The 57,671-nt window shown below is 56.2% G+C and carries 44 protein-coding genes (1 of these 44 running past the window's edge); 21 read left to right on the plus strand and 23 right to left on the minus strand.

Annotation, left to right across the window (positions count from 1 at the left end; genetic code table 11):
• The first annotated feature begins 256 nt into the window (after positions 1–256).
• Positions 257–1,255, plus strand: a complete 999-nt coding sequence (gene add, locus EDF78_RS23490) for an adenosine deaminase (protein WP_133824011.1) — start codon at positions 257–259, stop codon at positions 1,253–1,255.
• A 64-nt stretch (positions 1,256–1,319) separates the two neighbouring features.
• Here the strand turns inward: add and EDF78_RS23495 are convergent, their stop codons facing one another.
• The 9 genes from EDF78_RS23495 to EDF78_RS23535 form a co-directional block, all read right to left on the minus strand.
• Positions 1,320–2,339: a bile acid:sodium symporter family protein gene (locus tag EDF78_RS23495; protein WP_119826100.1), complete on the minus strand. Its 1,020-nt coding sequence runs from the start codon at positions 2,337–2,339 to the stop codon at positions 1,320–1,322.
• A 79-nt stretch (positions 2,340–2,418) separates the two neighbouring features.
• The gene (locus tag EDF78_RS23500) at positions 2,419–3,465 is read right to left on the minus strand and encodes an oxidoreductase (protein WP_133824012.1); all 1,047 of its coding nucleotides are present in this window, start codon (positions 3,463–3,465) and stop codon (positions 2,419–2,421) included.
• Positions 3,466–4,034: 569 nt separating this feature from the next.
• Positions 4,035–5,717, minus strand: a complete 1,683-nt coding sequence (hutU, locus tag EDF78_RS23505) for a urocanate hydratase (protein WP_119826104.1) — start codon at positions 5,715–5,717, stop codon at positions 4,035–4,037.
• Positions 5,718–5,748: 31 nt separating this feature from the next.
• Positions 5,749–7,299 (minus strand): histidine ammonia-lyase, encoded by a 1,551-nt coding sequence (hutH, locus tag EDF78_RS23510; protein WP_119826106.1) that lies wholly within the window; start codon positions 7,297–7,299, stop codon positions 5,749–5,751.
• A gap of 95 nt (positions 7,300–7,394) precedes the next feature.
• Positions 7,395–8,180, minus strand: coding sequence for an ABC transporter ATP-binding protein (locus tag EDF78_RS23515; RefSeq protein ID WP_119826108.1), 786 nt, complete (start codon positions 8,178–8,180; stop codon positions 7,395–7,397).
• Entirely contained in the window at positions 8,180–9,061 is an 882-nt protein-coding gene (locus tag EDF78_RS23520) for an ABC transporter permease (RefSeq protein WP_133824013.1), read from the minus strand. The genes EDF78_RS23515 and EDF78_RS23520 overlap by 1 nt, the downstream gene beginning before the upstream one ends.
• 17 nt (positions 9,062–9,078) lie before the next feature.
• Positions 9,079–10,059, minus strand: a complete 981-nt coding sequence (locus EDF78_RS23525; RefSeq protein WP_119826112.1) for an ABC transporter substrate-binding protein — start codon at positions 10,057–10,059, stop codon at positions 9,079–9,081.
• A gap of 255 nt (positions 10,060–10,314) precedes the next feature.
• Positions 10,315–10,899, minus strand: coding sequence for a HutD family protein (locus EDF78_RS23530; protein WP_119826114.1), 585 nt, complete (start codon positions 10,897–10,899; stop codon positions 10,315–10,317).
• Positions 10,896–12,269, minus strand: a complete 1,374-nt coding sequence (locus EDF78_RS23535) for a formimidoylglutamate deiminase (protein WP_119826116.1) — start codon at positions 12,267–12,269, stop codon at positions 10,896–10,898. Before EDF78_RS23535 ends, EDF78_RS23530 begins: the two co-directional genes overlap by 4 nt.
• Positions 12,270–12,516: 247 nt before the next feature.
• Here EDF78_RS23535 and hutC point away from each other — a divergent pair, with 247 nt between their 5' ends.
• The 3 genes from hutC (at position 12,517) to hutG (ending at position 15,584) form a co-directional block, all read left to right on the plus strand.
• Entirely contained in the window at positions 12,517–13,317 is an 801-nt protein-coding gene (gene hutC, locus EDF78_RS23540) for a histidine utilization repressor (RefSeq protein ID WP_095922086.1), read from the plus strand.
• A 171-nt stretch (positions 13,318–13,488) separates the two neighbouring features.
• The gene (gene hutI, locus EDF78_RS23545; protein ID WP_133824014.1) at positions 13,489–14,751 is read left to right on the plus strand and encodes an imidazolonepropionase; all 1,263 of its coding nucleotides are present in this window, start codon (positions 13,489–13,491) and stop codon (positions 14,749–14,751) included.
• On the plus strand, positions 14,748–15,584 hold the full coding sequence (gene hutG, locus EDF78_RS23550) for an N-formylglutamate deformylase (protein ID WP_133824015.1): 837 nt from the start codon (positions 14,748–14,750) through the stop codon (positions 15,582–15,584). The genes hutI and hutG overlap by 4 nt, the downstream gene beginning before the upstream one ends.
• Before the next feature lie 625 nt (positions 15,585–16,209).
• Here hutG and bcsC read toward each other — a convergent pair.
• The 5 genes from bcsC to bcsR form a co-directional block, all read right to left on the minus strand.
• On the minus strand, positions 16,210–19,440 hold the full coding sequence (bcsC, locus tag EDF78_RS23555) for a cellulose synthase complex outer membrane protein BcsC (protein ID WP_243839480.1): 3,231 nt from the start codon (positions 19,438–19,440) through the stop codon (positions 16,210–16,212).
• 64 nt (positions 19,441–19,504) lie between these two features.
• A complete protein-coding gene (gene bcsB / locus EDF78_RS23560) occupies positions 19,505–21,838 on the minus strand; it encodes a cellulose biosynthesis cyclic di-GMP-binding regulatory protein BcsB (protein ID WP_133824017.1) in 2,334 nt (777 codons plus the stop codon).
• Entirely contained in the window at positions 21,835–24,450 is a 2,616-nt protein-coding gene (gene bcsA / locus EDF78_RS23565) for a UDP-forming cellulose synthase catalytic subunit (RefSeq protein WP_133824018.1), read from the minus strand. The genes bcsB and bcsA overlap by 4 nt, the downstream gene beginning before the upstream one ends.
• On the minus strand, positions 24,447–25,175 hold the full coding sequence (gene bcsQ, locus EDF78_RS23570; RefSeq protein ID WP_133824019.1) for a cellulose biosynthesis protein BcsQ: 729 nt from the start codon (positions 25,173–25,175) through the stop codon (positions 24,447–24,449). The genes bcsA and bcsQ overlap by 4 nt, the downstream gene beginning before the upstream one ends.
• Position 25,176: 1 nt before the next feature.
• The gene (gene bcsR, locus EDF78_RS23575) at positions 25,177–25,377 is read right to left on the minus strand and encodes a cellulose biosynthesis protein BcsR (RefSeq protein WP_095922093.1); all 201 of its coding nucleotides are present in this window, start codon (positions 25,375–25,377) and stop codon (positions 25,177–25,179) included.
• Positions 25,378–25,579: 202 nt separating this feature from the next.
• Here bcsR and bcsE point away from each other — a divergent pair, with 202 nt between their 5' ends.
• Genes bcsE through bcsG form a run of 3 tightly spaced genes read left to right on the plus strand, consistent with a single transcriptional unit; the run spans position 25,580 to position 29,060 of the window.
• Positions 25,580–27,178: a cellulose biosynthesis protein BcsE gene (gene bcsE / locus EDF78_RS23580; RefSeq protein WP_133824020.1), complete on the plus strand. Its 1,599-nt coding sequence runs from the start codon at positions 25,580–25,582 to the stop codon at positions 27,176–27,178.
• Between the two features lie 5 nt (positions 27,179–27,183).
• Entirely contained in the window at positions 27,184–27,417 is a 234-nt protein-coding gene (gene bcsF / locus EDF78_RS23585; RefSeq protein WP_095922095.1) for a cellulose biosynthesis protein BcsF, read from the plus strand.
• A complete protein-coding gene (gene bcsG / locus EDF78_RS23590) occupies positions 27,414–29,060 on the plus strand; it encodes a cellulose biosynthesis protein BcsG (protein ID WP_133824021.1) in 1,647 nt (548 codons plus the stop codon). The genes bcsF and bcsG overlap by 4 nt, the downstream gene beginning before the upstream one ends.
• Positions 29,061–29,234: 174 nt before the next feature.
• Here bcsG and EDF78_RS23595 read toward each other — a convergent pair whose 3' ends face one another.
• The gene (locus EDF78_RS23595) at positions 29,235–29,933 is read right to left on the minus strand and encodes a FadR/GntR family transcriptional regulator (protein ID WP_095922097.1); all 699 of its coding nucleotides are present in this window, start codon (positions 29,931–29,933) and stop codon (positions 29,235–29,237) included.
• Positions 29,934–30,130: 197 nt separating this feature from the next.
• On the opposite strand from EDF78_RS23595, the gene uxuA reads away from it, so the two are divergent.
• Complete coding sequence (gene uxuA / locus EDF78_RS23600; protein ID WP_119826135.1) at positions 30,131–31,315, plus strand: mannonate dehydratase; 1,185 nt, start codon at positions 30,131–30,133, stop codon at positions 31,313–31,315.
• Between the two features lie 164 nt (positions 31,316–31,479).
• Here uxuA and araC read toward each other — a convergent pair whose 3' ends face one another.
• The 4 genes from araC to EDF78_RS23620 form a co-directional block, all read right to left on the minus strand.
• Complete coding sequence (araC, locus tag EDF78_RS23605) at positions 31,480–32,415, minus strand: arabinose operon transcriptional regulator AraC (RefSeq protein ID WP_095922099.1); 936 nt, start codon at positions 32,413–32,415, stop codon at positions 31,480–31,482.
• Between the two features lie 177 nt (positions 32,416–32,592).
• On the minus strand, positions 32,593–33,597 hold the full coding sequence (gene araH / locus EDF78_RS23610; RefSeq protein ID WP_133824022.1) for an L-arabinose ABC transporter permease AraH: 1,005 nt from the start codon (positions 33,595–33,597) through the stop codon (positions 32,593–32,595).
• Positions 33,598–33,615: 18 nt separating this feature from the next.
• The gene (gene araG / locus EDF78_RS23615) at positions 33,616–35,202 is read right to left on the minus strand and encodes an L-arabinose ABC transporter ATP-binding protein AraG (RefSeq protein WP_133824023.1); all 1,587 of its coding nucleotides are present in this window, start codon (positions 35,200–35,202) and stop codon (positions 33,616–33,618) included.
• A gap of 246 nt (positions 35,203–35,448) precedes the next feature.
• Positions 35,449–36,435 carry an arabinose ABC transporter substrate-binding protein gene (locus EDF78_RS23620; RefSeq protein ID WP_095922102.1) on the minus strand — a complete coding sequence of 329 codons (987 nt, stop codon included), beginning with the start codon at positions 36,433–36,435 and terminating at the stop codon, positions 35,449–35,451.
• Positions 36,436–36,851: 416 nt separating this feature from the next.
• On the opposite strand from EDF78_RS23620, the gene EDF78_RS23625 reads away from it, so the two are divergent.
• The 5 genes from EDF78_RS23625 (at position 36,852) to EDF78_RS23645 (ending at position 43,843) form a co-directional block, all read left to right on the plus strand.
• Positions 36,852–38,531: a ribulokinase gene (locus tag EDF78_RS23625; RefSeq protein ID WP_095922103.1), complete on the plus strand. Its 1,680-nt coding sequence runs from the start codon at positions 36,852–36,854 to the stop codon at positions 38,529–38,531.
• Positions 38,532–38,567: 36 nt separating this feature from the next.
• Positions 38,568–40,073, plus strand: coding sequence for an L-arabinose isomerase (araA, locus tag EDF78_RS23630; RefSeq protein WP_133824024.1), 1,506 nt, complete (start codon positions 38,568–38,570; stop codon positions 40,071–40,073).
• Between the two features lie 295 nt (positions 40,074–40,368).
• A complete protein-coding gene (locus EDF78_RS23635; RefSeq protein WP_095922105.1) occupies positions 40,369–41,118 on the plus strand; it encodes an ABC transporter ATP-binding protein in 750 nt (249 codons plus the stop codon).
• A 77-nt stretch (positions 41,119–41,195) separates the two neighbouring features.
• On the plus strand, positions 41,196–42,137 hold the full coding sequence (locus tag EDF78_RS23640; protein WP_205948401.1) for an ABC transporter substrate-binding protein: 942 nt from the start codon (positions 41,196–41,198) through the stop codon (positions 42,135–42,137).
• A gap of 47 nt (positions 42,138–42,184) precedes the next feature.
• Positions 42,185–43,843, plus strand: coding sequence for an iron ABC transporter permease (locus tag EDF78_RS23645; RefSeq protein WP_133824025.1), 1,659 nt, complete (start codon positions 42,185–42,187; stop codon positions 43,841–43,843).
• Here the strand turns inward: EDF78_RS23645 and EDF78_RS23650 are convergent.
• The 4 genes from EDF78_RS23650 to EDF78_RS23665 all read right to left on the minus strand — a co-directional run bounded on the left by EDF78_RS23650 (position 43,840) and on the right by EDF78_RS23665 (position 48,772).
• Positions 43,840–45,342 carry an MDR family MFS transporter gene (locus tag EDF78_RS23650; protein WP_133824026.1) on the minus strand — a complete coding sequence of 501 codons (1,503 nt, stop codon included), beginning with the start codon at positions 45,340–45,342 and terminating at the stop codon, positions 43,840–43,842. The genes EDF78_RS23645 and EDF78_RS23650 overlap by 4 nt on opposite strands.
• 129 nt (positions 45,343–45,471) lie before the next feature.
• Positions 45,472–46,158, minus strand: coding sequence for a dethiobiotin synthase (gene bioD, locus EDF78_RS23655; protein WP_095922109.1), 687 nt, complete (start codon positions 46,156–46,158; stop codon positions 45,472–45,474).
• A gap of 322 nt (positions 46,159–46,480) precedes the next feature.
• The gene (locus EDF78_RS23660) at positions 46,481–47,704 is read right to left on the minus strand and encodes an ROK family protein (protein ID WP_095922110.1); all 1,224 of its coding nucleotides are present in this window, start codon (positions 47,702–47,704) and stop codon (positions 46,481–46,483) included.
• A gap of 168 nt (positions 47,705–47,872) precedes the next feature.
• Positions 47,873–48,772, minus strand: coding sequence for a LysR substrate-binding domain-containing protein (locus EDF78_RS23665; protein WP_119826145.1), 900 nt, complete (start codon positions 48,770–48,772; stop codon positions 47,873–47,875).
• 142 nt (positions 48,773–48,914) lie between these two features.
• Between EDF78_RS23665 and EDF78_RS23670 the strand changes: the two genes are divergently transcribed.
• The 8 genes from EDF78_RS23670 to rsxD all read left to right on the plus strand — a co-directional run.
• A complete protein-coding gene (locus EDF78_RS23670; protein WP_095922112.1) occupies positions 48,915–50,207 on the plus strand; it encodes an MFS transporter in 1,293 nt (430 codons plus the stop codon).
• 248 nt (positions 50,208–50,455) lie between these two features.
• A complete protein-coding gene (locus EDF78_RS23675; protein ID WP_133824027.1) occupies positions 50,456–51,664 on the plus strand; it encodes an FAD-dependent oxidoreductase in 1,209 nt (402 codons plus the stop codon).
• A 317-nt stretch (positions 51,665–51,981) separates the two neighbouring features.
• The gene (gene dcuC, locus EDF78_RS23680; protein ID WP_119826151.1) at positions 51,982–53,349 is read left to right on the plus strand and encodes an anaerobic C4-dicarboxylate transporter DcuC; all 1,368 of its coding nucleotides are present in this window, start codon (positions 51,982–51,984) and stop codon (positions 53,347–53,349) included.
• Between the two features lie 256 nt (positions 53,350–53,605).
• Complete coding sequence (locus EDF78_RS23685; RefSeq protein WP_131694220.1) at positions 53,606–54,046, plus strand: DUF2569 domain-containing protein; 441 nt, start codon at positions 53,606–53,608, stop codon at positions 54,044–54,046.
• A 40-nt stretch (positions 54,047–54,086) separates the two neighbouring features.
• Positions 54,087–54,668: an electron transport complex subunit RsxA gene (gene rsxA, locus EDF78_RS23690; RefSeq protein ID WP_095922116.1), complete on the plus strand. Its 582-nt coding sequence runs from the start codon at positions 54,087–54,089 to the stop codon at positions 54,666–54,668.
• Positions 54,668–55,234: an electron transport complex subunit RsxB gene (rsxB, locus tag EDF78_RS23695; protein ID WP_015697463.1), complete on the plus strand. Its 567-nt coding sequence runs from the start codon at positions 54,668–54,670 to the stop codon at positions 55,232–55,234. The genes rsxA and rsxB overlap by 1 nt, the downstream gene beginning before the upstream one ends.
• A 1-nt stretch (position 55,235) precedes the next feature.
• Complete coding sequence (gene rsxC / locus EDF78_RS23700) at positions 55,236–57,218, plus strand: electron transport complex subunit RsxC (protein ID WP_133824028.1); 1,983 nt, start codon at positions 55,236–55,238, stop codon at positions 57,216–57,218.
• On the plus strand, positions 57,219–57,671 hold the start of the coding sequence (gene rsxD, locus EDF78_RS23705) for an electron transport complex subunit RsxD (protein WP_133824029.1). It continues 600 nt past the right edge of the window; the window shows 453 of its 1,053 coding nt (coding positions 1–453); the start codon lies at positions 57,219–57,221; its stop codon lies beyond the right edge, outside the window.

Here is a 57,671-nt window from a genome sequence, read left to right on the forward strand (position 1 = left end):
TTAAAATAATAGATGCTTGAAAGAGATTTCAATGATCAACGACGTAAATCAATCATTGAAATGAACATACAAGGTTGGGAGGGGGTTTTAAGGGCAAACACCCGGTCAATGAACACTTCAACCTCCTGATATTTCTTTAATACCCCACCCCAACCCTCCCCTTCGCAGGGGAGGGAGCAAATTCAAAACCCTTCTTGTTGCGCAACTAAATACAGTTATAATGCCCCGCACATTTCAATAATAATGAGTGCACACCATGATCGACACACGCCTTCCCCTGACCGATATTCACCGCCACCTTGATGGCAACATCCGCGCTCAAACCATTCTCGATTTAGGCCGTCAGTTTACTCTGTCCCTGCCTGCTAACGAACTTGAAGCCCTGCGTCCCCACGTGCAGGTGATGCATACCGAACCGGATCTGGTGAGTTTTCTGCAGAAACTCGACTGGGGGGTCAAGGTGCTGGGCGATCTCGATGCCTGCCGCCGTATTGCTAAAGAAAACGTCGAAGATGCGGCGAAGGCCGGTCTGCACTATACCGAACTGCGTTTCTCCCCGTATTACATGGCGATGAACCACAAACTGCCGGTGGCAGGCGTGGTGGAAGCCGTGATCGAAGGGATCCGCGAAGGTCAGCAGAATCATGATATCGATGTGCGCCTGATCGGCATTCTGAGCCGTACCTTTGGGGAAGATGCCTGCCTGCAGGAACTGGAAGGATTGCTGGCGCACCGCGACGGCATTACCGCGCTCGATCTGGCCGGTGATGAACTGGGCTTCCCGGGCAGCCTGTTCCTCAGCCACTTTAACCGTGCGCGTGACGCAGGCTGGCGGATAACCGTCCATGCCGGTGAAGCCGCAGGGCCGGAAAGCATCTGGCAGGCGATCCGTGAACTGGGCGCTGAGCGCATCGGTCATGGCGTGAAAGCCGCACAGGATCCTGCACTGATGGATTTCCTGGCGAAGCATCAGATTGGTATCGAATCCTGCCTGACCTCTAACATTCAGACCAGCACCGTCGCGTCGTTTGAACAACATCCGCTGGCGACTTTCCTGCGCCACGGCGTGCTGGCATCTATCAATACCGATGACCCGGCGGTTCAGGGCATTGAGATTGCTAACGAATATCTTGTTGCCGCCCCGGCAGCCGGTCTGACGCAGAACGAAATCCGCAAAGCACAGGAAAACGGCCTGACCATGGCATTCCTGACCGAAGCTGAAAAGCAGGCGATCCGCGACAAAGTGTCCGCATAACCGTTTCTCAGACCATAAAAAAGGGCGGGATAAACTCTCCGCCCTTTTCTTTTTCCGCCGTGGTTTACACGGTTTTGACTTCTTCTTTTTTCACCAGCGCCGCCGCTTCTTCACGCGCCACACGTTTGGCATAACGCGAGGCCAGCACCGCGCAGACCATCAGCTGGATCTGATGGAAAATCATCAGTGGTAACACCATCGCGCCCACAGCCGCCGCCGGGAACAGCACGTTCGCCATCGGAATACCGTTCGCCAGACTTTTCTTCGAACCGCAGAACACGATGGTGATTTCGTCTTTGGTATTAAAACCAAACAGACGCGCCACGTAGGTATTGATTACCAGCACGATGGTCAGCAAAACAATGGAACAACCGAGGATCGCCAGCAGCGACCAGCCGTTGATCTGATGCCAGATCCCCTGCACCACCGCCTCGCTGAACGCGACATACACCACCAGCAGAATCGATGAACGGTCAGTGACGTTAACGATTTTTTTATGACGTTGCACCCATGCGCCGATCAGCGGACGGCAAAGATGCCCGATAATAAATGGCACCATCAGTTGCAATACGATGGAGCCAATCGCGTGCAGGGTGTCGCTGGTGCCGCCCTGCGTGTGCATCAGCAGTCCGACCAGCACCGGCGACAGAAACACGCCCAGAATGCTGGATGCGGACGCGCTGCAAATCGCTGCCGGAATGTTGCCGCCCGCCACAGAGGTATAGGCGATCGCCGACTGCACGGTAGCGGGCAGTGCGCAGAGATACAGGAAACCGTAGTACAACGTCGGCGTCAGAATGCCCACCGGCACCAGCCATTTCATGCCCAGCCCCAACAGCGGGAACAGCGCGAAGGTGCTGAGGAACACCACCACGTGCAGCCGCCAGTGGCTGATCCCCGCCATGATCGCTTCACGCGAAAGCTTCGCGCCGTGCATAAAGAACAGCAGCGCAATGGCGGCGGTGGTCAGGTAGCCGAAGAGGGTTTTATAAATCCCTTCACACGGAAAGAATGACGCAATCACCACCACACACACCAGAATCAGCAAAAACTTGTCAATTTTCAGACGTTGTAACCAGGACATGAACCTTCCTTGCAAAGTGAATAACAAACGAAAAAGAAAGATGCCACCGTGGTGACATCTTAAAAGCGTAGACGACGTGTTAGTTCTTGATGACTTTCAGTGTCGCCTGTTGTTCCGAGGACTGCATCCCCAGTTCGAGCATTTCCATCACGCGGATCGCATCAGCGGCAGGGACCGGATTGTCGCCCTGTCCGTTAATCGCATCACGCACACCGGCGTAATAAGCCGGATAATCACCCGGAATGGTCAGCAGGGATTTCTCGGCCAGCACGCCGTCATGGCTCAGCGTAATCACACCGTCGCGCTTGTCGAAGCCCCAGTCCGGCTGAGGCAAACGCTCTCCGGCTTTCAGACGATCTTCCTGCGGATCCAGCCCAAACTTCACGTAGCTGCCCTTTTCGCCCTGCACGATAAAGCGTGCCGTTTCCGCCACCGCATACACGGTGCTGTGCAGCACCACGCGACGCCGCGGATAGGTCAGCACGGCGTTGAAATAATCCACCGCTTTGCCGCCCGGACGCAGCACCGCCAGATCTGCCTGCAACGTATCCGGCGTGCCGAACAATTGCAGCGCCTGATCCAGCAGATGCGAACCTAAATCGAACCAGATGCCGCTGCCCGGCGCATCACTTTCACGCCAGCGTTGCATCACCTGCGGCTTGTAACGGTCATAATGAGATTCGAAATAAACGATATCGCCCAGCGCGCCTTCGTTGATCAGCGCCTTAACCGTAAGGAAATCCGAATCCCAGCGACGGTTATGGAAGACCGACAGCACTTTGCCTTTCTCACGCGCCAGCACATCCAGCTCGCGGGCCTCTTCCAGTGTCACGGTGAAGGGCTTATCGACGATAACGTGCTTACCGGCTTCCAGCGCCAGCTTCGCCAGCGGGAAATGGGTGGTGTTCGGGGTCGGGATCACCACCAGATCAATGGACGCATCAGCGAACAGTTTTTCCGGCGAATCAACCACTGCAACATGGGGCCAGTCGGCATGAACTTTGCCCGCATCGCTGCTGGACACGACCGCCAGTTCAAGGCCGGGGGTGCCATCAATCAGGGGAGAATGGAAGGTTTTGCTGGCAAAACCATAGCCAACAAGGCCAACGCGGAGGGTCTGGGTCATATGATTTCCTTTATTTAACGGGCTTACCCGCAGGACGCTAATCATCTGATTTGACACCAGCTTACAAAGCTGGACAAGAGAAATTTTTCGTGGGATTGCCAGCCGAACTGGCCAGATGCTTGGGCTCGCCGCCCAAACGGGCGCAAAGGGTTTTAAACGAAACCCTTTGGAATCCTGCGTTTTTTAACTGCGCGCTATCGCTTGCTGGCCATGTTTCAGGTACCACAGCGACAGGCTGGAAATCTTGCCGCTGCGCGGTTCCTTCTCTCGATCCTGGAGCCTTAGGTCTCCAGGCCGCTCCGTTCAGCAAGATTTCTGAATCGCCCGCACGATCTTAAAATCAACGGCAGATTGTTTTTCATCTTTGCTCCTCCCCCTGCGAAGAGGGAGGTTGGGAGGGGGTTTTAAGGGCTAACACCTTGTCAAGGTAAACTTCAACTCATTGATTTTACTTTAATACCCCACCCCAACCCTCCCCTTCGCAGGGGAGGGAGTTTCTCGGTTGCCGATAAGGAAACAGATCCTTAGGCCATAACAGACACGCAGCGATAAGCCACACCTAAGGCAAGTCAGATCATCGGCAGATTCAAATGATTCCGTTCTGCACACGCCTGCGCCTGATCATACCCCGCATCGGCATGGCGCATCACGCCGGTGGCCGGATCGTTCCACAGCACGCGTTCAAGGCGGGCATCGGCTTCGGGCGTGCCGTCCGCCACAATCACCATGCCTGCATGCTGTGAAAAGCCCATCCCGACGCCGCCGCCATGATGCAGGCTGACCCACGTCGCGCCGCCTGCGGTGTTGAGCAAGGCATTGAGCAGTGGCCAGTCGGACACCGCGTCGGAGCCGTCTTTCATGGCTTCGGTTTCACGGTTCGGGGAAGCCACAGAGCCGGTATCCAGATGATCACGGCCAATCACCACCGGCGCTTTCAGCTCGCCGTTGCGCACCATTTCATTGAATGCCAGCCCGGCAAGATGACGCTCGCCCAGCCCCAGCCAGCAGATACGTGCCGGTAATCCCTGGAAAGCAATACGTTCGCGCGCCATGTCCAGCCAGTTGATCAGATTCGCGTTATCCGGGAACAGTTCTTTCAGTTTGGCGTCGGTTTTATAGATATCCTCCGGGTCGCCGGAGAGCGCCACCCAGCGGAACGGGCCTTTACCTTCGCAGAACAGCGGACGGATATAAGCAGGCACAAAACCCGGAAAATCAAAGGCATTCGTCACCCCTTCATCTTTGGCAACCTGTCGGATGTTATTGCCGTAATCCACTGTCGGGATACCCATCGCATGGAAATCCAGCATCGCCTGAACGTGTTTCGCCATCGACGCCCGCGCGGCTTTTACCACCGACTGCGGATCAGACTGCCGCGCATCCTGCCATTTTTCGAGGCTCCAGCCTTCCGGCAGATAGCCGTTCAGCGGGTCGTGGGCCGATGTCTGGTCAGTGACGATATCTGGTCGCAGACCGCCTTCTTTGGCACGGGCGACCAGTTGCGGCATCAGTTCAGCGGCATTGCCCAGCAGCCCCACTGAAATGGCTTTCTTCTCTGCGCACGCTTTTTCGATCATGGTCAGCGCTTCATCAATGCTGTGCGCTTTGTAATCGAGATAACGGGTGCGCAGACGAAAATCAATACGCGATTCCTGACATTCAATGGCCAGCACACAGGCCCCGGCCAGCACGCCCGCCAGCGGCTGAGCCCCGCCCATCCCGCCCAGACCGGCCGTCAGGATCCACCTGCCGCGCAGATTGCTGTCATAATGCTGACGCCCCGCCTCCGCGAAAGTTTCGTAAGTGCCCTGCACGATGCCCTGCGCACCGATGTAAATCCAGGAACCGGCGGTCATCTGGCCGTACATCATCAGACCGGCTTTATCCAGCTCATGAAAGTGATCCCAGTTTGCCCAGTGCGGCACAATATTGGAGTTGGCGATCAGCACGCGCGGCGCGTCGGTGTGGGTGCGGAAAACGCCTACCGGCTTACCGGACTGCACCAGCAAGGTTTCGTCTTCTCGCAGCGCGCGCAGGCTGGTCAGAATGGCTTCAAAGGCAGGCCAGTTACGTGCGGCTTTGCCGATGCCGCCATACACCACCAGATCTTCCGGGCGCTCGGCGACATCCGGATCGAGATTGTTTTGGATCATGCGGTACGCCGCTTCAATCAGCCAGTTCTGGCAGCTCAGTGCTGTGCCATGAGGCGCACGGACAACGCGGGCAACCGCGGTTTTTTGTGGAGCGTTCATCGTCGTATCCTTATATCAATTCAGAATGAAATCAGGCAAAACCGGGCAGCAGCGCTTCGATGGCCGCCGGCCAGTGTTCGCGGGAAGCCCAGAGACGCATCATCTCGACGTCCGGTGCCATCAGGCGGTCTTTTTCAAGGAATGCCACGTTTTCGCGGATGGCTTTCATCTCATTTTCCAGCGTCGGGGAGCTTTGCAGCGGACGATGGAAATCAATGCCTTGCGCGGCGGCCATGGCTTCGATACCCACCACGACGCTGGTGTTGAAGCACATATCACCCAGACGGCGGGCTGCATACGTGGCCATGGAGACGTGATCTTCCTGATTCGCCGAGGTCGGCAGGCTGTCCACGCTGCCCGGATGTGCCAGTGATTTGTTTTCGGAGGCCAGTGCGGCCGCCGTCACCTGCGCGATCATAAATCCGGAATTCACCCCGCCGTCATTGACCAGAAACGCAGGTAAGCCTGAAAGACCGGTATCGAGCAGCAACGCCATGCGGCGCTCTGAAATCGCACCGATTTCAGCCACCGCCAGCGCGATAATGTCAGCAGCGAATGCCACCGGTTCGGCGTGGAAGTTACCGCCGGAAATCACATCGCCGTTTTCGGCAAACACCAGCGGATTATCAGATGCGGCATTAGCTTCAATGCGCAAAATGCGGGCGGCGTGATGCAGGTTATCCAGACAGGCACCCATCACCTGCGGGACACAGCGGATGGAATACGGATCCTGCACACGACCACATTCTGCATGAGACGTGACAATGCCACTGCCGGCCAGGATCTCAGTCAGTGCCGCTGCCACGGCCATCTGCCCTTGCTGACCGCGTGCCTCGTGAATGCGTGCGTCCAGGGGCTTAACCGACCCTTTGATCGCTTCCAGCGATAATGCGCCCGCCACCAGTCCGGCAGAAAATACCCGTTCGGCTTCAAACAGGCCGGACAGCGCCAGCGAGGTTGACACCTGCGTGCCGTTGAGCAACGCCAGCCCCTCCTTCGGTCCCAGCTCGAACGGCGTCAGCCCGACAATCGCCAGCCCGTCGGCGGCGGCCATTTTTTCGCCTTTGGCCGTCACCTGACCTTCACCAATCAGCATCAGCGAAAGGTGCGCCAGCGGTGCCAGATCGCCGGAGGCACCGACCGAGCCTTTCTCAGGAATGCACGGATACACACCGGCATTGAACAAGGCGATCAGCGCATCAATCACCTCAATGCGGATACCGGAATGCCCGCGTGACAAGCTCAGCACTTTGGTCGCCATCACCAGACGCACCACGTTATCCGCCAGATCCTTGCCGATACCCACGCTGTGCGACAGCACCAGATTGCGTTGCAGCTCTGCCAGCCGCTCCGCAGGAATGCGCGTCTGAGCCAGCTTGCCGAAACCGGTGTTAATGCCGTACACCACTTTCCCGGACTCCACAATACGGGTTACCGTTTCCTGCGATGCCAGCACGCCAGCCCGCGCCTCCTCAGCCAGTTCAAGGCGGACATTGCCCTGATAAATCTTGCGCAGCATCGGCAGGTCAACATGACCGGGTTGCAGGCGGCAAAGGGATAACTCAGTGGTTGAAGAAGCCATAATCTATTCCTGTATAGACAAGTGAAACCGGAAGTAAACCCGGCTAAGGACACAGCCCGCCGGGTGTTTATGCATAAAAACCATGTCGGGATAAATCAGTGATCTATCGCCTGCATCGTTTCGGTACGAATCTCTTCTGTGACATGCGCTTTCAGCGCCATAAATTCGGGCGAGGTTTTAAGCGTGTAATCACGCGGATGCGGAAAATTCACCGCCACTTCCGTTTTAATCCGCCCCGGACGGGCACTGAAAATCGCCACCTTGTTTGCCATGAAAATCGCTTCATCAATATCGTGCGTCACAAACAGCACGGTCTTGCGTGAGGATTCCCAAATCGACAGCAGCAATTCCTGCATCATGACGCGGGTCTGGTTATCGAGTGCGCCAAAGGGCTCATCCATCAGCAAAATTTTTGGGTCATTCGCCAGTGCGCGGGCGATGGCGGTACGCTGTTGCATACCGCCGGAAAGCTGACGCGGAAAGTGCTGCTCAAACCCGCGCAATCCGACCTTATTAATAAAGTAGTCGCTGCGCTCCTTTTGCGCCGCTTTGCTGATGCCCCGTTCCTGCAAACCGAAACGAATGTTTTGTTCGACTGTCAGCCACGGGAATAAGGTGTAACTCTGAAAGACCATGCCGCGATCGGCTCCTGGGCCGTCAACCAGGTCGCCATCGAGCCAGACCTCACCTCGCGTCGGCTGATCCAGCCCTGCAACGATCCGCAGCAACGTCGATTTACCGCAGCCGGAGGGGCCGAGAATGGTCACAAAATCGTTTTCATCCACCCGATAATCCACCGGTAACAGCGCCTGGGTTTTTTCCCCTTTCGGGCCGGTAAAAATACGTTCAACCTGCCGGACACTCAGTTTCGGATGGCTCATCACTGGGCACTCCACACAAACAGGCGACGGTTGGCCGTTTTAAACAACACATCGGAAAGCAACCCGATGCAACCAATCACGATAATGCCGAAGATCATTTGACCGGTATTGAGCAGTGCCTGGCTGTTGACGATCATGTGGCCGATACCGCTCGATGAACCGATAAGTTCCGCAACGATGACGTATGTCCACGCCCAGCCGAGCACCAGACGCAGTAACTCAGCAATTTCCGGTGCGGCACCGGGAATAATCACCCGGCGCACAACGCTCTGATTGGTTGCCCCCAGGGTATAGGCCGCTTCCACCAGATCACGTCGCGCAGCCCCCACAGTCACTGCGACCATCAGTGTGATCTGGAAGAAGGAACCGATGAAAATCACCAGTATTTTCTGCATTTCACCGATACCCGCCCACAGGATCAGCAACGGTACAAACGCCGAAGCAGGCAGATAACGGCAGAACGACACAAACGGCTCGAAAAACGCTTCGATCAGTTTGTAAGACCCCATCAGGATCCCCAGCGGCACGGCGATGGCGCAGGCCAGAATAAAGCCCCCCAGCACGCGCATCACCGTCATCCCGATGTCGGTGGTAAAGTCGAAATCCGTGAACAGCAGGATGCCTTCCTGCACCATGCTGGCCGGACTGGCGAGAAACGTCGGAGAAACCAGGCCGGTAAAGGTCACCAGCGCCCAGACAGCAAAAAACAGCACAAAGAAACAGAACCCGAGAAACCACCGGCGGCGTGAGGCTACCGGGCGTAAAGGCACCATCATCGGGTTATGCCAGACTTTTTTGCTTACCGGCAACGGGGCCGGCTCGCGTAAGGCTGGCTGAGTCGTCACGGGAGGTTCTGCTGCCTGACTAACAGGACTGTTCATGTCGGCATCCTTCATGGCTATTTCACGTATTTCGCGTCATATAAGCTGTTGATGTCCGGCGTTTTACGCAGGATCTTCATCTCCGTCAGCAAACGGGCCGCCTCGCTGGTGAAGGTCACAATTTCGCCGCTGAAGAATTTCTGGTTGGCTTCGCGATCCTGCCAGCGCAGATAGCTGGATTCTTCGGCAAACTGTTTGCCGGTTTCTTTCACAGCCGCGCCCATGATTTCATTGGATTTCTCCGGGTCCTTTTTGATCATATCCAGCGCTTCAAAGTAGCTGTTCACCAGTGCCTGTGCGGCCTGCGGGTTTTTATCCAGCCAGTCAGGCGTACAGCCCAGCGTGTCCATCACCATCGGATAATCAAGCGTGGTGGCGAGAATTTTGCCTTTGTCAGGGTTCTGGCGGATGTTGGACAGATACGGCTCATAACTCACCGCCGCGTCGTTTTGCCCTGCAATAAAGGCATGCGCGGCGGCGTCCGGCCCGAGCGTGGCCAGTTTGACGTCTTTCATCGTCATGCCGTTTTTATCGAGGATCCACGCCAGCAGGAAGTAGGAGGAGGTGCCCGGCGCATCAACGCTGATGGTTTTGCCTTTCAGGTCAGTGATTTTGCTGATGCCGTTGCGCACGGCGATGCCGTCTGCACCGTAAGATTTATCCAGCTGAACGATCTGTTTGATCGGCACGCCGCTGGCATTCCAGGTCAGATAGGTTTCGACTGTGGTCGCCGCACACTGCAATGACCCCGACGCAATCGCCAGATGACGCGACTGTTGCGGCACCATTTTGAGCGTGACGTCGAGACCATTCTTTTTGAAGATGCCGGCTTTATCCGCCAGTGTCAGCGGTGCAAAACCGGTCCAGCCAGAAATACCAATAGCCACCGGCGTCTCTGCCGCCTGCGCGGCGCTGACAGTGATACTGCCCAGCGTCACGGCCAGCCCTAACAAAGACAACGAACGTTTCAGTACAGCCCTGGAAATCATGTTGCTCATCTGCCACTCCTGCCAAAGTACCTGTCTGGGGGAATGCCTGTTGCGCAGCTATGCCGCAGGCAAATTACGCGACTGACCCCTTACTGTATAGTCTTGTCTATACAAGTCAGTCAGCCATAACGAAGCAAGCTTTATGCCAGTTCCGGCAGATGCCGTTTTAACGCCCTTCATTCCCTCCGGCGGCGGTTTTGACGGACACGGATGAATCAATGCAGTGCGTGATGCGCTCCGTTTTAGCGCAATCTCCTCGCGGGGTTAATCGGTGATCGAGGCCCACAACAACAGACAGGGTTCAGGATGCGAAAGGGGAACGAGGTTCACAAAATCCTCTCCTTGCTGCGTGGCGGGTTCAGACCAGTATCCGCCCTCACCCGCACTGATTTCCGTGCCATCCGGCAGTCGCCATACGCCACTGATGACATAAACCACACCGCCGTTTTCACGGGTGATACGCAGGGCTTCTCTGGCCGCTTTGACCTGTGCGGCACAGCATGCCCGGCGGGTCATGATGTTGAAATCGGTCGTCACACCGCCCAGCAGACGCGCGCTGAGGGCGATATCCCCGCTGAATGCAAACGGCTCACCGGTCGTATCCAGCCTGTGGTTTACGTCAGGGTTCGCCTGTAAGTGCACGCCCTCACCGCTCAGTAAGGTGATGGAACGGTCAATGCCGGGAAACGCCGAGAACCGGCCGTCCTGTGCAATCGTGGCAATGCTCGCCCGCCAGTCAAACTCACTTTTTCCCGGCGGAAAACTGATGATTTCGCGGGTTTCGCCGCCGCCGTTACGCCACGGGCTGACCGGCAGGGTATTGAAGGAGAAATACTGCCAGCCTTTCATGCGACGTTCTCCGCGAGCTGGTTCAGAAGGGTCAGGAAATCTGCGGCGGCTGCCTGCTGCTGTTCATGCTGACCATTGACGATGCGCGGAATGCCCCCGACATACACATCGCGGATCTGCCCGGCGTGTCCCGCAAACAGCCAGCGGTTGAGCAACTCACCGTTTTTAGCCGCTGCCAGATAAGGATCCTGCCCGTCGAGCACCAGCCAGTCGGCACGATAACCCGCCGTTAACTGGCCGATCGCCGCGCCGCAGGCTTGTGCACCGCCCTGCAATGCCTGCGTATACAGCACGTCGCCGACAGAATGCTGTGCTGATGTGGTCAGTCTGTTTCGCCGCTGGTCGCGCAGACGCTGGCCATATTCAAACCAGCGCAGTTCTTCCACCACGTTCAGGGAAACATGGCTGTCAGAACCGATCCCCCAGCGCCCCGCGTGGGCCAGATAATCCACACCAGGGAAAATACCGTCGCCGAGATTGGCTTCCGTCGTCGGACATAAGCCCGCGACCGCGCCACTGTTTGCCATACTCGCCAGTTCAAAGCGGTCGGCATGAGTCGCGTGGATCAGGCACCAGCGCGCATCTATATCCAGATTGTCATACAGCCAGGTGATCGGACGTTGCCCGCTCCAGCCCAGACAGTCGCTGACTTCTTTCTGTTGCTCGGCAATATGAATATGCACCGGCAGGTGTTTGTCACCGGCCTGCAATACATTTTGCATCTGTTCCAGCGTGACGGCGCGCAGGGAATGGAAGCACAATCCCTGATTTTGCAGCGTTTTCCCGTTCAGTTGCTGGCGGATAATGTCCTGCTGTTGCAGGTAGCTGTCCGTATCCTGAATAAAGCGTTTTTGCCCGGTCTGTGCAGGCTGCGCACCAAATCCGGCGTAGCTGTACAGCACCGGCAACAAGGTCAGGCCGATACCGGTCTGCGCGGCGGCGTCACTGAGTTGCGCGGTCATTTCACCGCGATCCGCATAGGGCTGACCGCTGATGTCGTTATGCAGATAGTGGAATTCCGCCACCTGCGTATAGCCGCCTTTGAGCATTTCGATGTAAAGCTGGCGGGCAATCACGCCAACCTGTTCAGGCGTCAGGCGCTGCACCATGCGGTACATCAGATCCCGCCACGTCCAGAAGCTGTCCTGCGGGTTACCGGCAACTTCAGCCAGCCCTGCCATGACCCGCTGAAAGGCGTGAGAATGCAGGTTGGGCATACCCGGCACCACCGGCCCCTGAAGGCGCAGACACCCCTCAGCCTCTCCGCCGGGCGTCACCGCTGTCAATATTCCGGCGGCATCAACGTCAAGACGCACATTGTGCGCCCAGCCGTTAGCCAGTAAGGCGCGTGAAGCAAAATAAGCAGGCATGACAGCTTTCCTGAACAAGTAAGAAGAAACATAAACGCAATTTAATGGAAACAATTGCAAAACTTTTAAGCGACTTGTCTATACATATACATATGCCTGATTGCGCTGTAAACTTGCGACAACCCTTTTTTTATAAAATTAGTTTTCCGTCACGCCCTTTCCGTTTCATTTCCCCTGCAGGAAACTGGCGGGCGGACAGGCAAACAATCCCAATACGTCTGGAAATTTATTGAGTGAGGTAAGAGACATGTCGGAGTCCACCCCCCTTTCGCCAACTGGTACCGCGCAACAGGACGTGTCACAGCAGACATTGTCCGAGCTGGCGGCGGCGATGAGCGACACGCCCGCGCCGATTTATCAGCGCGTCAAGCAGGCGATCATCAGTCAGATCCGCGCCGGTGTCTGGAAACCGCATCAGCGCGTGCCTTCTGAAAGTGAGCTGGTGAATGAAATTGGCGTCAGCCGCATGACCATCAACCGTGCCCTGCGCGAACTGACCAGCGAAGGTTTTTTGATCCGCATGCAGGGGGTCGGCACCTTTGTTGCCGAAGCCAAGGCCTACACGCCGATGCTGGAAGTGCACAACATTGCCGATGAGATTGCCCGGCGCGGTCACCGCCATGACAGCAATATTCTGGTGTGCGAAGCGCGGCTGGCCGATGCCGATCAGGCACGGCAACTGGGGCTTGCCACCGGTGCCATGATGTTTTACTCGCAAATTGTTCACTACGAAAACAACGTGCCGGTACAGATCGAAGACCGTTATGTGAACCCGGAAACCGCACCGGATTATCTGCAACAGGTGTTGAATAAGCAGACGCCTTACACCTATCTGATGGAAATGGCTCCGCTGACCGCCGGTGAACATCGCGTCGAGGCCATCAGCGCCAGCGATGAGCAGCGCGAATTGTTGCAGCTTAACGAGCATGAACCTTGCCTCCTGATCCACCGCCGGACCTGGAGTGGCAGCCGCGTCGTCACCTCTGCGCGCCTGATTTATCCCGGTTCCCGCTACCAGTTATTTGGACGTTTCACCAGCCATGGCTGATTTCCGGCCTACCTTAAACGCGGCTTTCGCAGGCCGCTATCCCTTCGTTTTAATTTTGGAAGACGTCTCGTAATAAGAAAAAACTATCGCAGGCCGCCTTGCTGGTTTAACGGTTATGCGTTAGGTTGACTTTAGTTGTCTATACAAGACGAATTCAGCCTGGAGCCTGTCATGCCGGTAGCAATGCCCCCTCATTTATCCCCCGAATCCCCTTCCCGCGCTGACAGCGTATGGCGTGGTGCCACACTGGTGACCATGCAGGACGGGCATTACAACCTGACTGAAAATGGCGCGATCGCGGTATCGGACGGGAAGATCGTCTGGACCGGCACGGCGGCGGAATGTCCTGATTTTGCGGACGCTGTTCAGCATGAATTTAACGGCGGGATCATCACGCCGGGATTTATCGACTGTCATACACATCTGGTGTTTGGGGGTGACCGCAGCGGGGAATTCGAGCAACGCCTTAACGGCGTAAGTTATGCCGACATTGCCGCAGCAGGCGGCGGGATTTTATCCACCGTCAATGCCACCCGCGAGGCGAGCGAAGAGGAGTTGCTGAAACAGGCGTTGTTCCGGTTGCAACCGTTGCTGGCCGAAGGCGTGACCTGTGTGGAGATCAAATCCGGCTACGGCCTGAGCATTGAAAGTGAGCTGAAAATGCTGCGGGTGATCCGCCGGTTGGGCAGCATGCTGCCGGCAGAGGTGAAATCCACGTGTCTGGCCGCACACGCCCTGCCACCGGAATACAAAGGTCGCGCCGATGACTACATTTCGCTGATTTGCGAAACGTTACTGCCACAGGTCGTCAGTGAAAACCTGGCCGACGCGGTGGATGCGTTCTGTGAACATCTGGCTTTCTCGCCTGAACAGGTTGAACGGGTTTTTACTGCCGCACAGGCGTTGGGTTTGCCGGTCAAACTGCATGCCGAACAGCTTTCGTCCCTGCATGGCAGCGCCATGGCCGCACGGCATCACGCGCTGTCAGCCGATCATCTGGAATACGCCACGGCAGAGGATGCACAAGCGATGGCAGCCAGCGGCACGGTCGCCGTTTTACTGCCGGGCGCCTATTATTTACTGCGGGAAACGCAGTGTCCGCCGGTTGAGGAATTCCGTAAACATCAGGTCCCGATGGCACTGGCCAGCGACGCTAACCCCGGCACATCACCGGCGCTTTCATTGCGTCTGATGCTGAATATGGGCTGTACCTTGTTCCGCCTGACACCGGAAGAAGCCCTGGCCGGGATCACCTGTCATGGCGCACGGGCGCTGGGTTTGCAGGAAACGCATGGCACGCTGGAAGTGGGAAAAGTCGCTGATTTCATTCACTGGCCGCTGTCGCGCCCTGCCGAACTGGTTTACTGGCTGGGCGGTCAGTTGCCCTGCACCGTCGTTTATCGTGGAGAAGTACGAGGAGAGTTCCGTTCATGAGCCTTTCTGCCGCTAATGTTATCGCTGAACCGTATCAGTTTATTCCCGGCACTGCGCCGCTGCTGATAAGTATCCCCCATGCGGGCACACACCTGACGCCCGAAGTCGCCAGCGGCCTCAGCGATGCCGCCCTGCCGCTTTCAGATACCGACTGGCATATCCCGCTGCTGTATGATTTTGCCCGCTCACTGGGTGCCAGCATTCTGGTGGGTCAGTACTCGCGGTTTGTGATCGACCTCAACCGTCCGGCTGACGATAAACCGCTGTATACCACTGCCACCACCGGTTTGTATCCCGATACATTATTCGACGGACGCGCCACCTTTAAGCCCGGCATGACCCCCACCGTTGCGCAGCGCAAGATTTATCTGGAACAGATCTGGCAGCCCTATCATCAGAAAATCCGGTCAGAACTGGCACGCATGAAGCAGGAATTCGGTTACGCATTGCTCTTCGACGCGCATTCCATTGCCTCCGTTATCCCGCGCCTTTTCGACGGCCAGCTTCCGGATCTCAATCTGGGCACCAATAGCGGCGCAAGCTGTTCCCCGGCGCTGAGCGAAATCCTCGATAGAACCTGCCAGCAACAATCACGTTTCAGCCATGTGCTCAATGGCCGTTTTAAAGGCGGATATATCACCCGCGCTTACGGTCAGCCGGATGACAATATCCATGCCGTACAGCTTGAACTGGCGCAGGTGAATTATATGGAGGAGATTGAGCCGTTTGCTTATGCGCCTGATAAGGCGGCTGAATTGCAGGTGCTATTGAAGCAGTTACTGGCGGGGATGGTGAGATGGGGGGAAGATGCTTATAAACTGGGCGCTGTTTAATTACGCTTTTCGCTGACCACTAAGGTTTGATCGAGATTATTTCGGTTTCTCAATTGCGGTTATCACTCGGTCTTTCGCGCCGAAACCGCCCAAAAGAGGCCAGGACGGGCCTCTCTTGGATCTCTCCCGTCTTTTCACTGCGCGCTACCGCAGGCACGACGGACATATTCTGGTGCATCAGTGAGTGGCGCAAAATGTCATCGCTGCGCGATTCCCGAATTTCAGGTTTCGAGCCTTGGGTCTCGAACCATTCATTCGGTGCCATTTTTAATCACGCCAATCAACTTTTCTAAAAGATAAATCAATCCCGTTTTTGAATTTAAGATCGTGCTGGCGATTCAGAAATCTTGCCGAACGGAGCGGCTTCGAGACCTGTGGCTCGAAGACCGAGAGAGGGAACCGCGCAGCGGCAAGATTTCCAGCCTGTCACTGCGATACCTGAAACATAGCCAGCGAGCGAAGCGCGTGTTGAGAAAGCGAGGGGAAATCCAAAAGGGGAAAAGCACTTTCCCCTTTTGGGCGGTTTCGGCGCAGCACGTCAAGTGATCACCGCTGTTAAGAAACCGAAATCATCTCGATCAAGCCCTCGCGCCAGCGAAAAACCGCCCTAATGCCCGGTCTGGCATTACTTAAAGTCCGCATACGGCACTAACGGCTGCGGCGGCATATCCAGATCCCCCTGCCAGCCGCTCATGGAATATCGGGCGTAAAGCAAGAAATGGCTTGGCGTGTAATCTTTCGCCTGCTGGATGTCGATCCCGCCACCTACGGTCCAGTGGGAACTGATGCGGCGTTCCACCAGCGCCTGTAAGGTGTAACCAAATCCGGAGCTGCTGCTGCCGATTTCGATGGCGCTTTTATCCGGTAACGAATCAGGTATCAGGTTCTGGATCGGATAACGTTTCTCATCGCTGGTGGAGGAACGCGACCAGGAGACGGAGCCGCCGAGCTGCCATGACCAGTTCTCCGTGCGCTGACGGTAATTCACCGGCACCGACAGCGAGAAGTATTGCTGCGGACTGTAGTAACCGCCCTGTCCCAACGTGTAGCCGCTGAGATCTTTCTGGTAATGCCAGACCATTGAGCTGAGACCCACGGTGGCGCGGCGGTTGTCTTCGTTGATGACTTTGTAGTAATAGCCGCCCATCAGCCGTTCACGGGTGTTGTCTTCGACATTTTTACCGGTGAGCTGATGCGCACTCAGATCAGCCCAGACGCCGTTAGCCAGCCCCTGATCATAACTTAAACCCAGACTGGCACCGGTGGCACGAACGCCGCCCCAGGTGGTGCCGGTGCCCGGATCTTTTGCGCCCGCGAAGGAGAGTAAGGAGCTGGAAACCGGACGGCGTGAGACGGTGGTCGTCCAGCCGATATCCCCCCAGTCACCGCTGTAGGCCAGCCCGCCAACCCAGTCGACCACCGGGAAGCCCAGCGGCGTGGTGCCCAGATCCCCTTTCCATTTGTCATTTTCCCAGCCCGCGCCAAGGCTGACGCCGTTGGCTGTCTGGCTGCGGTAACGCCGGCAGTTCCGGTCGCTACAGGTGCCGAAACTCTCTTCATAGTTTCCGTTCTGATTATCGAAGGTCCCCGCGTCCATACGCACCCAGTCAGCACGCAGGAATCCGCGCCCCTGATAGACCGGCATATCCGCCTGCAACATGGTGGTATTTGCGGTCAGATCGGATTTCCCCGGCGTACCGCTGGATGTCCACGAATCCGTGTCCACGGTGAAATTCACATCCTGCTGACGGTACAGGTCATGCGCATCAGAGCGTATGCCCCGTTTCAGCCAGTCATCGGTCGCATTATTGCGGGTCAGCCGCGTATAGCTGTCGTTATCCTGCGGGGCCGTGTCGGTGATGCCGCTTGCGACCATTGCCTGTTCGTAATCCTGACGTGCCAGGTGTGGCTGCCCGAGCTGTTGTTCAAGGTTGGCGGCGTTACGGTAAATCAGTGCCTTATCCTGTCCGGCCGGTTGTGAACGTGCAGCGGTTTTCAGCGGCTGTAACAATGCCGCAGCTTTGGTGGTTTCCCCCACGTCGCGCCACGCCATGGCGACCCGACGCTGCTGATTCAGACTCAGATCCTGCAAATCGGCCTGCTGTAACTGCTGTTTCGCCTGCGTGGTATTGCCAGCGGCAAGGGACGCATCAATGGCGGTGAGGGTGGTATCAAGCTGAATACGCTGCGCCATGTCGCGCATGTTGTCGTCCCACTTCGCCTGCGGCAAGTTGTTCAGATGGCGCAGTGCGGCGTCATCACGATCGGAACCGGACAGATACAACGCATAGGCGTAAACCTGCTGCGGATCCGCCGGGCGTTTTGCCGCCAGACGCGCAAAAGCGGCATCGGCCCGCGCAGGCTCCCCGGCTTCGCGTAAGGCGTTGGCGTAATGGTAGGTGGTCCAGACATCGTCCGGATTCAGTTTCAGCACTTCGCCATAGCGGTTCGCCGCCTGATTCCAGTTCGCTTCAGCGGCGTATTTTTCAGCCTGTTCAGTGACAATGTCACTTTGCAGGCCACGCTGTTTGTCACTGAGTTTCGCCCGAGAGGCTGCGGGTAAGGAATTAATGTAATCCAGCGCTTTCTGCGGTGACTGCCGCTGATAGATATTCACCAGTCCGCGCTGGGCGCTGCTGTTATCGCGTTCCAGCCCCAACGCACGGCGGTAAGCCTGCTCCGCCCGGGGATCGTTTTTGCGCTCAACCGCCACGTCGCCGAGGCCAATTAACGCCCACGGATCGCGGGAGTCCAGACGCTGCGCCTGCTGATAGGCCGCTTCTGCCCGATCAAGCTGCCCCGCTTTCAGCGCCTTATCGCCCTGTTCGATTTTCAGCCAGTAGCTGTTGGTCTGGATCAGGCTGTTCCATTTACCGGCGTTATAACCGTCGGTTTCGGCGGCTTTTGCCTGCTGAAAGAGGGTCAGCGCCTGCTGGCGGTTACCGGCGCGGGAATAGGCCAGTCCCATTGCGCCGAGCACTTCGGCATCGTCGGGTTTGGCCTGCAGGGCCTGTTTCAGTGGCGCAATGGCCCCTGTCGAACCACCATTATCGATTTGTGCCAGACCGCGAACCCGTGCCTGATAACGTGGATCGGCCAGCAATGCCTGCTGGCGCTGGAGTTCCTGTTGCGCGGCAATCACCTGCGGGCCGGTGTCGAACGTGGCGATAAACTGTTGCAGCGCATCAACGCTCGCGTTGCCCACCGGCTGATCTTTAATTTTTGCCAGCCATAAATCAGCCGCAGGCGAACGCCCTTCATTGGTGGCGGCGACTTGTTTAATCAGCGCCACCGCGTTGGCATTATTCCCCTCTTCAAATGCCATTTGGGCCAGTTGCAGACGCAACTGCACATCCCCCGGATACTGGGTGTTCAGCGCCTGAAGCTGCGCCTGTGCACGGGCTTTCTGCCCCGGCAGGCGGGCGATCAGTTGCCAGTATTCCACCGCCAGATCCAGCGTCGGCGGCTGACCGCCAAACAGATCGTCGTACTGCGCTTTGGCGTCGTCCAGACGCCCTGCCGTCGCCAGCAGTCGCGTTTGCTGGAGTTTCTGCTGCATTTCCGGCGAGGCGATTTTCAGGCTGAGCTGCGCCTGCCGGTATTCTTCAGAACCGGGGGCGACCTGTTTGATTTTTTCCAGTTGCTGCTGTGCTTTTGCCTGATCGCCTTCGCGTAACAAGAGACGCAAACGGGCGGACAGCACTTTGGGATTCTGCGGATCCATCAGTTCCAGCCGGTACAGCGACTGACGCACCAGTTCGTCCTGATGGCTGGCTTCACCTACCCGCACCTGCTCCAGCAACCATTGCCCGGGAGAGACAACCGGTGCGGCAAACGCAGGCGCGGCCAGCAGCACCAGCCCCCATGTCAGGGCCAGTCTGCTGCGGGGAAACCAGCGGGTACGGCGTGTGTTCACGGGCTTATTCCTGGTCATCATCATCAGACAGACGACGACGGGCCAGAGAACGCAGACCGGTCCACAACAGGATAGCCGCCAGCACCACCACAATCACCGCCATCAGCGCCAGTAACACCGGATGAGTAGCCAGTGCATTCCAGACACGTTCCCACCACGGCAGATGGCCGACATAATAGGTGTCGCCCACTTTCAGACTGCTCACGCCGGAATCACGCACCACCGATACGGAGCCAAACACCAGCGCCCGCTGTTTGGCATCCTGCATCGCGGTATTTAACAGCTCAAAGCCCTGCTGACCGTTTGCCATCAGCGCCACCACACTGCGCTGATCAAAGTACGGGGACTGCAAACCAACCACGGCGGCGACCGGGCCTTGCGCGCTGATTTGCGCACTGGCATCCACCCGCGCATCACTGGCCGGTGCGGTGTTATCCGGTAACGGCGTCTGGCGGATTGGCGTGTTCACGGCATCCCGCGCCGCGTCGATCAGCAGGTTGGCTTTTTTGTCGTCACGCATACTGTCGTCACGTAAATCCGCTGGCAGCTTGCCGATCACCAGCAGGTCGGCATCGGTGGCTTTGGCTTTCGCTGCATCTTCCGTCAGCCCGACACCCAGCGCCGGATAACCGGTCAGCGCGCCGATATTGCCCATCGCATCCAGTAAAGTGGTCAGCTGAACCGGCTGCGGCTGGGGTTGCACCAGCACCAGCGTCTGCGACAAATCGGCCATGCGGCTGAACGGGAAACCGGCATTGGCAAACGCGCGCAGATCCGGCATCGCCATAAAGTGACGGTAACCAGAAAAATCAATAGTCGAACTGTCGTCAATCACCACATGATTAGGCACCGTGGTGTACGTTTCGCAGCGTCCTTCAGTGCCGCTTGCCAGCAACGAGGTGTAGTCAAAATCAAAGCGCATCTGGTTGACGGCACCCAGTTTCAGCGCCGGAATGTTCAGGTCTTTATTGCCATCGAGCAGCCCCTGTAACAGCGACAGACGCAGCAGTTGCGAATCCTGATCGTGTCCGGTTTTCAGGGTCAGATCCTGCACAAACTGGTTATTCAGACTGATGCTCAGCCGCGAGGTGTTTTTCAGCTGCGGCGAGGTGTAACGGTATTTCAGCCGCATATCGATGCCGGTACTGTTAATCAGGAACAGGTCCGGCGGCAGGTTGATGTTGAGCATGATCGGATTCGGTTGCAGACCGTCAGACTGTAACTGTTCGGCATACTGTTTCAGCTCACCAAAATTCATTGGCCGGTCGGTGCGCACCCAGTTGGGCGCGTCATACGGCTGGCGGGACTGGATCTGTTCGACTTTATCGACGCCAATCGTTTCGCCACGGAACAGGATATTGCCCTGGGCGATGCCTTTTACCGCCGTCAGCAGATCCTGATCATCACGCCCTAAAATCAGCAGCATTTTGACGTACGGATTGTCCGGACGGCTGACCATCTGCACCACCGGCCCTTTCACCGGCGGCATCTCTTTGAGGAAATCAGGGCGCCTGTCGTTGGTGGCAAACACCACCGCGTGGCTGTCCGGCAACTGGTTGTACAGCGTCGGGAAGGATTGCCCGCGCCACTGCGCTTTGGTACCGAACCAGGAGGCGAGGATCGCCGCCGCCTGTTGCTGGCTGGCATCCGGAGACGCGGCAAACACCATCGGCAGGCTGAGCGGACGGCTGTCGCGCGCATCAAAGAACGGTACCGGGAAATGCGCCAGATCGTTGCTTAACGGCAGTTTCTGATATTGCAGACTGAGCGAACTGCCCTTGCCGATTTCCAGCCACAGCGTGGAGTTAGCCGGGTTTTCGCAGACGTTCTGGTAATGGCCGACAAACTCCAGACGGATGCGGTTAAAGTCAGTGATGTAACGCGGGTCGATAGCCATCTGCAGGTGATTTTTCTTACCGAGCTGGTCTTTATCGATCACCTCAACGCCCATCAGCTGGTCATTGAGATACACCTTGAGATGCGACTGCACGGGGATCAGCGACGGCGACGGCGTGAATTCCAGATTCAGGGTCGCCTGGGTGACCACTTCGTCACTGCGCACCCCAAATTCAATTTGTCCGTTCGGCTGAATGCCGCGCAAGGTGATCGCCCCCGGTGTCGGGGCCACATCCGCAAAAGGTAAGGTCAGGCTGCGAACCGGCGCACCCGGAATAATCATCGGAGTCACCGCGGGCGCCACCATCGGTAATACTGCCTGCGGTGACGGCGTGACGCTTTCCGGCGCAGGAGCCTGTTCACTGAATGCTGGTGCCGCTGAACCCAAAGCCAATGTCATCAATGCGGATGCCATCAAAGTCGATAAAGGAAGTCTTTTCATTGTTTTGTCATCATCAGGTTGGACTCATCAGGCTGAACGACCAGCGGGGGATTGCGCGGAGCAAAAGACAGCAGCCAGCTGCCAAACGATTGGGTTTTTGATGCCAGCGGGCGATATCGCTTCGGCGCGATATCCAGCATGCGCAGATAACCGCGAATGCCCAGCCCCAGCACTTCACGCAAGCTTTCCATCGGTTTGTCTTCCGGGAAGCTGTCCTCGCGCAGTACCCAGCTGTCCGCCCGGGCGAACGTACATTGAATGAAATCAATATGTTGTCGCGTGGACAGCGGCAACAGCTGCATGCCGATGTTTTTGCCGAAAACGCGGCTGATTTGCATCGGGAAAGTGTATTCCTGTTGACCACGGTGCAGCAGTAACGTGACGTTGTCACCCGACTGAAACTGGCTGGCACTTTCGGTTTCCAGCCCGACGCCGCTGTCGGAGTAATCCTGCACGGTACAGACATAAATGTGTCCGTCAGGCTTTAATAATGAAGCGGGCATTCTGGCTTCGACGCGGTGCGCCTGTCTCACCTGTTTGGATTCAAAGGCCACCGCAATCGCACCGCCGAGAATAATCATGTTGTAAATGACCCACGCCATACTCACCAGCGTCGTCAGGATTTCTCCGGCGCTGCCGTACATGATGCGGTAAATCCCAAAGAACAATCCGGCCAGATTCAGCAGCATCAGGATCTGATACGGGCGGCTGATTTTCCAGTCCACATAAGCCTGTTTGTTCAGGCCGCCTTTGGCCGTGACGTTGAAGGTCCCGGCGTGCGGATTAAATAACGCCACCGTGGTCGGTCGGGCGATATACCAGGCCAGCACGGTTTCGTAGATTTCATTCCAGAATGAGTGACGGTATTTGCCCTGCACCCGCGAGTTGGTCAGGCTGGCGTGGATCATATGTGGCAGCACATATAGCGCGATCGCCACTGCCGGTGCGTAGATGATGTACGCATGCAGCAACAGAAAGGCCAGCGGCGCAGTAAGGAAGATCAGCCGCGGGATACCGGCCAGAAAGTGCAGCATGGCATTGGCATAACATAACCGTTGCGCCAGTTTCAGCCCTTTGCCGAACAGCGGGTTATCGAGACGGAAAATCTGCACCATGCCGCGCGCCCAGCGGATGCGCTGGCTGACATGCGCGGAGAGGCTTTCAGTCGCCAGCCCCGCCGCCTGCGGAATGCGGATATACGCCGAGCTGTAACCGTGCCGGTGCATACGCAAGGACGTATGGGCATCTTCGGTCACGGTTTCCACGGCGATGCCGCCGATTTCATCGAGAACGTCACGGCGCAACACCGCGCAGGATCCGCAGAAGAAGCTGGCATCCCACAAGTCATTGCCGTCCTGCACCAGCCCGTAGAACAGTTCCCCTTCATTCGGCGTGCGGCGCATACGCCCAAGGTTACGCTCGAACGGATCCGGCGAGAAAAAGTGGTGCGGCGTCTGCAACATGCTGAGTTTTTTATCTTTAAAAAACCAGCCGACGGTCAGTTGCAGGAAAGAGCGCGTCGGGACGTGGTCGCAGTCAAAAATTGCCACCAGCTGGCCAGTGGCCTGTTTCAGCGCATTGTTGATATTCCCTGCTTTGGCGTGTTCATGAGTTTCGCGGGCAATGTATTTTACCCCGATTTCATGGGCAAAATCGGCGAACTCCTGCCGGTCGCCGTCATCAAGCAGATAAATAGTCAGTTTTTCACGCGGCCAGTCCAGCCCCAGTGCCGCATACAGGGTCGGTTTCACCACGCTGAGATCTTCGTTGTAAGTCGGGATCAGCAGATCTACCGTCGGCCATGTTGAGACATCCGCAGGCATCGGCACCGGTTTACGGTTCAGCGGCCAGATGGTCTGGATATAACCCAGCACCAGCACCGTCCAGGAATAGGTTTCCGCGCCCAGCAGCAGCAGGCCGCAAATCAGGCTCAGCGGATCGTCCCAGTTCAGCGTCGAGGTATAACGCCACCACAGATAGCGGCAGGAAATGGTCAGCGACAGGACAATCATCATCAGCGCAGGGAAGCGGCCGGGAATGCGGCGGATGATCATCGCGATACTCCACAGCAGCACCACGAAAACAAACTGCGCGATATAGCCAAACGGCTGAGAAATACAGAACATCGCCAGCGTAAAGGCGACAAGCCCTGCCAGCAACATCAGCAGGCGTTTACCGAGACGGCTCATTTTGCCAATGCGCCGCGTGACGCGCTTTTCCAGCGGATTCTGCGTCACCTGTTTCGGCAGGGATTCCAGCCAGCGGTGCGCCCTTTCGCGTAAACGTTGCGGCCAGCGGGTATAGACAAAACGCTCGCGCACGCCTTCGGACGGCAAAATCACCAGCAGCCACAGGCTCTGCACCAGATAACGCAGCGGATCAGCCAGACGCGGACGCGACGGCGAAATATGCGGATACCAGCGGGTGCGTTGTGCGCTGACACGCTGCCAGACCGGCGATTCGAATCGCAGAAACAGCCAGCACAGCGCCACACAGACAATCATGGTACCGGCAGCAAATCGTGAGGACTGGCTGGCACGATAACGCCGGTAGCGGTTTTGTAATTCGGCCACCACCGGCGGGACCAGAAACAGGTTCAGCACGCGGTTCATTTTTCCGGACTCCGCGACGCATTTTTGACGCCACGCAGATTCAGCAGAAACCAGTTAGCCAGCGTGTTCATCTCACGGCTGATTTTGCTGTTATCTTTCCATTCCCCGACCGGTTGTTTTGCGGCCAGCGACTCCGCCATGGCTTCATCACGGTGTAAAGTCACAGGGATTAACGCTGGCAAGGTTTCCTGCCACAACAGCAAAATATCCTGTTGTAACTGGCTGGAAGGAATGAACTGATTCAGCAAATAGCGACCGTTTTCCGGCAAGGCATGCTGATGCAAACGGAGATGCGACTGGGTATCGGCGTGGATCAGCACTACCGTGCTGTCGGCAATATTTTGCGCAGGCACAGGATCAGCCGCCGGAGAATCAATCAGTATCCAGTCGTAAACACCGGTGTTTTTAAGCTGAGTGATGGCGGTTTGCCAGTCGAAAGCGGACGCAGCCGTCGCGTCAGGAGAAAGGTGTCCGTAGGGTAAAAAATCAAGATGGGAATGATAGCGCATGGCCGCGTTCTGCCAGGGTTCGCCCGCATTGTGCGCCGCACACCAGCCGCGTCCCTGAGTGAAAGGCATGCCGAAATGCAAGCGCAGCACGTTTTCCGGTGAAAAGTCGATCACCAGCACCTTTTCATGTAATTGCGCGAGACCCCAGGCCAGTGCAGCCGTCACCGATGTGGTGCCTGTACCGCCACGAAACCCCTGTAAGGCAATGACCGCCATATTATTTCGTCTCCGCGCCGGATTCACTGTATTGCGCCAGCTCGGCCAGTAGCGGCCAGCGGGACATGAGTTGCGGAATTTTTTCTTTACGGGCGATATCGACGTAATTTAATTCTGACAAAGAAAAAAGGTGACTCAGCGCAAAGAAATCGTCGTCTTTCGCGGGCTCAGAATCATCTGAGTCGACAATATTGGCTTCCACCTGTTTTCCTCCCGGCTTCAATCTAATTACTGATACCTGAAACAATGCAAATTGCCGTGACGGCCTAGGCATTTTAGTATCAAACATTATTGTGAAGAATTATGATTATTTAATGTAGCAATGATAGAATTTATTATACTCACATTTATCAGTGTGCCCCAAGCAGACTTTTAATCAAAAATGACACAAGCAGATTAACTATATGGCACATTCCTTTTCATTGGGCAGGAAGCAATTCTGGAATGGATTAGCCCTGATGCAGGCGCAGGGGCTGTACTGGGTCAATACTGACAGCCAGGATGCGGCATATCGTTTGTGCGGTCAGGCGGTGGATGCCCAGCAAGGCGAGAGCCCGGTCAGTGTATTTTTTCCACAGCACAATTTACTGTGTACGTCGGAAGAAAACAGACTCTCAGACGAGGATATTCTGCTCTCACATTTACATCATTACCCGAAAAAAACCTCTTATTACCAGCTCGCCAAAGGAAAGAAAGCGTTTCTCGCCCTGTCTGCTGATATTAATCGTTTGCCTGCGCAACCGTCGCCCTTCATGATTTTATTACTTCCCGCCAGCGCCTGGCAGGATCTTAATGATAAACAATTCGCCCGCTGGATGAGCGAAATGCAAGCGTCGGCCAATAATAAGGGCGCGACGCTCCTTATTATCTGTTACGGCATGGGTATAAATGCAGTCAAAACTCAGCTGCATTTATATCATCGCAATATATACGGGCTTGCGGATTTAAAAACGGACGTCGAGCCTAACCAGTGGGGCATTTCGTGGTGGCATGACCCGCTGGGTGTCGAAGCCAATACGCTGTATCCGCTGACGCCCCGCCAGACCGGCTGGGAAATTCACAAAACCGCCGCGACCTCTGTCTCTGATCAAACCGGCGATGATCAGTGGATGTTGCTGGCTGAGCGGTCGGTACTGGAAGGCGCGCCCGCGCTTTCGGAACGCTGGTTCCTGTTTGATGACAATGATGCGCTGACCGAAAGAGCCTCTCATGCGCGCTCCGCGACCGTGATTTTCGCCCTGCAGGGCAATGATGAGGTGGAAGTGCTGGCCCGTCAGGTTCACCGTCTGCGCATTCAGCGCGGCAACGGGCTGAAAATTGTGGTGCGCGAGATGAATTCGTCATTGCGTTACGTTGACCAGCGTCTGTTACAGGCCTGCGGTGCCAATCTGGTGGTGCCTCATGCGGCACGGCTTTCCAACTTCCTGACCTTGCTGGATGATTTGCAAAATCTCAGTTTCACCCGTCATGTTGCGGAAGATATCGAACTGCTGCTCGACAGCCGTTTGCCGACACATCATAAAGGCTATCTGCCGCTGCCGGTGTTCTGTGAAGTCATGCGCGATATCTGGAACCACGCCACGCTGGCCACCGAATCACGCGGGATTTTGATTTCCCTGCGCCCTGCTGCCGGGATCAGCCCGCAGCAGGCGATGTCTCTGTGTTCCCTGCGCCGTGACGGCGATATTCTGACGGTCACGGAACGCCATCTGTACTTGTTCCTGTCGAACTGTCAGGTCAGCGATGTGGAAAATGTGCTGGCCTTCCTGTTCACTCTGCCGGTGAAAGAGGTATTCACCAGCCAGACGTTCTGGAGTCAGGAGCTGGATATCCAGACGGAGATCCGCCGGCTGGCCGCGAAACCGCCAATGGAAAAACCGGTGGTCGCCGCAGAAACGTTCACACCCCAGAAAACCGGGCCGCTCAGACGCGCACAGGTGCATCAACCTGTTCCCATCACGCTCGCCGTGAGTGACTCGCCTGCGACCAGAGCACCGGAGTAACAGACATGGATATTCAGGATATTATTGAAATTTTTATTCTGGCGGCAGTGATTTTCATCCCCGCCGGATATGCGTTGCGCAGCCGTCTGCCGCGCTGGAAAAACCGCTTCGCCACCCGTTTTCTCTCGCCGCGTTATTTAACACCGATGACGGCCAGCATGATCAATAAGAAACGCTCAGGCTCCCCAAAACGGACTGAGGCTTCTCCGGCTACAGGGAACTCCAAAACGTCACTATGAACGAATCGCAATCTTCTTCGCCGCGTTTGCGGATCTGGCAATCCTGGCGCGGCCTGGGTGCCTGGAACTACTATTTTCTGCTGAAATTTGTTCTGCTTTCACAGGGTTATCTGAATTTTGATGCACTGAGCAATCTGGTCTTTGCGGCCATCCTGCTGTTCCCGCTTCGTTCGCTGCGGCTGCACCGCTGGCGACAATGGATCGCCCTGCCTTTCGGGCTGGCGCTGCTGTATCACGACACCTGGCTGCCGGGCTGGCGTTCAATTGTCAGTCAGGGGGCGGACGTCGCCGGATTCAGTGTGAGTTATCTGCTCGAACTGGCTGACCGCTTTATCAACTGGCAGTGGATTGCCGTGGGGTTTGCGCTGCTGGTGGGCTATCTGTTCATCTCGCAGTGGATCCGTCTGACCACGTTTACGGTCGCGGCCTTATTGTGGGTCAACCTGAGCGGCCTGATCACCCCGTTCTTTGCGCATCCTGCGCCACCGGCGGTGGTGCAAAATACCGCCGCAGCCCCGGCAGACGTCGCCCCTTCCGGCACGGATAATACCGTGAATGGCCCGCCGACCAATGCCAATCTGAACGCCTATTTAGAGCAGTTCTATCAGAACGAAAGCCGCAAGGCGACGACGTTCCCTGATGCGCTGCCCGCCGACGCCCAGCCTTTCGATTTGCTGGTGATTAACATCTGTTCGCTGGCGTGGTCAGATCTGGATGCGGTCAATCTTTCCAGTTCACCGCTCTGGTCGCGTTTCGATTATGTGTTCAGCAATTTCAACTCAGCCACGGCCTACAGCGGTCCGGCATCGATTCGTCTGCTGCGCGCCAGTTGCGGCCAGCCGTCGCACCACAATCTGTATCAGCCTGCCGGTCAGCAATGTTATCTGTTCGACGATCTGGCCCGTCTGGGCTTTACTTCCCAGCTGGCAATGGACCACACCGGCGAGTTCGGCAATTACATCGGCAATCTGCGGGATGATGCCGATATGAAAGCACCGCTGATGTCGCAGGCCGGTCTGGGTTATGAACTCACGTCATTTGACGGATCGCCGATTTTCAACGACGGGCAGTTGTTCTCCCGCTGGCTTGAGAATCAGCAAAAGGCCGGAACCGCACGTACGGCAACCTTCTTCAACCTGATCCCGCTGCACGACGGCAACCGGTATGTCGGCAGCAATAAAGGCGCGGATTATCACAACCGGGCGCAGACCTTGCTCAATCAGCTGAATACCTTTATGGATCAGCTCGATAAATCCGGCCGCAAAGTGATGCTGGTGGTGGTGCCGGAGCATGGCGCGGCGCTGGTGGGCGACAAGATGCAGATCTCCGGGCTGCGTGATATTCCCAGCCCTTCCATCACCCACATTCCGGTCGGCGTGAAGTTCTTTGGTATGCAGGCGCCGCATGCGCCGTCTCCGATGAAAATCGAGTCGCAGAGCAGCTATCAGGCGATTTCGGAAATGGTGGCCCGCGCGGTGGATGGCAAAGTGTTTACCACCCCGACCATGGACTGGAAAACCTTCAGCGCCAACCTGCCGCAAACGCCGCTGGTGTCAGAAAATGAGAACTCGGTGGTGATGGAATATCAGGGGAAAATCTACATCCGGCTGAATGGTGGAGGATGGGTGCCCTATCCGAGCTGAGTGAAACCGGTAAACCGGGTTTGACTTTGCTCCTCCCCCTGCGAAGGGGGAGGACGGGAGGGGGTTTTAAGGGCTAAAACCGGGTAAGAGTAAACTTCAGATTTAGATTTTGACCTTAATACCCCACCCCAACCCTCTCCTTCGCAGGGGAGGGAGTTGTCCGTCTTTCTGCATTTATTCTGCAAATAACTGGTCATACACATGCTGTAAATGTCGGCTCATTCTTGCCCGCGCCCCTGCGCCATCTTTCGCCAGAATCGCGTCCAGAATGCCCTGATGATCGGCGTTCATTTCGCGGGCGAAATCCACTTCGGTGTAATGGCTTTCCAGGCGCATAAAGCGGCGTGAATGCCGTTTATCCCACAAGTATCCCATCATATCGTGCAGCACTTCGTTGCCGGTCATTTCGCTGATCATCAGATGGAAACGACGGTCTGCTTCGAGGAACGCATCGTTATTGGCATTCAGCTCGTTTAATTCAAGGGCGATCTCTTTCAGTCTGGCGCGCTGATCATCCGTGCCGTTTAACGCCGCCAGTTCGGCGGTCATGGCTTCGTAAACCTGCCGGGCTTTTACCAGAGATTGCAGACTGAACTCTTCTTCGACGGCGGTCGCTGGCACGGCTGGCATCGGCTGTGGCAGCGGATCGCTGACGTATACCCCGTTGCCGGTACGGATTTCCACCCAACCGGTGATCTCCAGGGCAATCAACGCCTCACGGATCGACGAGCGACTGACACCCAGCTGTTTCGATAAATCACGTTCGGAAGGGATCATCGCGCCCGGCGCGAACTGGCCGGTATTAATGCAGTTAATCAAGACATTAGAAATCTGGCGATACAGCCGTTCAACTTTCAGGGTAGGTAATGCCATTATTTTCTCCATGCTCATGCTGAATCCCAGATCTGTTATCCCGGTCACATTAATGATCGGTTTGATGCTGAATCATATGTCGGTCTGATGGCCTGACCAGCAGACCACCTGACCAGACCGCGCATTAAGCTTGAACTTATCACCGGCCATGCGTCAACTATATTCAGAGAGTCAGTTAACAATTTTAAGGAAAACACATGGAACAGACATGGCGTTGGTACGGCCCGAACGATCCGGTTTCACTTGATGATGTGCGTCAGGCTGGCGCAACCGGTGTGGTCACCGCCCTGCACCATATTCCTAACGGTGAAGTCTGGCCGGTAGAAGAAATCAAAAAACGTAAGGCAATCATCGAAGCCAAAGGTCTGGTGTGGTCTGTGGTGGAAAGCATTCCGGTGCATGAGGAAATCAAAACCCGCAGCGGAGAAGTTGAGAAACACATTGCTAACTATCAGCAATCCATCCGCAATCTGGCGGAATGTGGCATCTATACGGTTTGCTACAACTTCATGCCGGTTCTGGACTGGACGCGTACTGACCTGGGCTATCTGCTGCCGGACGGTTCGCGCGCCCTGCGCTTCGACCACATCGCGTTTGCCGCCTTTGAATTGCATCTGCTCAAACGTGAAGGCGCGACCTCTTACTACAGCGCGGATGAGCAAAAACAGGCAGCCGACTATTTTGCGGCGATGACGCAGGCGGAGAAAGATCAGCTGGTGTCTAATATTATTGCCGGTTTGCCGGGCGCAGAAGAAGGCTACACGCTGGATCAGTTCCGTGCGCGTCTGGCGACGTATGACGGCATCGATAAAGCGAAACTGCGTGAAAATATGGCGCACTTCCTGCGCAGCATTGTGCCGGTTGCCGAGCAGTGCGGTTTAAGTCTGGCGGTTCACCCGGATGATCCGCCGCGCCCTATTCTCGGCCTGCCGCGTATTATCTCCACCATTGAAGATATGCAATGGCTGAAAGAAACCGTCGACAGCATCCACAATGGTTTCTGCTTCTGCACCGGTTCTTACGGCGTGCGCGAAGATAACGATCTGGTGAAGATGATGTCCACCTACGCCGATCGCGTGCACTTTATCCATCTGCGCGCCACCCAGCGCGAAGACGTCCCGGGCAGCTTCCATGAAGCTGACCATCTGGACGGTGATGTGGATATGGTGGCGGTGATCAAAGCGATTCTGACCGAAGAACAAACCCGCCGCCGCGCCGGTAATCTGCGCGCCATTCCGATGCGTCCGGATCACGGCCATCAGATGCTGGATGATTTGCATAAGAAAACCAATCCGGGGTATTCGGCGATTGGACGCTTACGTGGATTAGCGGAACTGCGGGGTGTGGAGCGGGCGTTGAAGCAGAGTTTCTTCGCCGGGTAATGTTTTCTCCTCCCCCTGCGAAGGGGGAGGCCGGGAGGGGGTTTTAATGGCAACTTCAGATTCAGAGTTGCTTCTGATACCCCACCCCAACCCTCCCCTTCGCAGGGGAGTGAGCAGTATGGCACTTTCACTTTTCCCTCTTCGCGGGAAGAGCAAAGCAAAACTCAAAAATGATATGCCACGGCATTTTCCTGCTCAGGCCATGGATGAGATTTGTACGGTTTGGCCGGATAGTTGATCTCCACACTTCTGCGACGAAAATCACTCGGACTCACCCCTACCCGTTTGCGGAACACCCGCGAGAAATACAACTGATCGTCATAACCCACCACGCGGCCAATCGTCGCGATGGATTCCTGCGTAGTTTGTAACAGTAATTTGGCGCGGATCACCCGCTGATCTTCACGCCAGCGCAGGATGTTGATCCCGACCTGTTCGCGGAACAGATGCGCCAGCCGCGACGGCGACAGGCAGACGTGGCGGGCCACTTCGTCGATGCGCAGTTCACCGGCCAGATTGCCGGTAATAAACTGGCAGGCTTCGATGACACGCGGATCCATAATCTTTTGCGGGCTCTGCGGATCTTCCTCCATTGCGCGCAGCAACAGACGCTCCAGCAGATTCATCCCTAGCTCTTCGCAGAAACGACGCCCTGATTTTTGCGTTTGCTCGATGTTGGCAAACAGGCGGTCGAACTCCAGCAATAAAGTGTTATTCGGTAAAGATAGACGGCCGACGTCACGGGTTTTGGTGTGCCATTCCAGCCAGTCGGCCCAGTAGGCGCGCGGGCGGAAGTACACCCAGCGGTGATACCAGGAATCCGCATTGGCAGAGCGGCTGTAAAGATGGCGGGCTTTCGGCGGGAACAACAGCAGATCGCCGGGATTGCAATAGAAGGTATCTTCACCGTCGAAGACTTTGCCCTGCCCTTTTACCGTCAGGTTAAGGATGTAACCTTTCATGCCGCCGGGACGGTCAATGGCGAAATCCAGCGGCCCGTCAGCAAGGATCGGTGTCATACCGGCGACCAGATAGGCATTAAAACTGTAACCCGGTAACAGCGGATTTTGCTGTTGATCCTGAATCATACGGTGATACATCGAACCTCCTGAAACTACATAGGGCTATGGACTTTTCATCTATTCTAATCGTCGGTGAAAACGCTGCCAGTAAAGGTTACTGATTTGTGAACAAACACGCGTTTTTACGGCATTTCACCCCTGAAAGCGCGAAATGCCGTACGTGTTACTTTGTGAAAGCGTTATCACAAAACCGCATCAAACGGTCTTTTTCGCTTTCTGTTTGTAGCGGTCGAAGATCACCGCCGCCAGCAGGATCAGACCACGAACCACATACTGCGAGAACGGGGAAATGTTCAGCAGGTTCATGGCGTTTTCCACGGTACCGAGGATCAGGATCCCGGATACCACGTAAGAAATTTTACCAATGCCGCCTTTCAGCGAAACGCCACCCAGGACGCAGGCAGAGATGACGATCAGCTCGAAGCCCAGTGAGGTCATTGGCTGGCCGCTGGTCATACGCGAAGCCAGAATGATCCCCGCTGCCGCCGACACCAGACCGGACAGCACAAAGATGATGATTTTGGTGCGTACCACCGGCACACCCGCCAGACGCGCGGCATCTTCATTACCGCCAATCGCCAGCGTGTTGCGCCCGAAAGTGGTTTTGTTCAGCAGCAGACCAAAGATGATCAGACAGCCGACCGTCAGCCAGATTGGCGCGGGCAGTCCCAGCCAGTTGGCGTAGCCGAGTGCGAAGAAACGTTCGTCTTCAATGCCCACCGCTTTACCGTCAGAAATGATGTACGCCAGACCGCGCACAATCTGCATGGTGGCAAGCGTGGTGATCAGCGCATTGATTTTGAGACGCGCGATAACAAAACCGTTGAGCAAACCGGTCAGCATCCCGAGCAGTAAACCCGCACCCACGCCAATCCACAGGCTTTCAGTCATGTTGATCACCACGGCGGTGGTGACACCCGCGCAGGCAATCACCGAGGCCACGGACAGGTCGAAGTCACCGGAAGCCAGACAGAACAGCATCCCGCAGGCCACCATGCCGGACATCGAAATCGCCAGCCCCAGCCCTTTCATGTTGATGAAGGAACTGAAATTTGGCACGAAAATGGTACAGGCGATAAACAGCACGGCGAACACCACTAACATGCCGTAGCTGTCCCAGATACGCATCAGACCCTGCCCGCCACGGGAAGCGGCTGAAGGTTGATCCGGTTTGGCGGAATTGGTTGTCATACTCGACATAATATTTTTGCTCCTCAGTCAGGCAGCGTCAGGGGCAGAATCAAGGTCTGGCGTTCGCAACATGGCGAGCCCCAGTGCTTTTTCTTCGGTGGCGTCGTCATGCAACAGTTCGCCGGAGATTGCGCCTTCGCGCATCACCACAATCCTGTCGGCCAGACCCAGCACTTCCGGTAAATCACTGGATGCAAACAGCACCGCGATGCCTTGTTTTGCCAGTGCGTAAATCACGTTGTAGATTTCATGCTTGGCACCGACGTCGATCCCGCGCGTCGGTTCATCCAGCAAAATGACTTTCATTTCTTCCGACAACCAGCGGCCAAGAATGGCTTTCTGTTGGTTACCGCCGGAAAGATTCATAATCAGCTGCTGGTCGCTGGGGGTTTTGATATTCAGCGCATCGATGTGTTTACGCGCGTTTTTCGCTTCCCAGGCGTTGTTGATCAGACATCCCGCTTTCACCGTTTTGCGGCGGGCGCTGATGTTGATGTTGTCGCGCACGGAGTGCACCGGAATGATGCCATCGGCTTTGCGGTCTTCCGGGCAAAGCATGATGCCCTGACGGATCGCATCTGCCGGTTTACGGATGTTCAGCACCGCGCCATCCAGCCGGACGGTGCCGCCGGTAATGCGCGTCCCGCCAAACAATCCCTTCATTAACTCACTGCGCCCGGCCCCCACCAGCCCGAACAGGCCGACGATTTCCCCCTGACGTACGGTCAGGCTAACCGGCGTTCTCACGCCCGGCGCTTTCACCTCATTCAGTTCCAGACGAATGTCACCGTGCGGACGCGGCGCATAGCCATAAATGTCATCCAGGTTACGGCCTACCATCGCCTGCACCAGCTTGCTGTTATCCACCTGAGACATATCATGAAAGGTGCGCACATAGCGTCCGTCTTTGAAAACCGTGACAGCGTCACTTAATGCAAAGATTTCTTCCATACGGTGTGAGACATACAAAATGACGCGCCCTTCTGCCCGTAACTCACGGATAACGCGGAACAATTGTTCAATTTCACGGGCAGACAGCGAGCTGGTTGGCTCATCGAAGGCAATGATTTTGGCATTGCGCGCCAGTGCCTTGGCGATTTCCACCATCTGCCACTGGCCGATGGAAAGGTATTTCAGCGGCGTATCCGGATCGATATCCAGCCCGAGATGTTCGAGCTGAAGTTTGGTTTCATAGCGCAGCAATTTACGGTTTACGAAACCGTGTTTACTCGGCAACTGGCCGAGGTAAATGTTCTCTGCCACCGTCATTTCCGGCACCAGATGCAGTTCCTGATAAATGATGGCCACACCGCCATCGAGCGCATCCGTGGTATGGCTGAACGCGACCGGCTGGCCTTTGATATGAATACTGCCCTGCGAAGGCTGATAGTTCCCGCTGAGGATCTTCAGCAGCGTGGATTTACCCGCACCGTTTTCGCCCATCAGCGCGTGAATTTGACCGGCGTAACAATTGAATGAAATACCGTCCAGCGCTTTCACGCCCGGAAAAGTTTTGCCAATGTCATGGAATTCCAGATACGGCCTGGCCGCATCAAACTCCGTCAGTGACGGTTTCAGCAAAGGCGTCTTATTATCGAAAGATTGCTGAGTCATAGTGACTACCTGGAAGTTGAGTAAGTATGGATGCACGCCACTGCACAACAGAAAACAGTTCGTAAAACTTCCTGTCGTCCGCCATGCAGCAGCGTTATCTAATGCTCGTTTAACTCGCTATTCCTCTAAATCATTCGGGTTGCAGGAAGGCGGCAAGTTCGTGAATCCCCGGGAGCTTACATAAGTAAGTGACCGGGGTGAGCGAACGCAGTCAACGCATCTGCAGCCCGAAGGATGACGAGGAAATTACATTAAGCCTTTCTTCTTCAGTTCTTCTTTGAAGTTATCGCGGGTGATCAGCACAACATCCGTCACTTCGGTAAATTTCGGTGGTTCAACGCCTTTGGTGACCCATTCGTTCAGCATCTGGATACTTTTATAACCGTGGATATCCGGGCTGGGTAACAGGGAACCGTAGAAGCCGGTTTGCGCGCTTTTTGACAGCTCATTGACCGCATCCACACCGTTGATGCCGATGCCGATCACGTTAGCGGCTTTAAAGCCCTGACCTTCTGTTGCACGCACGCCACCCAATACGGTGTTGTCGTTCATGCCGATGATCAGCCAGTTTTTCACTTCAGGATGCTGCACTAACAGCGAGTTACCGGCATCCAGTGCGCCCGGGATATCGTTAGATTTGGTGGGCACTTTGTAGATTTGTTTTTCCGGGAAGCCGGCCGCTTTCAGCGCGTCCATGGAACCGGAAGTACGACGACGTGCGGTGTCAAGCTCATCGGCAGTAATCGCCATCACGCCGGTATCAGCAGCTTTCCAGCCACGTTTTTGCATTTCTTTATACAGTTCCTGCCCCTGACGTTCGCCGATTTTGGTCGCGGCCATCATCACTAATGGCACTTCTTCCATTGGCTTGCCTTTGGCATTCACGAACTGGTCATCCACCTGGATCACTTTCATGTCATAGCTGCGCGCTTTCGCCATGATGGCTGGCCCGAGACGCGGGTCTGGCGTACAGATGACAAACCCCTTCGCGCCGTTGGCCGCCAGGCTGTCGATCGCGTTCAGGGTTTTTTCACCATCCGGCACGGCGATTTTGATCACGTCGAAATGCAGATCTTTCCCGGCTTTATCTGCGAAACGCCATTCAGTCTGGAACCACGGCTCTTCCGGTTGCTTGACCAGGAAGCCAAGCTTCGGATTCTCAGCCGCCATAGCTGAATGTGACATAAGGGCAGCTAACCCGACCGCCGCTAATGCCTTAGTGAATTTATGCATGATGTTCTCCGACTTTTATTGTTGTTTTTCACAATCGCAGTCCGAAATCTGGTGGTTTTGCGCAATCATGAAAACGTTATCAGTAGCGTAAGGAAACAAAGTGAATGTGCGGCGAAGTCCTGTCTGTAGCGGATTGACGTCACACTTTCTTGTAAGACGGGTTAAGTTTTAGCGGTAATTTTGCAAAGGAATGTAGAGCGTTATCACACGGCAGGAAAACAGCAGGATTGTGCATAGATATAGCGATTTTAGCCAAACGCTAACATTTGACCAACCTCACAGAAACATCACGGGGAGCAGATTTGTGCATACTTCCAGCTAACGCCTCCTCACTCCCTTTTTTCCATCCTCCTACTGTTAGATCAATTCGATTCGCCGCCGTAATGACTACGGCAAACCTGAAGGAGTGAGAAAGAATGACGCAAGGTGCGATTGCTCTTGGTCTTGATTTTGGCAGCGATTCCGTCCGTGCCCTGGCAGTGGATTGCCAGACCGGTGCCGAGATGGAAACCGACGTGGTGTATTACCCGCGCTGGAATGAAGGTCGCTATTGTGAAGCGGCAAAAAATCAGTTCCGCCACCATCCGCTCGACTATATAGAAGCCATGGAACAGGCGATTAAAAACGTGGTGCAGCGTCTGGGCAGCGAGCGTGCGGCGCGTGTGGTGGGGATCGGCGTCGATTCCACCGGCTCCACGCCGGCACCGGTAGACAGTGAAGGCAACATTCTGGCGCTGAAGCCGGAGTTTGCCGAAAATCCGAATGCCATGTTCGTGCTGTGGAAAGATCACACGGCAATCGAAGAAGCCGAAGAGATCAACCGCCTGTGCCGCAGCGGCGATTTCCCTGACTATTCCCGCTATATCGGCGGCGTGTATTCCTCCGAATGGTTCTGGGCGAAAATCCTGCACGTTTCCCGCGCCGATGCCTCCGTGAAAGAAGCCGCCGCCTCCTGGGTTGAGCTGTGCGACTGGGTGCCCGCCCTGCTTTCCGGCACGACCGCACCCGATAAAGTGGTGCGCGGTCGTTGCAGCGCAGGACACAAAATGCTCTGGCATCCGTCCTGGGGCGGCCTGCCACCCAAAGATTTCTTTGCCGCGCTCGATCCGCTGCTGGTGGAACATCTGCCATACCCGCTGTTTACCGACACGGTCACTGCCGAACAGGCCGTGGGCACCCTGACGCCGGAATGGGCGCAGCGCCTTGGCCTACCGGCCAGCGTGGTGCTTTCCGGCGGCGCATTCGACTGCCATATGGGCGCAGTCGGCGCGGGCGCACAGCCGTATACGCTGGTCAAAGTGATCGGCACCTCCACCTGCGACATTCTGATCGCCGATAAAGAACGGGTCAACGACCGGGCTATTGCCGGGATTTGCGGACAGGTCGAAGGCAGCGTGGTACCTGACATGATCGGGATGGAAGCCGGACAATCCGCTTTCGGTGATATGTACGCCTGGTTCAGTCGTCTGCTGAGCTGGCCGCTGATTCAGGCGGCCAAAGCCCATCCTGAAATGGCACCACAACTGACCAGCCTGCAAAAAAACCTGCTGTCCGATCTTACCGCCGCGTGGGCAGCCAGTCCGAAACTCGATCACCTGCCGCTGGTACTCGACTGGTTTAACGGTCGCCGGACACCTTTCGCCAACCAGCGTCTGAAAGGCGTGATTACCGACATCAATTTAGGCACCGAAGCGCCGGAACTGTTCGGGGGCTTTATCGCGGCGACGGCCTTTGGCGCGCGCGCCATCATGGAGTGTTTCGAACAGCAGGATATTCCGGTGGAAAACGTCCTGACACTCGGCGGTATCGCCCGTAAATCGCCGGTCATCATGCAGGTTTGCGCCGATGTCATGAACCGTCCGTTGCAGATTGTCGCCTCCGATCAGTGTTGCGCGCTGGGCGCCGCGATTTTTGCCGCCGTCGCCGCCGGAGAGTTCAGCGATGTGCCTGCCGCTCAGGAAAAAATGGCCTGCAGCATCGAACGCACCCTGCTGCCGGACCCGCAGCGCGTCGAACAATATCAGCGCCTGTACGAACGTTATCAACAATGGTGTGCCAGCACAGAACCGCTGTTTGCAGCGAAACCGGCGCATTAATCCCTATTTTACCTATCCGATATTCAGGAGTTACAAATGGACGCGTTTAAACATCTCGAAGTGTGGTTCGCCATTGGCAGTCAGCATCTGTACGGACCGGAAGCATTACGTCAGGTAAAAGAGAACGCCGAGAAGGTGGTCAATAGCCTGAACAGCGAAGCCGGTTTGCCGGTCAGACTGGTACTTAAACCACTGGTCACCACGCCGGATGAAATCACTGCGCTGTGCCGCGAAGCCAACTACGACAATGCCTGCGTGGGGATCATCACCTGGCTGCACACCTTCTCCCCGGCCAAAATGTGGATCGCCGGTCTGGGCATCCTGCATAAACCGCTGTTGCAGTTCCATACGCAATTCAACGCTGAAATTCCTTGGGAAACCATGGACATGGACTTTATGAACCTGAACCAGACCGCACACGGCGGCCGCGAGTTCGGTTTCATCGGCGCCCGTATGCGTCAGCAGCACACCGTGGTCGCCGGTCACTGGCAGGATGGCGAATCCCATCGCCGTATCGCCCAGTGGATGCGCGTTGCGGCAGCGAAAAACGAAAGCCAGCACCTGAAAGTGGCGCGTTTTGGCGACAACATGCGTGAAGTGGCGGTAACCGAAGGCGATAAAGTCGCGGCACAAATCCAGTTCGGCTACAGCATCAACGCGTACGGGATCGGTGACTTGGTCAGCGTGATCAACGAAGTCAGCAAAGGCGATATTGATACGCTGATTGAAGAATACGAAGCCACCTACCGCCTGACCGACGCCGTGAAACTCAACGGTGAACGTCGTGAGAATCTGCTGGATGCGGCAAAAATCGAGCTGGGGATGACCCGTTTCCTCGAACAAGGCAAATTCGGTGCGTTCACCACCAACTTTGAAGATCTGCACGGCATGAAGCAATTGCCGGGGCTGGCGGTTCAGCGTCTGATGCAAAAAGGCTACGGTTTCGGTGGCGAAGGCGACTGGAAAACAGCAGCCCTGCTGCGCATCATGAAAGTGATGGCCAGCGGTCTGAAAGGCGGCACCTCGTTCATGGAGGATTACACCTACCACTTCAAACCGGGCAACGATCTGGTGGTCGGCTCGCACATGCTGGAAGTGTGTCCGTCGATTGCCAAAGAAGAAAAACCGCTGCTTGATGCGCAGTACCTCGGCATAGGCGGCAAGGCGGATCCGGCGCGTCTGATCTTCTCCACCCCGGCAGGCCCGGCGGTCAATGCCAGCGTCATCGACATGGGCGACCGTTTCCGTCTGCTGGTCAATCTGGTGGATACCGTTGAACAGCCACATCCGTTGCCAAAACTGCCTGTGGCCCGCGCGATCTGGAAAGCCCAGCCATCACTGGCCACGGCGGCAGAAGCCTGGATCCTCGGCGGCGGCGCGCACCATACCGTGTTCTCACAGGCACTGGATATCGACGCCCTGCGGTTGTATGCGGAACTTACCGGGATTGAATTGCTGGTGATTGATAACGACACCACGCTGCCGGACTTCAAGAATCAGATCCGCTGGAATGAGGTGTATTACAAGCTTTGCAATCGCTGATGTGCTTGCTCCTCCCACTTCAAAGAGCCGTTTTTCTTTGCTCCTCCCCCTGCGAAGGGGGAGGCCGGGAGGGGGTTTTAAAGCCAAACACTCTGTAAAAGCACACTTCAACTCTTTGATTTTTCGTTAATACCCCACCCCAACCCTCCCCTTCGCAGGGGAGGGAGTCGTCCCAGTCAGTCTTCACATTTCGTACGCCTCCCCGACAAGAACCCACACAAACTGTCATCCGTCCGTCACATTCCCCCTTTACGCTCACACCCACAATTAAATCCCAAAGAGGATAGTACCAACCATGATCATTCCAGCTCATACCAGCGGGAATGCGCCATCGCGCATGTCTTCTCCTCCTGCTATCGCCATTCATCAGGTGTCCCATTTCTTTGGGAACAATCAGGTACTCAATCACGTCAATTTATCCGTGCCGGAAGGGACGGTTCTCGCGCTGCTTGGCCCTTCGGGCTGCGGAAAAAGCACGCTGCTGAAAATGCTGGCGGGATTACTCCATCCCGCATCGGGGCAGATCAGTTTCGGCGGCGATATCGTCGCCAGCGGAACATTCAGCCTGCCGCCGGAAAAACGCAATCTCGGCATGGCGTTTCAGGATTACGCCCTGTGGCCGCACATGACCGTGCGCCAGAACGTCGCGTTTCCGTTGCAGATGCGCGGTATCCGTGGCGCGGTGCAACAGGAAAAAGTGATCGCCGCACTGGCCCGCGTCGGGCTGGCGGATTTCGCCTCGCGCCGCCCTGCTGAACTTTCCGGTGGTCAGCAACAGCGTGTGGCACTGGCGCGGGCAATTGTCGCCGAGCCACGCATTTTGCTGTTCGACGAGCCGCTGTCGAACCTTGATCGTGACCTGCGCGAAAGTCTGTGCGACGAAATGGCGACCCTGCTGCGCCAGCTCGGCACCACGGCGGTGTATGTCACTCACGATCAGCATGAAGCCCGCACACTCGCTCACTGCATCGCGCGGATGGATAAAGGCGCGATCGTCAGCATTGACCAGACTGACCCTTCCGTTGTTTCCCCTTTTGTTGCTTAACCTTTGATGGAATGAAAATGATGAACCGCACACACAATAAAACTCCTCACACGTTCTCCCGTACCAAAACAGGCGTAATGACAGCAATGACTCTTTCTCTCGCAATGGCCGCCGGCAATGCGCAGGCGCTGACGCTCTATACCGCCGGGCCGGGTTCTCTGGCAAAAAAACTGGCCGCAGGCTATGAAAAACAAACCGGCGTGAAAGTCGATGTGTTTCAGGCAACCACCGGCAAAGTGATGGCGCGACTGGAAGCCGAACAGGCCAACCCGCGCGCGGACGTCTTAATTTCGGCGTCCTGGGATACCGCCACCGATCTTGAACAGCGCGGCTGGCTGCTCGAATACCAAAGCCCGAATGCGGAACAGGTTCCGGCGCAGTTCAAAACGCCGTATTACGTCGCTCAGGGGATTTCCGCACTGGGGATTGTGTGGAATACCAAAAGCGGCACCACCGAACCGAAAGACTGGGGCGATTTAGCCAAACCGGAATTCAAAGACAAAGTCACCACGCCAGATCCGTCGCTTTCCGGTGCCTCTCTGGATTTGCTGATCGGGTTACAAAATGCTCACGCGCAGCAGGCATGGACGCTGTTTGAAGATCTGAAAGCCAACGGCATGATCATCGCAGGGCCAAACGCACAGGCACTGACGCCGGTGTTACAGGGGGCGAAAGCCGCCGTGTTCGGCGCGGTGGATTATGTCTCTTACGCCAGCGTGCAGGACGGTGAATCGGTCAAAGTGATTTTCCCGGAAAGCGGCACGGTGATCGCACCGCGCCCGATGATGATCCTCAAATCCAGCCAGCAACAGAAGGAAGCCAAAGCCTTTATCGATTACGCACTGTCTGCGGAAGGTCAGAAACTGGTCGCCGATGCCTGGCTGATGCCTGCCCGTAGCGATATCGAGGCCAAACGTCCGTTGTTTAAATCACTGAAATTATTACCGGGATCCTCACAGGCTTCTGCGTCACGTAAAGAGGTTCTCGACCGCTTTGCGAAACTGTTCAGCCAGCAATAATTCCTTCTCGGGCTGTTAAAAAGCAGCCCGCTTCTGAGATGTAATCAATGAATAGAAATGCTTTCCTGCCGGGCGTAACGGGTATTGCGCTGTTGCTGCTGGTCGCGGTGCCGGTCAGTTTTGTGATTTTACAGGCGGTCTTTCCGCATCTCGATACCGGCAGTTATTCCGCACCGTTCAGTGCTTTTACCCGCGTGTTCGCCGAATCTCAGTTACAGGAACTGTTTGCCACCACGTTAAAAGTCGGTCTGGGTGTGGCGCTGTGCAGCGGGCTGATTGGCGTACCGCTCGGTGCCTTGCGTGGCCTGTTCGCACTGCCCGCCGCCGCGCTGTGGGATATCCTGTTTCTGGTGCCCTTCCTGCTGCCGCCGTACATTGCCGCGCTGTCGTGGATGCTGGCGTTACAGACCAACGGTTATGCGCAGCAACTGCTGCCGTGGCTGCATCTGAATGATTTTCTGTTTTCCCTGCCGGGCATGGTAGCGGTGATGACGCTGAATGTGTTCCCGGTGGTGTATTTCGCGGTGTCACGCAGCATGGCCGCCAGCGGCAGTCGTCTGGCCGATGTCGCGCGCATTCACGGCGCGGGGCCGTGGCGGGCGTTTATCCGTATCACGTTGCCGATGGCGTTACCGGCTATCGCCTCCAGCCTGCTGCTGGCGTTTACCCTGTCGATTGAAGAGTACGGCGTACCCGGTGCGCTGGGGTCGCGCAGCGGTATCCTGATGCTGACTACCGGCATTGAACAGCGCCTTGCCGACTGGCCGGTTGATTTGCCGGGCGCGGCGGTGCTGTCGCTGATGCTGGTGGCAATGGCGCTGTGTGCTTACAGCGTCCAGCGCGCCGTGCTGGCAGGCAAAAATGTCGAAAGCATGACCGGCAAACCGGCGGACGTGACACAAAAACCGCTGGCGGGCTGGACGCTACCGGTGCTGATACTCTTTACCTGTGTCGCACTGATCGCCGTCGCGCTGCCGGTGGTCTCCATGCTGGCCACGGCGTTTTCGCGCACCCTGTCCGGCGGCTTGTCGGTATCCAACCTGACCCTGCGGCATTTTGGCAATCTGTTTGCCGCCCACGGCGACGCGCTTGGTGCGTTGTCGACCAGCCTCAGTCTGGCGCTGGGCACAGCGCTGATCGCCGGGGCGACAGGCTTTCTGGCCTCGTGGCTGGTGGTGGCGCGTAAAATTCGCGGGGCGGCGATGATCGACGGGTTGTCGCTGTTACCGGCCGCGTTGCCGGGGATTGTGGTCGGCGTCGGTCTGATTCTGGCGTGGAACCGCAGCTTCTGGCCGGTCACGCCGTATAACACCTGGGGCATTCTGCTGCTGGCGTATTGCTGCCTGCTGCTGCCTTATCCGGTGCGCTATGTCAGCGCGGCGCTGAAGCAGATTGGTGGCAATCTGGATGCCGCCGCACGGGTGCATGGCGCGACGGCGGCACAGACATTACGGCTGATTTTGCTGCCGCTGGTATTTCCCAGTCTGCTGGCGTCGATGATGATGGTGTTTGCCGTGGCGTCGCGGGAACTGGTGACGTCCCTGCTCTTGTCACCGGCGGGCGTACAAACGGTGTCGGTGTATGTCTGGCGGCAGTTTGAACAGGGTTCGGTGGGCGATGGTATGGCGATGGCGTCGGTGGCCGTGTTTATCAGCCTGACGCTGATGTTAATCGCCGTCAGGCTGCAACAACGGCCTGCGGCTTAGCTTTCCCGCTGAGGTTCAGTATGCGGGCGGTCGCCGGACGGGATCAGTAAACCGGCGGCGACTGCCAGCACAGAAATCACCGCCGAGACCACGAACACCCAGTGCAGCGAGGCGGCCACGCTGTCGGTCAGCGCGCTCAGTTGCTGGCTACCCATCGTGCTGCGGGTGGCTTTCTCCATCAGTTGCTGCACCGGATCGTTTACCTGTGGCAGGCGGTATTCAAGATTGAGATTCAGCGTCGCCCCCAGCACCGCCGTGCCGATGGCGGAACCAAGCATACGGGTAAAGAGTGTGGACGCGGTCGCAATGCCGCGGATAGCCGGTTCCACACTGTTTTGTACCGAAACAATAAAAGTGGTGTTAGAAAGCCCCATCCCTGCGCCAATCGAAAAGGCCGCCAGCCGCGCCATCCATAAACCGGACGATGGTGAAAGCAGCAGCAACGCCAGACTGCCGCCCACCAGCAATACTCCGCCAGTGACCGCCGTTGCGCGGTACGAGGTTGCCCGCATCAGGCGGCCACTGAACATACTCGCCAGCGGCCAGCCGATCGACATCAGCGCCAGTGTGGTGCCCGCCTGTAGCGGTGTGCCGCCGAGAACGCCCTGAACATAGGTGGGTAAAAACGCGCTGATCCCCATCATGGTCGCGCCGATGATCAGCCCCCCGACATTACCGGCAATAATCACCTTACTTTCCCACAGCGCCAGCGGGAATAACGGCTCCGGCGTTTTACGCTCCTGACGGATAAGCAGTAATCCGCTGCACACGGCAAACGCGATCAGCGCCAGCGCCAGCGCCCAGTAACCCAGCACTTCGGCCTGCAACAGCGCCAGCAATAATGCCGCGACAGAAAGGGTCAGATAACCGGTACCGGCCAGATCCAGCTGATGCGGTTTACGCTGGCCGTCGGGCGGCAGGTATTTCACCAGAATGACCATCGCCACCAGACCGATCGGCACATTCACCCAGAACACCACCGCCCACGGAAAATGCGAGACTATAAACGCGCCCATCAGCGGCCCGACGATTGCCGACACGCCCCAGACACTCGACAAATACCCCTGCGCTTTCGCCCGCTCCTGCGGGCCATACACATTGGCAATCAGCGTGGTGGCTATCGGCGTGATCGCTCCGGCACCCAGCCCCTGCAAGGCACGGAAACCAATCATCCAGCCAAGGGAAGGCGCAAATCCGCACAGCACTGAGCCGATCAAAAACAGCGTGGTGCCGATGAAAAACATCTTGCGGCATCCGTAGAGATCGGCCAGTCGCCCGTAAACCGGCACAGTGATCGCCTGCGTCAGCAGATAGACCGCAAACACCCAGCCCAGCAGCGAGAAGCCGCCGAGATCACCGATAATGGTCGGCATCGCGGTCGCCACAATGGTCACTTCCACGGCGGCCATGAACATCGACAACATGCAGGCGGTCAGAATGAGGGGGCGGTGAGAAGATTTAACAGCAGATGTGTTTACATCAGAATGATTGACGGCCATGTTCCCTGTTTTCTTTAGACTTGTCTTGATGAATGCACTCAGGCAGATACCCGATTATAGACAAAAAAGAGGCGCTGAGTTGTGCACTCAGCGCCTCTTCAGGACAGATTTTCCGTGACAACGTCACCGTCAGGCTTTTGCCAGCGTCTTCAGATTGAAGCTGGACAGGTCGATAAACTTCGCCATATCGCGACTTTCCGCCCGGGGCAGATACGGAATTTCCCCCAGCAGCGGCGCGGAAATATTGGCGCTGATGGCGTCAATGGTTTCCTGATAGTGTGCCAGACACGGGTTGATGCGGTTCGCCACCCAGCCCAGCAGCGGCAGTCCGTCGGCAATAATCGCTTGTGCGGTTAATAAGGCATGACTGACACACCCTTCCTGAATACCGACCACTAATACCACCGGCATATTTTGCTGGCGTACCCAGTCAGAATATAAAAGATGTGGGGTAATCAATGTCCTCCAGCCATCACAACCTTCTACAACAACAGAATCCGCCTCTTCACGCATGAAATTGAGGCCATTCGTCATTATTTCAAAAACATTATCCGGGATATGACTGGCATAAATATCTTCATCCGTTAATGCCAGTGGCGTTATTTTATTAAAAGGATAAGAAATAGAAGATGACTGCTGGAGAGTTACCGCATCTTTATTTCGAACCCCGTCGGCCAGCTCCTGGCTGCCAGTTGCAATAGGTTTATAGCCTAAAACGCAGCGATGCTGCGCGGCTAAGGCCTGAAGCAAGGCACGTGTGACAATGGTTTTACCTACACGGGCATCCGTACCCGTGACGAAAAAGTGCGTTAACATGGAATTCAGGCTCCGGGATCTCTCCGTCTTATTGAAAGATAGTCTCCGGTAAGAAAACCGCGCCAGAGACAAAGTAACGACAGAAAGTCTAGGCGATGCGGGATGAGAGCGGTTTGCGTTAGCGCAATGTTTTGTTGACTGATAGTGCGGTGACGGCGAAACGGTTATCGCTTTTTTATTTAAAACAGACAGTAAAGGAATATCCAAAATAATCAAAATTACGGCAAGGCGGCAAGTGAGAAAGTCCCGATGAGCTGACATAAGTCAGTGATTCGGGCGAAAGAACGCAGCCACCCAGAGGTAATTTTAAGTATGAAGGATATTAGCCTTGCAGTAATTTTATTAGAAGTGATCCGCTATATAAGGCGTCTTTCACTAATGCCGCCCCTGGCATGGTGCCCTGATTATAAAATTGTGTGGATTCCAGTTTAATATTTTCGCTATAAGCGGGAAGTGATTGCTGCTGAATACAGGACATTATCGCGGGATGCAGAATATCCTGAGATAAATTAAGCGGTGAGCCAATCAGCACTTTTTCGGGATTAAACAGATTCACCATGATCGCCAGAATACGCCCGACGCTCTGCCCGACGCTGATGATCACATCCCGCGCCAGCTGATCGCCCCGGTTGGCGGCATCACATACCGCTTCGATGGTCAGTGACACACCGTGCAATAAACTGGCTGGAACCGGTACCGTTAACCGCTGACGAACAAGCTCCAGAATGCTGTCGGTACTGGCGACAGTTTCAAGGCAACCGTGATTGCCGCAATAACACCGCTTACCGTAGGGGTCCACCTGCGTATGGCCGATTTCTGCCACGCTGCTGCTGCCCGCGTGTAACACCCGTCCGCTGGTGATCACCCCTGCGCCGACGTTATGGTCAATGACCACCTGCACCACATTTTTACAGCCACGCGAGGCTCCGTAGAGCGATTCGGCCAGCGTCCAGGCACCGATATCATGCTGCACATACACCGGCAAACCGGTATGTGCAGACAAGGTATCGCCCAGCGGCATATCGAACACATCGTGATAGAACGGCATACGGTGAACGATGCCGCGACGGGCGTCGATCATGCCCGGCAGGGTGATGGCGATGGCGGTAAGGCGCTCGAGTTTGCGCTGATGACGGATAAAAAACTGATCGATTTCAGAAATGATGCGGCCAAGCAGCGGTTGCGAGGCCTGCTCCGGCAGCGGCAGGACTTCTTCCACCACCAGCTTACTGCTGAGATCGCGTAAACCTAACGTGATGGAACCGAGACTGATACGGGCTGAAAGGTAGTGCCAGGCCTGGGTGTCGAGCGCGAGGCCGATAGCCGGACGCCCCCGGCTGCCGGGATCCTGAAATTCCGTTTCCAACACCAGATGCGCCTGTAATAACTCGCGGACAATCTTGGTAATACTGGCGGGTGCCAGTTGTGCTTTTTTCGACAATTCTATGCGCGAAATGGGACCAAACAGATCTATCAGGCGGTACACAGCACCGACATTGGTTTGTTTAATTTGATCTATATGTCCTGGTTGCCCGTCGGGGATCACTCAAGGAACTCCTGTTATTTTCGCGCTTCAAAATAAAGATTAGGGCTATGTTGGGGTTTTTGTCATATGTCGTCAACTATTTGATTCGTTATGTGATTTGGTGCACAAATTACGTGAAAAGGTACTCAGAATTGACTGGAAATACAGCATGTTCGGCCCTCGCCGCCTTCACTCTTCGTGTAACAGCAAATCCATAAAAGCGCGTGTCGCGGCCGTCACCGGACGCCGTGCGTGATTCACCAGCCAGAGTTCCGTCGTCCCCTGCATTTCACCAAACCGCAAATAACGCACGCCCTCGACCTGAATGCGCAGATAAGACGCTGGCAAAATGGAGACTCCCAGCCCGGCCGCCACCAGCCCGATGATGGTCAGCGGCTCGCCCACTTCCTGGGTGATAAAGGGCGTGATCCCCTGCGCTTTCAGCTGGCCGAGAATATCGTCGTACAGTGACGTGCCGACATCTTTGGAGAAAAAAACAAACGGCTGATCGGCCAGATGCTGAAAGGTCAGTTCCCCGTCGGCCAGGGCATTCAGCGGGTGGTCTTTATGCACCACGGCGATCAGCGGCTCGGACAGCACCAGATGATGTTCCAGCTCGTCCGGCAATTCGCCGTTACGCATAATGCCCAGATCCAGTTTTCCCTCCAGCAACGGCTCGATCTGCTGTTTGCTGTTGAGCTGCTCGATACGTATATTGACGCCCGGATAGGTCAGACGGAAACGGTGCAACGTCCGGGACACACGGCGCAGAAACGGGGCTGAAGAGGTCAGCCCGAGTGTCAGATTGCCTGACTCACCGCGATGTATCCGCGCCGCCTGCGCCGAGGCTTCATCCACCCGCTGTAAAATCTGCCGCGCTTCCTGCAAAAAAGCCTGCCCCGCCTGAGTCAGCCGCACGCTGCGGTTATTACGGTAAAACAGCGCCGCCCCGAGATGAGTTTCCAGTGCCTGAATTTGCTGGCTCAGCGGCGGCTGGGAAATATGCAAACGTTCTGCGGCGCGACCAAAATGCAGCTCGTCAGCCACGGCGATGAAATAACGCAAATGACGCAGTTCGATGTGGTTCATGGTGGCGATCAATGTGTCCTGATTGATACTTTAAACATATCGTTTTCGAGTAATTAATATATTAGACAATAAATGCCTCAGCGTTAAAATTCTTACACATTTTAAAATTAAGTTTTACAGCACCCCGTATTAAGGACTTACAGTGAAAACCTCCCGGCGGATTGCCGCTGCACCAGCCAGTGATTCAGTTAACGACGACGAGTTAAATCCCGAAACCCCTGTCGCCCGCTCCGGTCTTAAAACTCCTTTTATCAAACGTGGTACGCCGCAATTTATCCGCGTCACGCTGGCATTGTTTTCAGCCGGTCTGGCGACCTTTGCGTTGTTGTATTGCGTTCAGCCGATCCTGCCGGTGCTGTCGCATGATTTTGGTGTTTCACCGGCGACCAGCAGTTTGTCGCTGTCGTTATCGACCGGTTTAATGGCGATTGGCCTGCTGTTCACCGGGCCGGTATCTGACGCCGTCGGGCGAAAATCGGTGATGGTGGTGGCGTTACTGCTTGCCGCCGGTTGCACACTGGTGTGTTCATTTATGCAAAGCTGGGATGGCATTCTGATTATGCGCGCCCTGATCGGCCTGTCACTGAGCGGCGTGGCGGCGGTGGCGATGACCTATCTCAGCGAAGAAATTCACCCCAGCGTGGTGGCCTTCTCAATGGGCTTGTACATCAGCGGCAACTCTATCGGCGGTATGAGTGGCCGTCTGGTCAGCGGTGTACTGACCGATTTCTTCTCATGGCGCATCGCCGTGGCCGTGGTGGGCTTCTTCGCCCTCGCGGCGGCAATCATGTTCTGGCGCATCCTGCCGCCGTCTAAGCATTTTCGTGCCAGTTCGCTGAAACCACGCAAACTGCTGATTAACTTCAAGCTGCACTGGCGCGACAGCGGTTTACCGTTACTTTTCGCCGAAGGTTTTCTGCTGATGGGCAGCTTCGTGACCATGTTTAACTACATCGGTTACCGCCTGCTGTCATCGCCTTACAACCTGAGTCAGGCGATTGTCGGGATCCTCTCCATCGTCTATCTGATGGGCACATACAGTTCGCCGAAAGCCGGTGTGCTGACCGGTGTTTATGGCCGCGGGCCGGTGCTGATCGGCGCGACGGCGCTGATGCTGCTGGGTATTGTGATCACCGCCTTCTCACCGGTCTGGCTGATTTTCATCGGTATGATCCTGGTCACCGGCGGTTTCTTCGCCGCCCACTCCGTCGCCAGCGGCTGGATCGGCCGTCGTGCGCGTCGTGCGAAAGGTCAGGCCTCGTCTTTATATCTGTTCAGCTACTACGCAGGATCGAGCGTCGCCGGGACATTAGGCGGCTTCTTCTGGCACGCCTACGGATGGTACGGGATCACCGGATTTATCAGTCTGATGCTGATTGCCGGCGTGGGCGTCGGGGTCCGGTTGATGCGGCTTTCTGAGGCAAAAGCCGCTTAATGGGGTGTCAACTTTTAATAGACCAGAACACAAAGGGTGTTAGCCCTTAAAACCCCCTCCCAACCTCCCCCTTCGCAGGGGGAGGAGCAAATGAGAAAACTCCTCCACCTGCTCAACGGTGCAAAAAGACAGGATTTGTTACGCCCCTGTGCAGGAAATGTTCTGAGATGTCGCACGGGATGAATTGACGCACACCGGTGCAAATGATAATTGTTATCATGTAAATTCATCCGGTAAGGCAGGCAGGTATGACAGCGAACACAGAGACTTCCACAGCGGCATCCTGCTGCATTGTCGGCGGCGGTCCCGCAGGATTAATGCTGGGGTATCTTCTGGCGCGTCAGGGGATTGACGTCACGGTGCTGGAAAAACATCGCGATTTTTTGCGCGATTTTCGCGGTGACACCATTCACCCTTCGACGCTGGACATCATCTGGCAACTGGGTTTTCTCGATGAATTTCTCGCCCTGCCACATCAGCGCGCAGAGAAGCTTTACGGCGAAATCAACGGCAAGGAAACCACGCTGGCGGATTTCAGCCACCTGCCGACGCAATGCAAATTTATCGCCTTTATGCCGCAGTGGGATTTCCTCAATTTTATCGCCAGCAAAGCCGCGCAACTGCCGAACTTCCGTCTGATCCATAACGCGCAGGTGCTGTCGTTACTGGAGAATACCGGTCAGGTTTCAGGCGTTGTGGCAGACGTAAACGGCGAAACGCGGCATTTTGACGCCGATTTAGTGGTGGGTTGTGACGGGCGTAATTCGGTCGTACGCGAACAGGCCGGGATGGAAATCCGCCGTTATGGCGCACCGCGCGACGTGCTGTGGCTGAAAATCAACAAACGCCCGGACGATCCGCAGTGGTCGATGGGGCATCGCGGGCCGAAGAAAAACTTCATCATGATCGACCGCGGCGATTACTGGCAGTGCGGTTATTCGATCCCGAAAGACAGCCTGGATACGCTTAAAGCACAGGGCATCGCGCCCTTTCTCGACCTCCTGGCGGAAGTGTCACCCTTCGAACTCGCACGGCTTGAGGAAGACATCACCGGCTGGGACGATGTGCGCCTGCTGGTGATCCGTATCGACCGCCTGAAAGAATGGGCGAAACCGGGATTGCTGTGCATCGGCGACGCGGCCCATGCGATGTCACCGATTGGCGGCGTCGGCGTGAATCTGGCGATTCAGGATGCGGTGGCGACGGCGAATATCATTACTGAGCCGCTGAAAGCCGGACGCCTGACGCTGCGACACTTAAAACGTATCCAGCGCCGCCGGACGTTCCCGACCTGGGCCACGCAGGCGTTACAGATTATGATCAGTAAGGCAGGACAGAAGAAGCGCACCCGACCGCCATCCCGTATGGAATTGTGGCTGCGCGGGCGGAAATTCATTCCGTTTTTGTTCGGCCGTCTGATTGGGGTCGGGTTTTATCGGGAAATCCCGAAGCTTTGATTTTTCAGGCAAACATAAGGATGCGCACGGTCAACTCCCTCCCCTGCGAAGGGGAGGGTTGGGGTGGGGTATTAAAGCGAAATCAATAAGTTGAAGTTCGCTCAAACGCGGTGTCAGCCCGTAAAACCCCCTCCCCGCCTCCCCCTTCGCAGGGGGAGGAGTCGCACCGGTTCCTCCTCTGAACAGGCATCACATATTTTAATATTCCCCCGCCTTTCATCACCCATAATTGATAAGTGTCATAACGCCCGCACCGTTATTTCGGCAAAGTGCCCGCCTTTCACTTGGATCCAAATTTAATCTCGGGGAATACAATAATGCTGGAATTACTGATCGGACTGGTGGTCGCCGTGTTTGTCGGGCGCTACATCATCAAAGGCTATTCGCCCACCGGCGTACTGATGGTCGGCGGCTTATTATTGCTGATTATCAGCGCAATAATGGGTCACAGCATCCTGCCGGAAGGCACCAAAAGCACCGGCTGGAATGCGACGGATATCGTGGAGTACGTCAAAATTCTGCTGATGAGTCGCGGTGGTGATCTCGGCATGATGATCATGATGTTGTGCGGATTTGCCGCGTATATGACCCACATCGGTGCCAATGATGTCGTCGTGAAGCTGGCGTCGCGGCCGTTGCAGATGATCAACTCACCGTACATTCTGATGGTCGCGGCCTATATTCTGGCGTGCCTGATGTCACTGGCGGTATCGTCGGCAACCGGTCTGGGTGTGCTGCTGATGGCGACACTGTTCCCGATCATGGTCAACGTCGGCATCAGCCGGGGCGCGGCGGCGGCGATTTGTGCTTCCCCTGCGGCAATCATTCTTTCCCCGACTTCCGGCGATGTGGTGCTGGCCGCGCAGGCGGCGAACATGCCGCTGGTGGATTTCGCCTTCAAAGTCACCCTGCCGATTTCCATTGCGGCCATTGTGGCGATGGCGGTCGCGCACTTCTTCTGGCAACGCTATCTGGATAAACGCGATACCACCGCGCTCGCGGACGCCGTCGATTCCAACGCAGATGATGTGATTGAAACCAATGCGCCCGCTTTCTACGCCATTTTGCCGTTCACGCCGATTATTGGTGTGCTGATTTTTGACGGCAAATGGGGGCCGAATCTGCATATCATCACCATTCTGGTGATTTGTATGTTGCTCACCGCCATTATTGAAACCGTGCGTAACCGTAACGGCAAAGCCGTGTTTGCCGGGCTGGACGTCGCCTATCGCGGCATGGCGGATGCGTTCGCCAACGTGGTGATGCTGCTGGTGGCGGCTGGCGTATTCGCCCAGGGTTTAAGCACTGTCGGCTTTATCAGCAGCCTGATCGGACTGGCACAAAACTTTGGCTCCGGCAGCATTGTGATGATGCTGGTACTGGTGGTGATCACCGTGCTGGCTGCGATGACCACCGGCTCCGGCAATGCTTCGTTTTACGCCTTCGTTGAACTGATCCCGAAACTGGCCACAAAAATGGGCATCAACCCGGAATATCTGGTCATTCCGATGTTGCAGGCCTCCAACCTCGGACGCACTATCTCCCCGGTTTCCGGCGTCGTTGTCGCCGTGGCCGGTATGGCAAAAATCTCGCCATTCGAAGTGGTTAAGCGCACCTCCGTGCCGGTACTGGTCGGTCTGATTGTAGTGATCGTCGCCACCGAAATTCTGGTGCCGGTGCATTAAAACTTCTCCCGCTTTAATACCTGAAGCATTCAGGCTGTATCAAGGCGGCAACTGAGCGTGTCCCCGGGAGCATACAAAAGTATGTGACCGGGGCGCGTGAAGGCAGCCAACGCAGAGACGGCGTGAAGGATTAAGGTATTGATCACATAAATACGATATGGGCTGAGGCTAACTCGGGTTAAGCTACTGCGCCTTGAAGGTCGGGGAAGTGTCCCTGTGCTGATTTGATGGCGAAACCAGCGTGAGAAAAGCTTTTATGTCGAATAATCCGGGCTATAAACGTATTGGCGGGTGGTTACTGGCCCCGATGGCGTATCTGATTGTAACGCTGCTGAGCGTGGTATTAATGCTGTTTCTGTTTTCAATGGCCTTATTTATGCCGGAATCGCGTGAATACTTAATCACCAATTCGCAGGCGTTTACCCTGCAATGGTATTTTTCAGTGGTGACCACGCTGGCGATGGGGTTATTTACCGTCGCGGTTTTGTGGCAATTTTGTAAGCGCGCACGCGTCTTACCCAAAATGTTTATTATCTGGTTGTTGTGCACCGTGCTTCTGGCAGTAAAAGCCTTTGCATTTTCGCCAGTTACCGATGATTTGGCCGTACGTAACTTATTGTTACCTTTATTGGCCGCCGCAGTCTTTGTGCCTTATTTCAAACGCTCACTGCGGGTAAAAGAAACCTTCACGGAATAACCCTGAGGTTTTTAATGTTTATTATGTCCGGGCAATTGTCATGACCTCTTATTTATTACTTTTTGTCGGCACCGTGCTGGTGAATAACTTTGTGCTGGTCAAATTCCTTGGCCTGTGCCCGTTTATGGGCGTGTCCAAGAAACTCGAATCCGCCATTGGCATGGGGCTGGCGACCACGTTCGTGATCACCCTGTCGAATATCTGCTCGTGGATCGTGAATACCTTCATTCTGATGCCACTGGGGCTGGTCTACCTGCGCACTATGGCGTTTATCCTGGTGATCGCGGTCGTCGTGCAGTTCACCGAAATGGTGGTGCGCAAAACCAGCCCGTCACTGTATCGCCTGCTGGGTATCTTCCTGCCGCTGATCACCACTAACTGCGCCGTGCTCGGCGTGGCGCTGCTGAACATCAACCAGCAGTTCAACTTTATGCAATCCGCGCTGTACGGTTTTGCCGCGTCGCTGGGCTTCTCACTGGTGATGGTGCTGTTTGCCGCTATTCGTGAACGTCTGGTGGTCGCTGACGTGCCTGCGCCGTTTAAAGGATCGTCGATTGCGCTGGTCACGGCTGGCCTGATGTCATTAGCCTTTATGGGCTTCACAGGTCTGGTGAAATTCTGATGTTTGAATTATGGGTAGCGATTGGCGCGCTGACCGCACTGGCGCTGGTGTTTGGCCTGCTGCTGGGGTACGCCTCGCGTCGTTTTGCCGTGGAAGGCAACCCGGTTGTCGATCAGATTGACGATATCCTGCCGCAAAGCCAGTGCGCACAGTGCGGCTATCCCGGCTGCAAACCTTACGCCGAAGCGGTCGCCAATGGCGACAACATCAACAAATGTGTGCCGGGCGGCGAAGCCGTCATGCTCAAGCTGGCCACCCTGCTGAACGTTGAACCTCAGCCGATGGGCGAAGACGCCGCTGCGGCCGTTCCGGTGCGTAAAGTGGCGTATATCGACGAAAGCAACTGCATCGGCTGCACCAAGTGCATTCAGGCCTGTCCGGTGGATGCCATTGTCGGTGCCACCCGCGCCGTACACACCGTGATCACCGATTTATGTACCGGCTGCGATCTCTGCGTCGCGCCTTGCCCGACGGACTGCATCGAAATGCTGCCGGTCAAAACCACCACCGCAAACTGGAAGTGGGATTTGCAATCCATTCCGGTTCAGATCATCCATGCGGAGTAACATGTTTAATCTGTTTGCCGCGCTCAAAAAAGACAAAATCTGGGACTTCGACGGCGGTATTCATCCGCCTGAAATGAAGACTCAGTCGAGCCACGTTCCGCTGCGCAACGTGCCGCTGCCTGAGCGTTTTATCATCCCTCTTCAGCAACACCTCGGCCCTGAGGGCGAGCTGTGTGTGAAAGCCGGTGACCGGGTGTTGAAAGGTCAGCCGCTGACCACCGGTCGCGGCCGCACCGTGCCGGTTCACGCCCCGACGTCCGGCGTGATCACCGCCATCGAGCCGCACATCACTGCGCACCCTTCCGGCCTGAAAGAACTGTGCGTGTTGATCGCCACCGACGGTCAGGACACCTGGTGCGAGCGTGAATTCGTGGCTGACTACCGCCAGCTTTCAGCCGATGAGCTGAATCAGCGCATCAGTCAGGCGGGGATCGCCGGGCTGGGCGGTGCCGGTTTCCCGACCGCCAGCAAACTGGCCGGCGGCCTGACGTCTACCCGCACGCTGATCCTCAATGCTGCCGAATGTGAACCTTACATCACCGCCGATGACCGGCTGATGCAGGAACACGCTGCGGAGATCCTGCAGGGCACGCGCATTCTGTGCCATATGTTGCATCCGGAACGCGTGCTGATCGGCATCGAAGATAACAAACCGGAAGCCATCGCCGCGTTTAAAACGGCCATTAAGGCGGAGATCGCTGACGGCGTGCGGATTGAAGTGCGGGTGATCCCCACCAAATACCCGTCCGGCGGTGCCAAACAGCTGACCAAAATCCTCACCGGTCTCGAAGTGCCGAAAGGCCACCACTCGTCCGCCATTGGCGTGCTGATGCAAAACGTCGGCACGGTCTACGCCATCAAACGCGCGATCATTGACGGCGAGCCGCTGATCGAGCGCGTGGTCACGCTGACCGGCGAAGCCATGGCAAAACCGGGCAACGTCTGGGCGCGTCTCGGTACGCCGATTGAACACCTGATGCATGAAGGCCAGTTGCAGCCGCAGGGCGACAAAAAGATGGTGATCATGGGCGGTCCGCTGATGGGCTTTACCCTGCCGTCGCTCAATGTCCCTGTGGTCAAAATTTCCAACTGCCTGCTGGCTCCGTCGGAATCCGAGCTGGGACAACAGGAGCAGGAAGAAGCCTGTATCCGTTGCAGCCTGTGCGCCGAATCCTGCCCGGCCGGTTTACTGCCGCAGCAACTTTACTGGTTCAGTAAAGGCGAAGAACACGAGAAAGCGCGCAAGCATAATCTGTTCGACTGTATCGAATGCGGTGCCTGCGCGTATGTCTGTCCGAGCAATATTCCGCTGGTGCAGTATTACCGGCAGGAAAAGGCCGAAATCCGCGCCATCGATGCAGAGACCGCCCGCGCTACCGAAGCCAAAGCGCGTTTCGAAGCCAAACAGGCGCGCATGGAGCGCGAGAAATTAGCGCGCGAAGAGAAACATCAGAAAGCGGCCGTGAAACTGGACGACGTCCCGGCAGAACAAACGCCGGTCACGGAAACCGTGGCAGAAAAACCGGCTGAAGCTGATCCGCGTAAAGCCGCGCTGGCCGCAGCTATTGCCCGTGCCAAAGCGAAAAAAGCCGCCGCAGAACAGGAAATTCCGGTGGCCTCCGAGCCGGTGCCTGAAACGCCGCCTTCCGCAGAAGATGACCGCAAAGCCGCCGTCGCCGCCGCCATTGCGCGTGTGAAAGCCAAAAAAGCCGGTAACAGCGGCGTTGTGGTCGAAGCGAAAGAAAGCGAACTGGCCGTTGCCGCGCCCGCTTCTGCTGAGGATGACCGCAAAGAGGCTGTCGCGGCCGCGATTGCCCGCGTGAAAGCCAAAAAAGCCGCCGCGCAGAGTGAGGCGCAGGAAGCAGACGCCGAAGAAACAGAACCAAAACAACAAGAAAGCGATCCACGCAAAGCCGCCGTGGCTGCTGCGATCGCACGAGTTAAGGCCCGTAAAGCCGCTCAGACAATGTCGAACGAGGAATAGATGGCCTTCAGGATCGCAAGTTCACCTTTTACGCATAACCGCCAGAACACCAGCACCATCATGATGATGGTGATCCTGGCCTGTATTCCCGGCCTGATCGCTCAGGTGTGGTTTTTCGGTTACGGCACGCTGGTTCAGCTGACGCTGGCTATCGTGATTGCCCTGCTGGCAGAAGGCGCGGTATTACAGCTGCGCAAACTGCCGGTGAAAAAACGTCTCGGCGATAACAGCGCCCTGCTGACCGCCGTGCTGTTGGGCATCAGTCTGCCGCCGCTGGGGCCGTGGTGGATGGTGGTGCTCGGCACGATTTTCGCCATTATCATCGCCAAACAACTTTACGGCGGGCTTGGTCAGAATCCGTTTAACCCGGCCATGGTAGGCTATGTGGTGCTGCTGATTTCGTTCCCGGTACAGATGACCACCTGGCTGCCGCCGGACGCCCTGCAACATCAT

The organism is Rahnella sp. BIGb0236 (assembly GCF_004364755.1).
GTDB lineage: Bacteria > Pseudomonadota > Gammaproteobacteria > Enterobacterales > Enterobacteriaceae > Rahnella > Rahnella victoriana.

What these genes read in the sequence shown, in the direction of transcription:
- EDF78_RS23645 (WP_133824025.1), top strand. Translation starts at nt 42,185, where the DNA reads ATGAATAGAAATGCTTTCCTGCCGGGCGTAACGGGTATTGCGCTGTTG.
- EDF78_RS23675 (WP_133824027.1), top strand. Translation starts at nt 50,456, where the DNA reads ATGACAGCGAACACAGAGACTTCCACAGCGGCATCCTGCTGCATTGTC.
- bioD (WP_095922109.1), bottom strand. Translation starts at nt 46,158, where the DNA reads ATGTTAACGCACTTTTTCGTCACGGGTACGGATGCCCGTGTAGGTAAA.
- hutC (WP_095922086.1), top strand. Translation starts at nt 12,517, where the DNA reads ATGTCGGAGTCCACCCCCCTTTCGCCAACTGGTACCGCGCAACAGGAC.
- EDF78_RS23685 (WP_131694220.1), top strand. Translation starts at nt 53,606, where the DNA reads ATGTCGAATAATCCGGGCTATAAACGTATTGGCGGGTGGTTACTGGCC.
- EDF78_RS23640 (WP_205948401.1), top strand. Translation starts at nt 41,196, where the DNA reads ATGACAGCAATGACTCTTTCTCTCGCAATGGCCGCCGGCAATGCGCAG.
- EDF78_RS23665 (WP_119826145.1), bottom strand. Translation starts at nt 48,772, where the DNA reads ATGAACCACATCGAACTGCGTCATTTGCGTTATTTCATCGCCGTGGCT.
- hutU (WP_119826104.1), bottom strand. Translation starts at nt 5,717, where the DNA reads ATGAACGCTCCACAAAAAACCGCGGTTGCCCGCGTTGTCCGTGCGCCT.
- EDF78_RS23650 (WP_133824026.1), bottom strand. Translation starts at nt 45,342, where the DNA reads ATGGCCGTCAATCATTCTGATGTAAACACATCTGCTGTTAAATCTTCT.
- bcsQ (WP_133824019.1), bottom strand. Translation starts at nt 25,175, where the DNA reads ATGGCGGTCATTGCCTTACAGGGGTTTCGTGGCGGTACAGGCACCACA.
- uxuA (WP_119826135.1), top strand. Translation starts at nt 30,131, where the DNA reads ATGGAACAGACATGGCGTTGGTACGGCCCGAACGATCCGGTTTCACTT.
- bcsE (WP_133824020.1), top strand. Translation starts at nt 25,580, where the DNA reads ATGGCACATTCCTTTTCATTGGGCAGGAAGCAATTCTGGAATGGATTA.
- hutG (WP_133824015.1), top strand. Translation starts at nt 14,748, where the DNA reads ATGAGCCTTTCTGCCGCTAATGTTATCGCTGAACCGTATCAGTTTATT.
- araH (WP_133824022.1), bottom strand. Translation starts at nt 33,597, where the DNA reads ATGTCGAGTATGACAACCAATTCCGCCAAACCGGATCAACCTTCAGCC.
- EDF78_RS23500 (WP_133824012.1), bottom strand. Translation starts at nt 3,465, where the DNA reads ATGACCCAGACCCTCCGCGTTGGCCTTGTTGGCTATGGTTTTGCCAGC.
- bcsB (WP_133824017.1), bottom strand. Translation starts at nt 21,838, where the DNA reads ATGAAAAGACTTCCTTTATCGACTTTGATGGCATCCGCATTGATGACA.
- araC (WP_095922099.1), bottom strand. Translation starts at nt 32,415, where the DNA reads ATGTATCACCGTATGATTCAGGATCAACAGCAAAATCCGCTGTTACCG.
- EDF78_RS23620 (WP_095922102.1), bottom strand. Translation starts at nt 36,435, where the DNA reads ATGCATAAATTCACTAAGGCATTAGCGGCGGTCGGGTTAGCTGCCCTT.
- araA (WP_133824024.1), top strand. Translation starts at nt 38,568, where the DNA reads ATGGACGCGTTTAAACATCTCGAAGTGTGGTTCGCCATTGGCAGTCAG.
- rsxA (WP_095922116.1), top strand. Translation starts at nt 54,087, where the DNA reads ATGACCTCTTATTTATTACTTTTTGTCGGCACCGTGCTGGTGAATAAC.
- hutH (WP_119826106.1), bottom strand. Translation starts at nt 7,299, where the DNA reads ATGGCTTCTTCAACCACTGAGTTATCCCTTTGCCGCCTGCAACCCGGT.
- EDF78_RS23495 (WP_119826100.1), bottom strand. Translation starts at nt 2,339, where the DNA reads ATGTCCTGGTTACAACGTCTGAAAATTGACAAGTTTTTGCTGATTCTG.
- EDF78_RS23595 (WP_095922097.1), bottom strand. Translation starts at nt 29,933, where the DNA reads ATGGCATTACCTACCCTGAAAGTTGAACGGCTGTATCGCCAGATTTCT.
- dcuC (WP_119826151.1), top strand. Translation starts at nt 51,982, where the DNA reads ATGCTGGAATTACTGATCGGACTGGTGGTCGCCGTGTTTGTCGGGCGC.
- EDF78_RS23520 (WP_133824013.1), bottom strand. Translation starts at nt 9,061, where the DNA reads ATGAACAGTCCTGTTAGTCAGGCAGCAGAACCTCCCGTGACGACTCAG.
- araG (WP_133824023.1), bottom strand. Translation starts at nt 35,202, where the DNA reads ATGACTCAGCAATCTTTCGATAATAAGACGCCTTTGCTGAAACCGTCA.
- bcsF (WP_095922095.1), top strand. Translation starts at nt 27,184, where the DNA reads ATGGATATTCAGGATATTATTGAAATTTTTATTCTGGCGGCAGTGATT.
- bcsG (WP_133824021.1), top strand. Translation starts at nt 27,414, where the DNA reads ATGAACGAATCGCAATCTTCTTCGCCGCGTTTGCGGATCTGGCAATCC.
- rsxB (WP_015697463.1), top strand. Translation starts at nt 54,668, where the DNA reads ATGTTTGAATTATGGGTAGCGATTGGCGCGCTGACCGCACTGGCGCTG.
- EDF78_RS23525 (WP_119826112.1), bottom strand. Translation starts at nt 10,059, where the DNA reads ATGAGCAACATGATTTCCAGGGCTGTACTGAAACGTTCGTTGTCTTTG.
- rsxC (WP_133824028.1), top strand. Translation starts at nt 55,236, where the DNA reads ATGTTTAATCTGTTTGCCGCGCTCAAAAAAGACAAAATCTGGGACTTC.
- hutI (WP_133824014.1), top strand. Translation starts at nt 13,489, where the DNA reads ATGCCGGTAGCAATGCCCCCTCATTTATCCCCCGAATCCCCTTCCCGC.
- EDF78_RS23625 (WP_095922103.1), top strand. Translation starts at nt 36,852, where the DNA reads ATGACGCAAGGTGCGATTGCTCTTGGTCTTGATTTTGGCAGCGATTCC.
- EDF78_RS23515 (WP_119826108.1), bottom strand. Translation starts at nt 8,180, where the DNA reads ATGAGCCATCCGAAACTGAGTGTCCGGCAGGTTGAACGTATTTTTACC.
- add (WP_133824011.1), top strand. Translation starts at nt 257, where the DNA reads ATGATCGACACACGCCTTCCCCTGACCGATATTCACCGCCACCTTGAT.
- EDF78_RS23635 (WP_095922105.1), top strand. Translation starts at nt 40,369, where the DNA reads ATGATCATTCCAGCTCATACCAGCGGGAATGCGCCATCGCGCATGTCT.
- bcsA (WP_133824018.1), bottom strand. Translation starts at nt 24,450, where the DNA reads ATGAACCGCGTGCTGAACCTGTTTCTGGTCCCGCCGGTGGTGGCCGAA.
- EDF78_RS23530 (WP_119826114.1), bottom strand. Translation starts at nt 10,899, where the DNA reads ATGAAAGGCTGGCAGTATTTCTCCTTCAATACCCTGCCGGTCAGCCCG.
- EDF78_RS23535 (WP_119826116.1), bottom strand. Translation starts at nt 12,269, where the DNA reads ATGCCTGCTTATTTTGCTTCACGCGCCTTACTGGCTAACGGCTGGGCG.